Source organism: Roseateles sp. P5_E11, from assembly GCF_054049355.1.
Genome location: NZ_JBFUMO010000003.1, coordinates 1 through 48,496, shown reverse-complemented (window position 1 = coordinate 48,496; position 48,496 = coordinate 1). Strand labels below are relative to the sequence as shown.

Here is a 48,496-nt window from a genome sequence, read left to right as displayed (position 1 = left end):
ATCGCAAAGCGTTGCGCAGCGCTGCCGAAGTAATGGGCGAACTGCTGCTGGGCATAGGCCTGCACGGCGTCCAGATCGGCCAGCGGCAAGCCCGGCTCGGTGACCAGCTCGTGCAGGGCACGCGCGCTGACGACCACCTCCACGGCCGTGCCCGGCAGATCGCGGCACCAGGCCGCGAACTCGTCCCCGCCGGGCGTGACGAAGAGCCGCCGCGGCTTGGCCAGGCGTGCGGCGATTTGCCGGCGCAGGCGCTCACTCATCGAGGGTGACACGTTCCAGCTCCTCGAAAGTGGTGTCGCCGCGGCAGACCGCCGCCAGCGCCATCTCGCGCAGCGACTTCATGCCGCGGGCCTTGGCGGCCGCCTTGATCTCGGACATCGGCGCGCGCGCGGCAATCAGGTCGCGCAGGCCGTCGTCGAGCTTGAGCAACTCAGCCACCGCGCGCCGGCCTTTGTAGCCGGTGCCGCGGCAGTGGCCGCAGCCCTCGCCCTTCAGGAAGTTGCCGTTGATGACGCCATGTCTTGTCAGGGTCGCGGCATCGGGCGTGAACGGCCGGGCGCAATGCTTGCACGTCAGGCGAACGAGCCGCTGGGCCAGCACGGCGTTCAGCGCCGAGACCACGTTGTAGAGATCCAGCCCCATGTGCATGAAGCGGCCGATGACATCAAACGCGTTGTTCGCATGCACGGTACTGAACACCAGATGGCCCGTCAGCGCGGCCTGCACGGCGATCTGCGCCGTCTCGGCGTCACGGATCTCGCCGACCATGACGCGGTCGGGGTCGTGGCGCAGGATGGAGCGCAGGCCGCGCGAGAAGGTCAGGCCCTTCTTCTCGTTGACCGGGATCTGCACCACGCCGCTGAGCTGGTACTCGACCGGGTCTTCAATCGTGATGATCTTGTCGGCGCCGGTGTGGATCTCGGCCAGCGTCGCATACAGCGTCGTCGTCTTGCCGGAGCCGGTGGGGCCGGTCACCAGCAGCATGCCGTGGGGCTGGCGGGCCTGGTGGCGGATGGCGGCGCGCTCGTCGTCGCCAAAGCCCAGCGAATCGAGCGTCAGCGCGCCGGCGCGGGCGATGGCGGCGCGGTCCAGGATGCGGATGACGGCGTCCTCGCCGAACACGCTGGGCATGATGCTCAGGCGGAAGTCGATCTCGCGGCCCTGCACGCGCAATTTGAAGCGACCGTCCTGCGGCAGGCGGCGCTCGCCGATGTCGAGTTCGGCCATGACCTTGAGGCGCGACACCAGCTGCTCGGCCACCTGCGGGCTCTCGACCTGGCGCACCACGGCCATGACGCCATCAACACGGAAGCGGATCATCGCGCCGCGGGCCGTGCATTCGATGTGGATGTCCGACGCCGTGTCCTGCAGCGCGTCGTAGATGGTGGCGTTGAGCAGGCGCACGACGGGGCTGGCCTGCTCGCTCAGCGCCAGCGCCGACAGCTCCTCGGTGTGGTCTTCAATGGTGGTCAGCGCATCCTCGACGTCAGACAGYGCGCGGAAGTCGGCCTCGCCGGCGCCCAGGAAATGGGTCACCGCTTCGGTCGACGCACGCTGCCAACCCACCGGCGCATTCAGCCGCGACTCGACGCTCTGCAGCAGCATCGCGTCCTCATCGCGCTCGGCAAGCAGCACGCGCCTGTCGTCGGCGCCCACGGCCAGCACGGCACGCCAGCGCTGGGCCTGGGCTTGCGGCCACTGCTCGAAGTCCAGGTGCCAGGGGCCTTGCTCGGCCGGCAGCCAATCCGCCAGTGAAGTCGTCATTGGACCTGCTCCACCAGCTGGAAGATCGGCAAGTACATCAGCACGATGATCCCGCCGATCAGCACGCCCATGATCAGCATCAGCGCCGGGTTGACGAGGCGGGACAGCAGGTCGGTCAGCCGCGCTGCCTCTTCGTCGTGGAAGGCGGCGGCGCGCTCCAGCATGGCCGCCACCTCGCCGCTGCGCTCACCCACGCGCAGCATGCGTCGGGCCACCGGCGTGGCCAGGTCCTGCGAGTCAAAGGCGGCCGACAGCCGCTCGCCGCGCTCGATCTGCGCCGCTGCAGCCTGCACGGCAGCGCGCCAGGGTGCCGCGACCACGTCGACCACGATGCGCAGCGCCGCCAGCGCCGGCACGCCCGAGGCCAGCAGCATGGCCAGCGACCGATACAGCCGTGCCAGCGCCAGCACGCGCAGCCGCGGGCCCAGGCCGGGCAGCGTCCACAGCGCGGCCTGGGCGCGCTGGCGCACGATGGGCTGGCGCAGCAGCGTGAAGATCGCAAAGCCCACGGCTGCGATCCCGCCGATGACGAGGCCGGGATGCGCGCCGGCCGTCTGGCCGAACTCGATCAGCACACGCGAAGCCCACGGCAGGTCGGCGCTGGTCTGCTCCAGGATGCCGGCAAAGCGCGGCAGCACGTAGAGCAGCAGGAAAAGAATGACGAGGGAGCCGACACCGAGCAGCATCAGCGGATAGACCAGGGCCGCGACGAGGCGCGAGCGCAGCGCATCCACCCAGGCCAGGTAGCGTGCATGCTGGGCCAGCGCGGTCGACAGCTGGCCGGTCTTCTCGTTGGCCGCGACGATGGCGCAGATCAGCTCATCAAAGGCCTGCGGCTGCTGGCGCAGCGCGACCGACAGCGGCTGGCCCTGCTCGATCTGGGTGGTGACGGCGTCGAGCGCCGCGCGCACGCCGGGCTGGCCTTCCTTCTCGCGCAGCGTGCTCAGCGCTTCCAGCAGGGCGATGCCGGCGTCCAGCAGCACGGCCAGTTCCTGGCTGAAGAGCTGCAGGGGGAATTTGGCGTTACGGCGCCAAGGCTTCGCAACTTCGCTGGCGGCGGCCACCTCGCGCACCTCCAGCACATGCTGGGGCGATACGCCGAGCACAGCGGCCACGGCGGCGCGGTCGGGAGCCTCCACGCGCTCGGTGCTGACGGCACCGGCGCGCAGCACGCGGGTTTGGAATTGGGGCATCACCAGGACGTCAGATCGGCGTCCTCACCCTCGCCGCCGGGGCGGCCGTCCTTGCCGAAGCTCAGCAGGTCGTATTCGCCATGCTCGCCGGGGCTGCGGTATTGGTATTCGTTGCCCCAGGGGTCCTTGGGCACGGCCTTGGACAGGTAGGGGCCGGCCCACTTGGGCTCGTCGGCCGGCCGGGTGACCAGCACGGCCAGGCCCTGATCGGTGCTGGGGTAGCGGCCGACATCCAGGCGGTACTGGTCCAGCGATTTGGTCAGCGCGTCGATCTGGGCGCGGGTCGCCTTGACCTCGCTCTTGCCGATCTGGCCGAAGAACTTCGGGCCGACATAACCGGCCAGCAGGCCGATGATGACCATGACAACCAGCAGTTCAAGCAGGGTGAAGCCGCGCGGGCGGGCAGAAAAGGGGCGGGACATGGTCGGGCAGGGTACAGCGGGAGGGCGACTGTTCAACGGCGGGCGCCGCAGGGCAATCGGGATTTGACCGACCCGCATTCTCAGGGGCCGCTCACGAGGACTGGGCCAGCGTACAGGTATTGCCGGCGTTGTCCGTGCAGGGGCCTTGCCAGCGGATGCGTGTCGCCGCGGTCGGCGGCAGCGGTGCGCGGCCGTCCAGGGTCTGGCCCCGTACGCCGGTGAAGCTGGCCAGCGTCGTCCAGGTTGAGCCCTGCAGGTATTGCAGGCTGTAGCGACTGCCCGGCCGCAGGCTTCGTGTTTTGATCTGGTATTCGCCGGCGACGATGGCAAAACTGGGCGTATCGCGGAAGGGCTGGGCCAGCGGTTCGCCGACGAACAACCCCTGCCCCGGCCACTGCACCGCCTTCCAGTAGGCCTCGATGGCCGTTGCGCCGCGCCAGTACTGGTCGATGAGGACCGAGGCGCGCGAGAACTTCTGCTGCAGGTTGCAGGGCTCCTCCACCGTGCCGTAGCTGGCGGTTGCACCCGCGTCCAGCCAGGCCGTGATGGGCATCTGGCCGCCGCCCGAGGGCAGCACGCCGCCCGTTGAGGTCAGCGTGTCGGCCAGGGCACCGGCGCGGAATTGCAGCGACGACAGATTGGCGACGCTGCTCAACCCCGTCAGGTAGAACAGCATGCCGCTCTTGCTGGACAGCGCATTGGCGCTGGCCGGGCCGGCACTGTTGTCGACATAGTTCAGCGCCAGGGCGCCGCTCCAGGCCGCCGGCAGGCCGGCGAAATCGTTCCAGCGCGCGCTGCGGTCGTCGTCCGTCGTGCGCACCAGCCAGCCCTCGCCGGCTGGCCGGCTGCCATCGGCCGCAACGCCGCGGTTGATCAGCGCCTGGGCGGCCGCCAGCGTGCGTGCACCCAGCAGCATGGAGGGGCGCATCTGCAATTCGGCTTGCGGCCGGCGCGCCTCGCTGTCGTAGAGCGGCGAGGCGGCCGTGTTCGCGCAGGCCTCGGTCAATGGGCTGGGGTTGCAGTAGCGCGTGTCAAAACCGAAAGCCATCGCGCTGGTGATGCCCATGCTGCAGGCGCCAGTGACCCGGCTGGGGGCAGCCCAGGTCAGCAGCGTGGCCTGGATGCYGGCCGGCAATCTGGCATCGATGTCGGATTTCAACAACGCAAAGTCGGCCGCGGAAATCGCGTCCTGGGCTGTATTAACCCTTACGCGGATCAGATTCGCCGCCGGCACGCCACGCGCTGCCAGATAGGCGGCGCCGACGGCCTCGCTGAGGACATCACCCTCGGCCACGATGACGGCCAGGTCGGCGGGCGACAGGCCGTTGGCGGGCAGGGCCAGCGTCAAGGTCTGCCCCATGCCACCACCCCCGCCGCCGTCCCCTCCCGTGCCGCCGCCTCCGCCGCCGCAGGCACTCAGCAAGGTCATCAACAACGGCGGCAGCAAGCGGTTCAAAGAGCTCATGGGGGCCATTCTTGCAGCGCAGGTCGACCGTTAGTTGCGCACAATTTTGGTGCCTGCCCGCACCTTTCGCGGCCAGAGAACCCGGGCTTACCCCAGTGTCGTGCACCGTGGCGGGGCAATACATTTTCAGCACTCGACGCGGTTCCGGGCTCTGGTTCAGGACCGCCGGGCGGGTTGTGAGGAGACAAGACAAGCGCCAAGCGCACATGGTTGCTTCGTAACCCCGAAGACAATCCACCGGCCACCAAGGCACCCCTTGGTGGCCGTTTTCTTTGTGGGGCCGAAGGCTCCGGGGGGATGGCGATTGACCGGGCATCGAGCCCGGTCAGCATCGCCAGACGGGCCGGCTCGGGAGCGGCCCAGCGCTCGGCCCGATCAAGACACGACGGCCACGTTGCGCTCAGTGATAGAACCGAAGACATGCTGGAACTTCTGACCGTCGCCCTCGCCTCCCTGCTCGCAGGCTTCATTGACGCAGTAGCCGGCGGCGGCGGCCTGGTGCTGGTACCGGCGCTGTTCAGCACCTTCCCAAATGCTGCGCCAGCCACGCTGCTGGGCACGAACAAGGGCGCGTCCGTGTGGGGCACCGGCTGGGCGACGCTGCAATATGTGAAGCGGGTCGACCTGCCCTGGAAGCGCCTGATGCCGGCGGCGGTGCTTGCCGGCGTGGGCAGCTTCGCCGGCGCCTGGGTCCTGACCCTCGTCAGCGCCGACGGCCTGCGCAAGGCCTTGCCGCTGGTGCTGCTGGCGGTGCTGATCTACACCCTGGCCAAGAAGGACCTCGGCCGCGAGCACAAGCCGCGTTTTGCGGGCCGAGCCGAGGTGCTGGTGGCCGGCGGTATCGCGCTGGCCGTGGGCTTCTACGACGGTTTCTTCGGCCCCGGCACGGGCAGCTTCTTCGTCTTCCTGTTCGTGCGGCTGCTGGGTTACGACTTCCTGCACGCCTCGGCGACGGCCAAGCTGATGAACCTGCTGACGAATGCGTTCGCGATCGCCCTGTTCGTCAGCAAGGGCCACATCTGGTGGCAGGTCGCGGCGGTGATGGCGGTAACCAACGTGGCGGGCAGCCTGCTCGGCACCCGGCTGGCCCTGAAACATGGCGCCGGCTTCGTGCGCGGCGTCTTTGTCATCGTCGTCGGCGCTCTCATCCTCAAAACAGCCTGGGACGCCTTCTTCCGCTGATCTACCATCAAGCATTCCCTAGCGCCCTTATTCACCATGCCCGTCGATCCTCAACTGCGCAATCTGGACATCGAGATCCCGACCCAGCCCGAGGTCCTGGTCAAGCTCTCGCTGCTGATGGCAGCCGAGGACATCGACCTGCAGGCCATGTCCTCCCTGGTCGAGACCGACATGGCCCTGGCGGCCGCCGTCATGAAGGCGGTCAACTCCTCGCTGTACGGCCTGCGCGGCCGGGTGCAGACCGTGCACCAGGCGCTGACCTACCTGGGTATGCGCGAGGTCGCGGCCATCACCTTCGAGATGGGTCTGCGCGCCGCCTTCCCAGCCGCAGCCGAGCTGGAGCAAGTCTGGTCGCGCGCCTCGCAGCGTGGCCTTCTGATGGGCCGCATGGGCCAGATGCTGGGCGTCGACCCCTGGGCCGCCCACTCGGCCGGCCTGTTCGAGGAATGCGGCAAGGCGGTGCTCTATCGTCATGCGCCGACGCACTACCCGGCCATGCTGCGCGCCGCCCCCCGCGATGCCGAACTGGTGGAGCTGGAGAGGACGGCTTTTGGCGTCAGCCATGACGCACTGGGTGCGGCCCTTTGCGAGAGCTGGGGCCTGGCCCCGGCGGCTGTGGCCAGCGTGCGCTATCACGTCGAGATCCAGGCCTCGCTGACCATGCCGGAAAGCCTGGCCCGGCGCAGCGTCGCCGCCATCTCGACGGTCGCCTGGGCCCTGCTCGGCCATCCGGACCAGCTCGATGAGATTGCCAGTCAGATCGCACCCCAGGCGCAGCTGGACGAGACCCTCGTGTTGCGCGCGGCCCGCCGCGTCAACGAGCAACTGCTGGCTGCTCAAGAACACGGTCGCTGAAGCGTCCGGGCCGAGCGCCGGGCCGCTCCCAAGCCGGCCCGTTTGGCGATGTGCTTGCGGCTCGAAGCCGCAAGCATCGCCGTCCCCTCGGGGGCTGAGGCCGGACACATTACGCCCAGTGGGCGTGATGTGCCTGCCGAAGAGCTGCGGCACTGCCGCAGCGCGGTCTGCAAGACCGRCCAGGYTGGCGCGCGTTCAGCGCCGCCAGACTGGRCGAGGGGCCAGTGGTTTCAGGCCGCGAGGCTGAGCCGGTCTCGCCCGGCGTGCTTGGCGATATAGAGCGCCTCGTCAGCCGCCTGCAGCAGCGCTTGTGCGCTCAGATACGGATGGGCCGGGCTGGCCGCCGCCAGKCCGACGCTCAGCGTCAAACTGCCCTGGCCATCCGGCAGGCGCAGCGCCCGCAGTTCATCCCGCAATGACTCCAGCACGCCCTGGGCCTCGGCCATGCCGAAGCCGGGCAGCAGGGCGACGAACTCCTCGCCGCCCAGGCGGGCGACGACATCGGTGTCGCGCTTGAAGCGCTCGCTCAGCAGGCTCGCGACGCGCTGCAAGGCCGTATCGCCGACGGCCGTGCCATGGATGAGGTTGAACTGCTTGAACTGGTCCAGGTCCAGCACCGCCAGCGCCAACAGGCCTCGCAGCCGCTGGGCCCGCTTGAATTCACGGCGCAGGGCCTCGTCGAAGGCGCGTTGGTTGGCGATGCCGGTCAGCGCATCGATGCGTGCGAGGCTGGCGAGCTCGCGTTGGTTGGCCTCCAGGGCGCTGTGGGCCTCCTGCAGCAGATGACGCTGCTGGGCCAGCTCGCGCCGGAGCTCGCGGGCGGCCTGGTCCTGCTGCCACAGCGAGCCGCGGGCGCGCAGCATGGCGTGGCCGATACGGTCCAGCTCGGCGGCGAGGCCGGGCGTTGGCACAGCGGCTTCGGGCGTCAGCGGCACCGGGGCCGATTCCATGGCCTCGCAGCCGGCCGCCAACCGGCGCAACGGCCGCAGCAACAGGGCCTCGATGAGGATGAGCTGGGCGGCGCTGAGCAGCAGCACCAGCCAGGCCGTGCGGGCCAGCCCCTCGGCCGGAGACTCGTAACTCCCCAGGCTCCACTCGAAGACGGCGACGATGGCAGCGGTCAGCAGGGGCACCGCGAGCGTCAACCGCAGCCGCAGCGAACCCAGCCGGCGCGTGCTGACGTGGTTCAGGGGTTCGGCAAGGGAATCGGTGCTCATCGGTGAGGCGGACTGCGGAACAAATTGTCACGGCCGCAGCGCGCCCTGTGCAGGCTGTTGTCTCGGGGTTTGTCAGGGGTCGCGACGCCTCGAGAAACCCAGGTGGCTTCGCTCCCTCAGTAGGGCACCTGATCCGACGGGTACTTCCAGAAGTCCTTCAGCAGATAGTTCATCGGCAGGTTCAGCGCCTTGTTCTTGGGCGGAATCGGCTTCATGAACCAGCGCTCGTAGATGGCGTGCGCCTCATGGCTGGTGATGAGGCGCTTCATCTCGTCGTCAACGATGGCCTTGAGCTCCGGGTCGTTCTTGGGCAGCACGATGGCCAGGGGCTCGATGGTCAGGAACTTGCCGACGACGCTGAACTTGGCCGCATCGGGCCGCGCCGAGACGATGCCGTAGAGCAGCACGTCGTCCATGACGAAGCCATCCGCCTGGCCGGCGGCCAGCATCTCCATGGCCTTGGCGTGATCGGGGGCTTCGATGATGTTGATGTGCAGGGCGCGCTCGTTGTTGGCCTGGGTGATGGACTTCAGCGGCGTCGTGCCTTTGGTGGAGACCAGCGTCTTGCCGTCGAACTGGGCCAGCTCGGCAATGCCGCTGTCAGCCCTGACGAGGTAGCGCGCACCGGTGATGTAGTGCGGCACCGTGAAGGCGACCTTCTCGCGGCGCTCGGCGTTGTTGGTCGTCGAGCCGCATTCCATGTCGGCCTTGCCCTCGGCCACCATCTGGATGCGGTTGGCCGGCGTCACCAGCAGGAATTGCGGGTTCAGCGTGCTCATCTTCAGCTTCTTGCGCACGCCTTCGGCAAGCTTGAGGCAGAGATCCACCGCATAGCCGACCGGCCGGCCATCGGGCAGCAGGTAGCTGAAGGGCACGGACGACTCGCGATGCGCCAGCACGATGCGGCCGCTGGCCTGGATGCGCTCCAGCGCCGGGCCGGCTTCGGCCGTGGCAGCAGCGCCGAGGCCGGCGGCGAAGGCGAGGAGGAGCGGCGACAGGGTTTTCATGGCTGAGCCATTGTGATCCAGACCCTTGGAACCGACCCATGCGAAGTTGGTGTCGGTTGATGCTTGCGGCCCCCGGCCCAACAAGCCGCAGCGGCATCGTTCACGATGCAGCGGCAGTGGCGGCGCCAATATCCTCTGTCACCGTGCGGTTGCGCCCCGCCCGCTTCGCTTCGTAGAGCGCCCTGTCCGCCGCGGCCAGCAGGTCGGTGAAGCTCGTGGCGCTGGCCGGCAGCATGGCCAGGCCGACCGACAGCGTCGCGCTGACGGTGCCACCATCGGGCGTCACGAAAGGCGCCTCCTGCACCATCAGGCGGATGCGCTCCGCCACCTCGCAGGCACCCGTCAGGTCGGTGCGTGGCAGCAACACGATGAACTCCTCGCCGCCGTAGCGCGCCGCCAGATCGCCGGTGCGCAGCGAACGCAGGATCAGCCCGCCAACCTGGCGCAGCACCTCATCGCCGACCGGATGGCCGTGGCCGTCGTTGATGGCCTTGAAGTGGTCGATGTCCAGGAACAGGCAGGCCAGCGGGTATCGATGGCGCACGGCCTGGCTGAACTCGATGAGGCTGCGGTGGTCGAAGTAGCGGCGGTTGTGCACGCCGGTGAGGCCGTCCGTCATGCCGGCGCGGCGCAGGCGCTCGCGGTTGAGCATGCTCTCGATGGCTATTGCCGCGATGGCCGACAGGCGGTCGAGGAACTTGGTGCCCGAGGCGGCGTCGTAGCGTTCGGGGTCGCGCGAGCCCAGGTGCAGGCTGCCGATCAAGAGGCCCTGGCGGATCAGCGGCAGCAAGGCCGCGGAACGCACGCCGGCTTGCATGTCGAAGGCCTTGGCGAGCAGCGCCKCGTCCGGGCCCGGGCCGATGAGGCGGGCCGTGCGCGCGGCGCCGAACAGGTCCTTCAGCGGGCCATGGCTGTCCAGCAGTCGCGGCGCCTTGATCATGGGCAGGGCCGGCAGGGCGCGGCGCAGCTCTTCCTCGGGGTCCAGCAGCCAAAGCTCGGCGGCGTCCAGGCCGAAGTCGTCGCGGCAGTCGACCAGCAGCAGGTTGACCAACTCCTCCATCGAACTCACCGCGATGAGGCGGCGCTCCAGCGCGTCGAAGCGGTCCAGCTTGCGCTCATTGGCCTTGGCGGCGTCAAGCAGGGACTGCAGCTGGCGGCGCAGTTCCTGGACCTGGGCTTGGGGATTGGGCGGCGCGTTCATTCCGGCGCGATTGTGAGGGCCGCGCGTTCGAAGCTCCGCGGCTGGCCTGTAACGGGGTCCATGAATGCAATCGCCCGCGCCACCAGCTGCAGCGGCGCGTCAAAGCGCGGCGGGTTCTCGTGAGGCTGCAGCACGGGGTAGATGCGGTCGCCGACGAGCGGCAGACCCAGGGCATTCATCTGCACGCGCAACTGGTGACGCAGCCCCGTGTGGGGACGCAGCTCGTAACGCGCCAACCCATCGGGCAAGAGCTCGACGAGATCGATCCAGGTCTCGGCGTTGGGTTCGCCGTTGACGACCTGCATCTGCATGAAGTTGTCGCCCCCCGGCTCCTCCAGGCGGTGCCGCACCACGCGCGGCCAGGGGCCGGGGCCGAGCGGCGCAATGGCGTCGTAGACCTTGGCGACGGCACGCTCGCGGAACAGGCGGTGGTAGGCGTCGCGCTCGTCACGGCGGAGGTTGAAGACGACGAGGCCCGCCGTCTCGCGGTCCAGCCGGTGCACGGGGTTGAGGTCCGCCAGGCCGGTGGCGTGGCGCAGACGTGCCATCAGCGTCTGCCGAGCGTAGATGCCGCTGGGCGTCACCGGCAGGAAATGCGGCTTGTCGGCGACAAGGAGGTGCTCGTCCTGGAAGACGATGCGCTCCCCGGCCGGGATGTCGGGCTCGACGTCCAGGTGGCGCCAGTAGTAGACGCGCCGACCGCCACGGTAGGGCGAGTCGACGACCGCGTGGCCGGCGTCGTCCACCACGTCGCCGCGCGCGAGGCGTTCCGGCCAGTCGACCACGCGCGGCAGGCGCTCGGCGAGGAAGGCGGCCATGGAGCCCCAGGGCCCGGCGGGACAGAACACGGCACTTGCCGCGACGCCTTCGCGCAGCGGCAGGACCGGCTTGGGCGGTCTCGCCACGGCCTATTCGATGCGCGGCCCGCCGCGGGCGCGTTCGTCCATGTAGGCGTTCAGCCGCTTCATGTCCTGGGGCTCGGCACGGTTGCCGCGCCATTGACGCACCCAGGCCTCGCGGTTGGGCTCCCGGGCGAGCTTGCGCACCGCGGCGTCGATGGCCTCGATATGCCGCCTGCCCTGCGGCGTGCGGCTGCAGGAGACCGTGGCCAGCAACGTGCTCAGGCCCTCGGCCACCGGCAGCGCCACCAGGGCGCCGGGGTCGCCGACGCGGACCAGGTATTCCTTGACGACGCTGGGGTACTCCAGCGTGTAGTCCATGCGGCCGGCGCGCAGCATGTCCAGCAGTTGGGTGCTGAGCTGGGCGCCGACGGCCAGCCGTGGCACGACCTGGTGTGACAGCAGGCTGTCGATCTGCGCGCCGAAGGCGCGGTCCCGTGCCAGCAGCAGGCGCATGTCATGGCGCTTGAGCAGGTCGGCCAGCACGAGGCGGCCGTCCCCGGGCCGGGCCTGGGACAGCTCGGCCAGCCGCTGGCGCGGCACGATGACATGGATCTCGCGCGAGATCAGCGGCGGGTAGAGGTGCGAGAAATAGAGCCACTRCAGGCGCTCGGGCGTGCGCACATGCAGGGTCGAGCACAGGGTCTCGCCGCGGCGGCTCTCGGCCTCATAGCGGGCGGTGCTGGCCTCGACGAACTCATGCCGGAACTCGGGCATGCGCGCCAGCAGCACGCGCATGAAGCCGTCCACCTCGCCGTGGCCCAGCTCGGCCGCGCTGCGCGGCGGCTGGCCCTGCACGAAGCTGAAGTGCGGCGGCACGTCCTGCGCCACCCAGCGGATGGTGTCGGCGGGCGGCGCGGCTTGGGCGGCCGAAGCCACCAGGCATGCGGCCGCACACAGCTCACGCAACACTCAATCTCCCTCGACCCACTCCATGCGCGCCCCGAGTTCGCCGATGTGCTCGACGAAATTGGGGTGGGCGCGGCGGATCGGCGTCGCGTTCTTGATCACGCTCTTGCCGGGAATGCTGGCCGCCACCATCAGCAGCGCGATGGCGACGCGGATGATGTAGGGGCTCTCGACCTCGGCCGGGCTCAGCGGCTTGCCGCCGAAGGTGATCATGCGGTGCGGATCGCTCAGGAAGGCATGGGCGCCGAACTTGGCCAGCTCACTGGTCCAGCCCATGGCGCCGTCATAGACCTTGTTCCAGAACATCACGCTGCCTTCGGCCTTGACACCCAAGGCCACGAAGATGGGCAGCAGGTCCACCGGCACATAGGGCCAGGGCGCGGCTTCCACCTTCTGCAGGATGTTGCGCGTGAAGGGCTCCTTCACCTTCAGCGGCCCGTTCGTGACGCAGCGGCTCCAGCCGTCCTCGTGGACGATCTGCACGCCGAACTTGGCGAAGGTGCGGTCCAGCAGCGGGAACATCTCCGGCGCGCCGTTTTTGACCTGCACGTTGCCGCCGGTGATGGCGCCCAGGGCCAGGAAGGTGACGATCTCGTGGAAGTCTTCGGTGAAGGTGTAGTCGGCGCCGCCAAGCTCCTGCACGCCGGTGATCTTCAGCTTGGACGTGCCATGGCCCTCGATCTTTGCGCCCAGCAGCGACATGAAGTTGCAGAACTCCTGCACATGCGGCTCGCTGGCGGCGTTGGTCAGCGTGGAGACGCCGTCGGCCAGTGCCGCGCACAGCACGAAGTTCTCGGTCGTCGTGACGGAGGCGTAGTCGGTCCAGTGATGGTTGGCCGTCAGCGGGCGGTGCACGCGCAGCACCAGGCCGTCGGGCAGGCGCTGGACCTGGGCGCCGAAGCGCTCGAACACCTCGACGTGCGGATCGATCTCGCGTGCACCCAGCGTGCAGCCCTTGACGTCGTCCTCGATGCGGGCGGCGCCGAAGCGGGCCATCAGGCCCGGCACCAGCATGATGGAGGAGCGCATCTCCTCGGGCAGGCGGTCGGTGGCCGGGTCGAAATGCGTGTCGCGGTGGTGGACGTCGAGGATGCCGGTCTTGAAGTCCAGTTCGACCTGCGAGCCGAGCTTGCGGAAGACCTCGACGATCTTCTTGACGTCGGTGATCTCGGGCACACCGCGCAGGCGCACCGGCTGCCTGGTCAACAGCGTGGCGCAGAGGATGGGCAGTACGGCGTTTTTGTTCGCCGAGGGAATGATGCGGCCCGAGAGGGGCGTGCCGCCGTGGACGATCAGATGAGACATCGAATGAGGGGATTTCGGTGCGCGCAAGCGGCGCGCGGTGGCATTGTCGGCGTTTGCGGCGCGGCGCATCCGCCGCCGCCCGGAAGCTTTGTTCCGAACTGGGGGAATCAATCTTCCGCCGCGGGGTCCGGCCGCGGGTCTATCCAGCGGCGCCGGCGACGCCGCATCCAGCGGACAGCGTTGTTATGCTGGCGCGACCAGTCCGGGTCATTTCAGACCTCCGACGACAGGGAGGTGATCCGTGCGCCAGCCAACTGACGAGGACAAGCCTCGCCCCACCCGCCGCCGAGCCGGCGGCAGCGCCGTGCTGCTGGCGCTGCTGGCCGCCCCCGCAACGGCGCAGGACCTGAGCGATCTGTCGCTGGAGCAGCTGTCCAACATCGAAATCAGCTCGGTGTCGCGGCGTATCGAGAAGCTGGCGCAGGTGCCGGCTTCGCTGTACGTGATCAGCGCCGAGGCGATACGCCGCTCAGGCGCGCGCAGCCTGCCCGAGGCGCTGCTGCTGGCGCCCAACCTGCAGGTCGCGCGGCTCAACGCCAACCAGTACGCCATCAGCGCCCGGGGCTTCAACGACTCGGTGGGCAACAAGCTGCTGGTGCTGATCGACGGCCGCACGGTCTACGCGCCCTATTTCTCGGGTGTGCAATGGGACCAGCAGGACGTGCTGCTGGACGACGTCGCCCGCATCGAGGTCATCAGCGGCCCGGGCGGCAGCGTCTGGGGCACGAACGCGGTCAATGGGGTGATCAACATCATCCGCCGGCCGGCCGCGGACACGGGGCTGCTGCTGCGCGCCGACGCCGGCACCGACGAGCGCTCGGCCGCGCTGCGCCTCGGCGGCAAACTGCCGCTGCAAGGCGACTGGCGCGCCTACGCCAAGCTGCTGCAGCGCGATGCCACCGAGACCGAAGCCGGCGTGGCCGTGACGGACAAGTCGCGACGCTGGCAACTGGGCTGGCGCGCCGACTGGCTGAGCGGCGAGGACGGGCTGACCGTGCAGGGCGACGTCTACCGCGGCGATACGGCAGACCGCCTGAGTGGCACACGCAACCTCGGCGGCGTCAGCACGTCGGGGCAGAACCTGCTGGCGCGCTGGACTGGCCGGCTGGACGGCGGCTCGCGGCTGCGCCTGCAGGCCTACTACGACCATGTGCGGCGCGAGGACACGATCCTGTACAGCCCGCGCTTCACGGTGCTGGACCTGGAGGCGCAGCACAGCTTGGCCTGGGGCGCGCACCAGATCGACTGGGGCGGCGGCTGGCGGAGCTCGCGCGACCACATCGCGCCGGGGCTGGTGTTCGGCTTCGTGCCCGAAAGCGCGCGGCAGCAATGGCACAACCTGTTCGTGCAGGACGAGCTGACCCTGGCGGACGGCTGGCGGCTGACGGCGGGCACGAAGTTCGAGCACAACGACTACACCGGCTGGGAGACGCTGCCGTCGCTGCGCCTGGCCTGGTCGCCGTCGGCGCGCTGGCAGTGGTGGGCCTCGCTGTCGCGCGCGGTGCGCGCGCCGGCCCGGCTGGACCGCGACCTGCGCCTGCCGCCCAAGCCGCCCTTCATCATCGCGGGCGGGGCCGACTTCGTGTCGGAGGTCGCGCGCGTGGTCGAGCTGGGCCACCGCGGCCAGCCGAGCAGCACGCTGAGCTATGCGCTGACGCTGTACCAGCATGACTGGCAGAAGCTGCGCAGCGGCCAGCCGCCGCCCAACGCCGTGGTGCAGAACATGATCGCCGGCAACAGCTGGGGCCTGGAAGCCTGGGCGCACTGGCAGCCGCTGCCCTGGCTGCGCTGGAGTGCCGGCTTCAATGCCCTGCAACAAGATCTGGCCGTGCAGCCGGGCAGCCGCGACCCGGTGGGGCCGTCCGCGCTGGGCAACGACCCGCCGCGGCAATGGCAGCTGCGCGCCACGCTGCAGCCGGCGGATCGCCATGAGCTGGACGTGGCGCTGCGCCATGTCGCCGCGCTGCCGAAGCCGGCCGTGCCCGCCTACACGGTGCTGGACTTCAACTACGGCTGGCGCGCCACCCCCACGCTGGCGCTGACGCTGGGCGGCCGCAACCTGCTGCATGGCCGCCATGCCGAGGCCAATGCTGCGCCGGGCCGCAGCGTCTTCGGGCCCGAGGCCTACGCGCAACTGCGGTGGACCCCGTGACACCGGCGCGGCGCAGGCCGCTGCTGGCCTTCGCGCTGGGCTTGCTGACGGCCGGCATGAGCCATGCACAGACCGACGATGCCGGCGGCGAGGTGCGCATCAAGGCCGAGTTCCTCTACAAGTTCACGGCCTATGTGGATTGGCCCGACGGCGCGCTGGGTGCTATCGATGCGCCCTTTGTCATCGGCGTGCAGGGCTCGGAAGCCATGCTCGGCGAGCTGAGCCAGACCCTGCAGGGGCGCACGGTGCAGGCGCGGCCGGTGCAGGTGCGGCGCGTGCGCGCGGCCGATGCCGACCCGGCCGTGCACCTGCTATTCCTGGCTCAGGGCGAGACGGCCAGCGCACGGCGCGGGCTGCTGCTGGTCAGCGAGGGCGCTTCCGGCGAGGCCTCGCCGCGCGCCGGCGCCATTCAGTTTCTGGTCGTTGGCGGGCGCGTGCGTTTCGATGTGCTGCTTGACGGCGCGGAACGCGCTGGCCTTCGCATGAGCTCACGGTTGCTGTCCGTCGCTCACAAGGTGCATGCGGCGGCGCGCTGAAGCTGCGGACGTCAGTCCTCGGGATCCAGCCGCCGCGCCCGCGCCAGCCGCCAGGCGTCGGCCGGGTCGCTGAAGACTTGCTCGGCCGTCGTGCCCGTCTCGCGGCCGGCGGCATCGATGGCGATGCGCTTGTCGAAGACGTAGCACTCGCCCTGCCAATCGGCTGCGGCGTCGGGAAAGGCTTCGAGGAAGCCCAGGATGCCGCCGTCGAGCTGCGCGACCTTCAGGCCCTGGGCCTGCATCCACGCTGCTGTCTTCTCGCAGCGGATGCCACCGGTGCAGTACATCGCGACCGTCTTGCCCTGCCATTCGTCGCGGTGTGCCTCGACATAGGCCGGGAAGTCGCGGAAGTGGGCCACGCCGGGGTCGATGGCGCCGCGGAAGCGCCCCAGCTTGAACTCGAAGGCGTTGCGGTTGTCGAGGACGACGGTGTCGGGGTCGGCCAGCAGTTCGCGAAAGCGCTGTGGGCTGACATGGGTGCCGGTGTCCTCGCCGCTGACACCGGGAATGCCGAAGGCGACGATCTCGCGCTTGACGGAGACCTTGAGCAGACTGAAGGGCGAGCGCTCGCAGGCGTTGTGCTTGCAATGCAGGCCGGCGAAACCAGGCTGCTGCTGGAGCAGCGCTTCAAAAGCTGCCACCACCTCGGCCGGGCCAGCCACCGCGGCGCTCAGGCCTTCCCCGGCCACCAGGATGACGCCGCCCAGACCGGCGGCGGCCTCGCGCAGCCAGGCGGCGAAGGCGGTGGGGTCGGCGACCGGCGTGAAACGGTAGAAGGAGCTGTGGACCAGGGGCATCGGCGCGGATTGTCGCGCCCGGCTGCCGGGGCCTCAGCTGGAGGACAGCACGAAGACGTTGCCTTCGGAGTCCTTGAACTTGGCGAACGTCCCCCAGGGCTGGGCCGTCGGCGGCGCGACGAACTCGACGCCGCGCTGCTGCAGCTGCCGGCAGGTCGCCTCGACGTCGTCGCAGGCGATGGCGCCGTTGAAGAAGGTGCCGATGCGATCCTCGTGGCCTTCGGGCGTGAACAGCACGACGCGCGTGGCCGAGTGGCCGACGCGCAGCTCGATCCAGCGCTTGCCCGGGCCCATGGGCTGGTCGGTAGCAACGGCGAAGCCGAGCTGGTCGCGGTAGAAGGCCAGCGCGCGGGCCGGGTCGGCGACGGGAACGCCGATGAATTTGACGTGGGTGATCATGGTGGCGGCTCGAAGCTGTTGGACGTGGCGCCCATTCTGGAAGCGCCCGGGCGGATCGCGTCCGATGGCTGCTATAGCATTGATCGCTATGCACAAACCGATCGCCCACCAGATCGACGCCTATGTCGTCGACACGCTGATGGCCGACCTCTGCGGCCATGACCGGCGGCCCTCGGCCTTTCTCGTCTACCTCTGCCTGGCCTGCGAGGCCCAGCGACGCCGCGCGGAAGCCGTGCCGCTGAGCCTGCAGGAGATCGCCACGCGCACCGGCCTGGCCAAGTCGACCGTGCAGACCGCCATCCGCCACCTGAAGCGCCGCGGCCTGCTGGACGCCGATCAGGTCGCGACGACGGCGGCCCCGCTGCGCCGGGTCGTCATGCCGTGGCGCGACTCCTAGAATCCTCGACCGCAATTCGGCCCCTTCCCATGTCCGACCGCCTCAAAGTCCTGCCCCAATACCTGATGCCCAAGCAGGCGATGACACGCCTGGCCGGGCATTACGCGTCCAAGCCGCTGGGTGGCGTGACGACCTCGGTCATCCGCCGCTTTGTCGGGCGCTACGGCGTCAACATGGCCGAGGCGGCCGAGCCCGACATCACGGCCTACAAGACCTTCAACGACTTCTTCACCCGGGCGCTGAAACCCGGCGCGCGGCCGCTGGCCGATGCTCCGCTGATCTGCCCGGTGGACGGCTCGATCAGCCAGGTGGGCCGCATCCAGGGCGACCAGATCTTCCAGGCCAAGGGACAGGCCTTCACGACGACGGCCCTGGTCGGCGGCGACGCGCAGCTCGCGGCGCGGTTCAAGGACGGCCTGTTCGCCAACCTCTACCTCAGCCCCAAGGACTACCACCGCATCCACATGCCGGCCGCCGGGCGGCTGGTGCGCATGGTGCATGTGCCGGGCGAGCTGTTCTCGGTGAACCCGACGACGGCGCGCGGCGTGCCGGGGCTGTTTGCGCGCAATGAGCGCGTCGTCTGCGTGTTCGATGACGACACCTTGGGTCGCTGGGTGCTGGTGCTGGTCGGCGCCACCATCGTCGGCAGCATGGCCACGGTCTGGCATGGCGTCATCAACCGCGCCGGCCCGGTACGCGAGTGGGACTACACACCTGGACAAGCGACGCTGGCCCAGGGCGACGAGATGGGCCGTTTCCTGCTCGGCTCCACGGTCGTCATGCTGTTCGAGAAGAGCGGCCTGCAGTTCAACCCGGCGTGGCAACCGGGAGGCTCGGTCCGGATGGGTGAGCTGATGGCGAGCTGAGAAGCGCCGCAGCTGCAGCGGGCGCCAGGGGCTTGGCCAACAGCCAGCCCTGCAGATGTGTGCAGCCCAAGGCCTCGACCTCGGCGGCCTGCGCCTCGGTCTCGACGCCTTCCGCCACGATGGCCAGGCCCAGCGCCTGGGCCAGCACGCAGGCCGCGCGCACGACGGCGCCGGCGGACGGCTCGGGCAGTGGGTCGATCATGCTGCGATCAAGTTTGAGTGTGGTGATGGGCAGGCGGCGCAGCAGGGTCAGCGAGCTCTGACCGGTGCCGAAGTCGTCGAACGCCACGCCCACGCCGGCGTCGCGCAGCCGGGCAAGCTGGGGCAGCACACGGTCCATGTGCGTCATCGCGGCGGTCTCGGTGATCTCGACCTCGATCAGCGTCGGCGCCAAGCCATGCGCGCGCACCAGGTCCAGCACCCAATCGGCAAAGCCGGTGTCCTCGAACTGCAGCGGCGACACATTCACGGCCACCGGCATCACGGCCAGGCCCTGCTGCTGCCAGGCACGCAGTTGCTGGGCCGCCTGGCGCAGGATCAGCGCGCCGAGCGGCACGATCTGGCCTGTGCGCTCGGCGGCGGGAATGAAGTCCGCCGGGCTGACGCGGCCGCGCCCGGGGCGCTGCCAGCGCACCAGGGCCTCGAAGCCCGCCAGGCGGCGCGTGCCGGCCTCGAATTTCGGCTGGTAGTCGAGCTGGAACTCCTCGCGCTCGATGGCCGCGGCCAGGGCCTGTTCGATCTCCAGCAGGCCGCCCGCCGCTGCCGACATGCCGGGCCGAAAGGCAACGACGGCCGCGCCGGCCTGCTGCTTGGCCTGGTGCATGGCCACATCGGCCGCACGCAGCAGGGCCGCGCCGTCCCGGCCATGGGCGGGGAAAAGCGCGATGCCGACCGACAGGTGCACATACAGGGCCCGGTGGGCAACGGCAAAGGGCGCGTTCATCAGCGCCAGCAGGCGCTGGCCAACCAGCAGGGCGCCCGCGTCGTCGTCGACGCCGGGCTGCAGCAGCAGGAACTGGTCTTCGCCCAGTCGTGCCAGCAGGGCCTCGGGCGGCAGGGCCTCGCGCAGGCGTGTCGCGATGGCCTGCAGCAGCGCGTCGCCGGTCTCGTGGCCCAGGCTTTCGTTGACGAGCTGGAAGCGGTCCAGGTCCGCCGACAGCAGCGCGAATCCCGGGCTGCCGGGCACCGTCAGCTCGGCCAGGCGGGCCAGGGCGGCGTGGCGGTTGGGCAGGTCGGTCAGCTCGTCATGCAGGGCCTGGCGGCGCAGCGCCTCGATGGCGCGCTGGCGCGCGGTGTCGTCCAGCATCAGCACCAGCAGGGCCGGCCCACCCTCCCATTCGATATAGCTGGAGCTGCCACGCAGATAGACGGCCTGGCCATCGCTGCGGTAGCGCTCGCCCTCCCAGGCGATCTGGCCGCTGCGCTCCTGCAGCAGGCGTTGGTAGCGGGCGCGCGCGGCCTCGATGTCGGAAGTGGYGATCAGCGGGCCGATGGGGCCGATGTCCTCCACGCGGTCGAAACCGAACATGGCCAGCGCCGCCGGGTTGGCATAGACGGCCCGCGCCTCGCGCACGACAAGCAGACCCTGCATGGACTGCTCGTAGAGCTGGCGCAGCTGCGAATTGACTCGCTGCGTCTCGTGATGGGCGCGGCGCACCGACAGCAGGATCAGCGCCATGGCCAGCACGGCCTGCACATAGGTACCGAGGATGTGGGTGATGGGAGAGCGGGCCAACGGGTCCAGCAGCGGGCCGCTGAGGTGCACCAGGCCGGAGGCCGCAAAGCAGCCGGCGACGAAGCGCTCGCCGGTCGCCCCATCCCGCCACAGCCAGGCGGTGGCCAGCCAGGCGCCGGCGGTCAGGATCAGGGCAGCGGCAACGACGGCATGGCGCTGCTGCACCAGCGCCAGCGCCAGGATGAAGCCGAGCAGGGACGCGAACAGCGGCGCGTTGCGCCGCCAGCGCCAGAGCCGGCCGCGGTAGCGCGCCGCGCCAGCCAGTTGCAGAGCCAGCGAGGCGATGACGGCCGCCGTCGCCACGGTGGCCTGGAGCTTGTAGTGCACGGACTCCGGGTCCGGCGGCACGAGGGCGATGCCCAGCGTGAGGCCCACGGCGAGCAGGACATGGCTCCAGCCCCAGTCGCTGATGTGGGGATGACCGGGCTCCAGCCGCGCCAGCACCAGCAGCGCCACGCCAAGCAGGGCGATCAAGCTGGTGCTGATCAGCAGGGATCCCGTCATCGGCCCATCCTAGCCAGGATGGGCCGCGCCACGTGACATCAGTCACGCGCCGAGTCGTTAGAACTCAGGACGGATGTCACGCGCGGCCAGCGCCCAGCGGTCACCAGGTGAAGGTCACGACGCCGCTGGCCGGCAGCTCGTAGCTGAAGCGCCGGCCCGGCGCCTGCACCGTGAAGCGGCGGGGCGCGCCGGCGGAGTTGCTGACGATCAGCGCCGTGCTGCCATCCGGGTTCGTGAACGCGACGTGGTCCAGGCCCGTCTTCTTGCCCTCGCCGCCTTCCGAGTCGATGCGCCGTGCGCCCTGCTGCACGAAACGGCTGGCGTGGCCGAAGGCGTAGTACTCGATGTTGCGCGTGACCTTGCCGGTCTTGGGGTCGATGGTGACGACGCCACGGCAGTCCTTGCAACCGCCCAGGTGCGGGCCGTATTGCGGGTCCAGCGCCAGGTTCCACATCAGCACGCCACGAGCGCCGTGGCGGGTGCTGCCGATGATGAGGTTGCGCGTGATCCAGGGCAGTGTCTCGGCCCACTGCGGCTTCCATTCGCCGCCGGAACACTCGGTGAACCAGACGTCCAGCTCGGGGAAATGCTGGGCCACCTGGGACTGCGCCGCCACGTCGCCCGCGTAGCAATGCCAGGCCACGCCGGAAACGTATTTGCGCGCCGTCGCATCGGACAGCATGGACAGCGGGCTCCACGGCTCGTCCCAGTTGTGATCCCACTCCAGGATCTGCGTCTTCAGGCCTTGGGCTTTGAGCAACGGGCCGAGGTGCTGGCCGACGACGGTCGCGCGCGTGGCCGGCGTCATGCGCATGCCGGGGTAGTCGGGCGGCTCGAAGTGCGGCTCGTTCTGCAGCGTCAGCGCAAAGATGGGCACGCCCTCGGCGCGCATGCTCTCGACGTAGCGCACCATGTAGCGGGCAAAGGCGCCGTAGAACTCGGGCTTGAGCTGCCCCTGCACGAGGCTGTCGGTCGTCTTCATCCAGCCCGGCGCGCTCCATGGCGAGGCCATGACCTGCAGTTTGGGGTTGAGCGCCAGGGCCAGCTTGACGACGGGGATGACGTCGGCGCGTTCGGTGTTGAGAGAGAAGTTTTTCAGCTCGGGGTCGGTCTGGCCCGGCGGCATGTCGTCGAGGCTGTAGTGGCGGCGCGAGAAGTCCGATGCGCCGATCGTGAGCCGAGTCAACTCGAAGCCCAGGCCGTTGTCTTCCCGAGTGAACAGCTCGCGCATCAGCGCGTCGCGCTGGGGCTCGCTCATGCCGTGGCGGATCAGCCAGGCCGAGCCCTCGGTGATGGCCGCTCCGAAGCCGGCGATGCGCTGGTGCTGGCGCTTCGGGTCGATGCGGATCACGGCATCGGCCTTGTTGGCGGACTTGCTCACTTCGCTTGGCGCCAGCAATTGCTGCTGGTCGGCGGTCGTCAGAAAAGCCCGCACAGTTTCAGCGTTAGCGACGCTGGCGAGCGCGGCTGTCAGGGCGAGCAGAAGGATCTTCATGGCGGTTTCAGCTCAGGCGTTGTTCACTGGCGGCGTCGAAGACGCTGAGCGCCGACTCGTCGATGTCGAAGGCCAGCTCGTCGCCGGCCAAGATGCGGCGGCCGTCGTGCACCAGGACCGAGAAGCCCTGCTCGCCCAGCTTCATCCAGACGACCTGGTGGTTGCCCATGGGCTCGACCAGCTGCACCGTCGCGCGCCAGCGGCCATCCGACTGCAGGCGCACGTGTTCCGGCCGCACGCCAAGGACGAGGCCCTGGCCCGCCTTGACGCGGCCCTCGGCCAGCTGCAGAGGCAGCGCGCCTTCAAGCGAGCGGCCGTCGGCACCGACCCGGGCCGGCACCATGTTGATGGCGGGCGAACCGAGGAAGCCCGCGACAAAGAGATTGGCCGGGCGCTCGTAGACCTCGCTGGGCGTACCGATCTGCTGGATGACGCCGCTCTTCATGACGACGATGCGCGAGGCCAGCGTCATGGCCTCGACCTGGTCGTGGGTCACGTAGATCATCGTGTTGCCCAGCGTCTGGTGCAGCAGCTTCAATTCGCGGCGCAGCTCGGCGCGCAGCTTGGCGTCGAGGTTGGACAGCGGCTCGTCGAACAGGAAGACGCCGGCCTCGCGCACCAGCGCCCGGCCGATGGCGACGCGCTGGCGCTGGCCGCCGGACAGCTGAGCCGGCTTGCGGCTAAGAAGCGGCGTCAGCTGCAGCATGTCGGCCGCGCGCTTCACGCGGCGCTCGATCTCGGCCTTGGGGATACCGGCCACGCGCGGGCCGAAGGACATGTTGCGCTCCACCGTCATCGTCGGGTACAGCGCATAGCTCTGGAAGACCATGCCGATGCCGCGCTCGGAGGGCTCGGCATYGGTCATGTCCTGGCCGCCGATGTGGATGCTGCCTGCGCTCACGTCGATGAGGCCGGCGATGCTGTGCAGCAGCGTCGACTTGCCGCAGCCCGAAGGGCCGAGCAGCACGAGGAATTCGCCCTCGACGACCTGGAGGTCCAGGTTCTTGATGACCTCGTTGTGGCCGAACTTGATGCTCAGACCTTGGATGTTCACGCCACTCATTTGACTGCGCCCGCTGCAATGCCGCGCACGAACCAGCGGCCGGAAATCAGATAGACCAACAGGGGCACGGCGGACGTCAGGATCGTCGCGGCCATGTTGAGGTTGTAGAGACGCTCACCCGTCGTCGTGTTGATGACGTTGTTGAGCTGCACCGTCATCGGCTGGTTCTCGCGGCCAGCGAAGGTCAGGCCCAGGATGTAGTCATTCCACACGCCGGTGATCTGCATGATGGCCGCGACGATCAGCATCGGCGTGGACATCGGCAGCACCAGCTGCGCGAAGATGCGCCAGAAGCCGCCGCCATCCACGCGCGCCGCCTTGAACAGCTCGGTCGGCAGGCTGGCGTAGTAGTTGCGGAACAGCAGCGTCATGATGGGCATGGCGAACACCAGGTGCACGGCGACGATGCCGGGCAGGCTGCTGTAGATGCCGATGGCCGCTTCCAGCTTGACGAGCGGATAGATCATCACCTGGATGGGGATGAAGGCGCCCATCATCAGCACGCCGAACAGCCACTGGCCGCCCTTGGGCTTCCACCAGGAGAGCGCATAGCCGTTGATGGCACCCAGCAGGATGGGCAGGATGACCGACGGCACCGTGATGGCCACCGAGCTCCAGAAGCCGCCGCGAATGCCTTCGCAGCTGACGCCCGTGCAGGCTTCGCTCCAGGCGGCACGCCAGGCGCCCAGCGAGGGCGCCGACGGCAGCGCGAAGATCTGGCCGAGGCGGATCTCCTCCATGCTTTTGAACGAGGTCGTCAGCATCACGTACAGCGGCAGCAGGAAGAAGGCCGCGGCGAAGAGCAGGAAGGCGTAGACGCCGATGCGGGCCCAATGCTTGGTGCGCTTCATGCGTGGCCTCCCTTCGCGGCCTGGCGGCTGCGGGCATAGGCGAGCGGCGCGACCAAGGCGAGGACCGTGAGCAGCAACACCACAGCACCCGCCGAAGCCAGCGCGAGGTTGGCGCGACCAAAGAGATGGTCCATGATGAACTTGGCCGGCACGTCACTGGCCGTGCCGGGGCCTCCCTGGGTCATGGCGACGACGGTGTCGAAGACCTTGACGACGCCCGTGGCCAGCAGCGTGAAGACGGTCGCCAGCGTCGGGCCCATCATGGGCAACACGACGGACAGATACACGCGCCAGGTCGGAATGCCGTCCAGCCGCGCCGCCTTCCAGATCTCCTCGTCGATGCCGCGCAGGCCGGCCAGCATCAGCGCCATCACCAGCCCCGCACCCTGCCAGGTGCCGGCAATGACGACGGTGTAGATGACCATGTCCTGGTCAACGATCCAGTCGAAGCTGAAATCCTTCCAGCCCATCTGCTGCATCGCGTTCTGCAGGCCGCTGTCGGGGTTGAGCACCCATTGCCAGACCAGGCCGGTCGCGACGAAGGACATCGCATACGGGTACAGGAAGGCGGTGCGCAGCACGCCCTCGCCGCGCACCTTCTGGTCGATGAAGACGGCCAGCAGAAAGCCCAGCAGCATGGCCGCGACGATGTAGAGCACACCGTAGACGGCGAGGTTGTGGATGGCGAGCTGCCAGCGATCGTTGTCGAGCAGGCGTTCGAACTGCTGCAGGCCGACGAAGTCGTCCTTGGGGAAGGTGCGCGAGCTGGACACGGAGGTGCGCAGCGTCCACAGCACCGTGCCGACATAGCCGACGAGAACGATGACGGCCAGGGGCAGCAGCGCGCCCCAGGCCGCGAGGGAACGGCGTTTCATCGTCAGGACTTCAGCGCGTTGACGATGTCCTTCTGGACCTTCTCGACCGGAATGTTGCGGTTCCAGTAGCTCGTCAGCACGTCCTGCAGGGCGCCGTTCTGGTCGGGCGTGATGTAGATCTCGCCGTTGCCGAGCTGGCGCGACTTGTCCTTCATCGCGGCCACGCCCATCTGGGCGCACATGTCCATCTGGCTGACGTCGACGTCGGTGCGGATGGGGATGGAGCCCTTCTTCATGCTGAAGGCGACTTGCGTGGCGGGCTGGGTGATGACGCTGGCCAGCAGCTGCTGGGCCTTGACCTGGTCGGGCTTGTCGGTCTTGGGGAAGACCATCACGTCGCCCTGGATGATGTAGGGCGCCTTGGGGCCGAAGCCCGGGGCGCAGCCGTAGTCCTTGCCGGCCTCCTGCTTGGCCTGGGCGAACTCGCCCTTGGCCCAGTCGCCCATGATCTGCACGCCGCCGCGGCCGCTGATGAGCATGGCGGTGGCGTCGTTCCAGTTGCGGCCGGGCGAGCCCTTGTCGGTGTAGCCCTGCAGCTTCTTGTAGGCCAGCAGCACCTTCTTGAAGTCCTCGCCCAGGATGGCCTTGGGGTCGCGGTCGCGGAAGATCTTGAGATACAGGTCGCGGCCGCCGTAGTGGGCCAGCACGGCCGTGAAGACGATGCCGTCCTGCCAGGGCTGGCCGCCATGGGCCAGCGGCACAAGGCCGGCGGCCTTGAGCTTGTCCAGCGCCCCAAACAGCTCATCGAAGTTCTTGGGCTCTTCCGCGATGCCGGCCTTCTTGAAGGCGGCCTTGGAGAACCAGAACCAGGTCATGTTGTGGATGTTGACCGGCGCGGCGTAGTAGTGGCCGTTGACGCGGATGGCGCTCAGCACGGTCTCGGGCAGGAACTTGTCCCAGCCGTCGCGCTGGGCCACCGCGTCGACGTTGTTCAGCAGGCCCTGGTCGACGATGTCGCGGAACTGCTGGGTGGTGTTGAACTGGGCGGCCGTGGGCGGGTTGCCGCCGGCGATGCGGTTGATGGCGACCGAGCGAGCCTGCTCGCCCAGGGCGACAGCCGTGTCGACCCAGATGCCGCCCTGGGCCTTGTAGGCCTCGGCCAGGGTCTTGGCGGCGGCGGACTCGCCCCCCGAGGTCCACCAGTGGATGACTTCGGCCTTGAGGGGTTCGGCGGCGTTGGAAGCGGTTGCAACGAGCAGCGCAACAGCGGCCAGGGCATGGCGGGGGAACTTCATCTTGTCTCCGGATCTTGTGGGGCAGCGTGCGCAGTTTGCCCTGGCGCGGCTGAACGCGCCTGAGGGAGGACCCTGTAATATTTCATTTAGAAACCGCCTGTACCCTTTAAATAAAGGGCGCCACGCCGTTAATTATTCGTTCAGGAACTGGCCGTACCAGAGGCCGCTGTCCTTCAGGGTCCGTCTCTGGGTGGTGTAGTCCACATAGGCGATGCCGAAGCGGCGCAGATAGCCCTCGGCCCATTCGAAGTTGTCCAGCAGGCTCCAGGCGAAGTAGCCCTTGACCGGCACGCCGGCGTCCAGCGCCTGCTTGACCGCACTCAGATGGCGCTGCAGATAGGACAGGCGTTCGGCATCGTGCACATGGCCGTCGGGCGTCAGCACATCTTCGAAAGTGGACCCGTTCTCGGTCAGCTGGATGACGGCCGGGTTGTAGTCGCGCTGGATGCGGGTCAACAGGTCGACCAGGCCTTGCGGCGACACCTCCCAGCCGAAGCCGGTGCGTTCGACGCCCTCGCGCTCGACAAGGCTGGCGCGCATCGGGCCACCTTGCGCGTCGTCCTTCACCATCTCGGGGAAGTAGTAGTTCACGCCCAGGAAATCGGTCGCGGTCGCAACCGTGTCGAGGTCGCCGGCCTCCACCTTGGGCGCGGCATTTCCGGATGACGCGAGCAGCGCCAGCGTGTCTTCGGGATAGCCGCGGCCGAACAGCGGGTCGAGGAACCAGCGGTTGCGCAGGCCGTCGTGGCGCTTCAGCGCGGCGAGGTCAGCGGCGCTGTCGGAAGCGGCAGTGATGGGATGCAGGCTTAGCGTGATGCCGACCTGGGCGCCGGCCGAGTTCTTGCGGATCAGCGGGATGGCCTGGCCATGCGACAGCAGCACGTGGTGGCAGGCTTGCATCGCATCGGCCAGGCTCTTGCCGCCGGGCGCATGCACGCCCTCCCAGTAGCCCATCATGCAGGAGCACCAGGGTTCGTTGTGCGTGATCCAGTGCTTGACACGGTCGCCCAGGCGGCGCGTGACGATGTCGGTGTATTCGAGGAAGGCGCCGACCGTGTCGCGCGAGAGCCAGCCGCCTTGCTCCTGCAGCGGCTGCGGCAGGTCCCAGTGGTAGAGCGTGGCCCAGGGGTCCAGGCCGCGCTCCAGCATGCCGTCCACCAGCCGGTCGTAGAAGGCCAGGCCCGCTTCGTTCACGGCGCCCCGCCCTGCAGTTCCGTTTGGAAGAATGCGCGGCCAGGCGATGGAGAAGCGGTAGGCGTTGACGCCCAGAGCCTTCGCCATGTCCAGGTCCTGCGGGAACAGGTGGTAATGGTCGCAGGCCACCAGCGCGTTGGAGCCGTCGCGGATGCGGCCGGGCTCGCTGCAGAAGCGGTCCCAGATGGACTCGCCCTTGCCGTCCTCGCGGCCGGCGCCCTCGATCTGGAAGGATGAGGTGGACACGCCCCAACGGAAGTCGGCGGGGAAGTCTTGGCGTTTCGGGGCGGTGTTGGAGCTCATGCTTCGAATGGGAGGCGCCGGCAGCGCGGCCGGCGCGGGTTCAGGGAACTGGGAAATCGATCAGAACTTGTACGTGCCGCCGATCAGGAACTGGCGGCCATAGGACGTGTATCGCTCAGGCAAGGTAGCGTTGGGATCGACGGAACCGGTGGAGACACCGACGCGGGTGCGATAGGGCTCGTCACGCAGATTGTTGACCTGCAGCGTCAGCGACAGACCCTTGAAGAGGCCCGATTCGAACGCGTAACCGATCTGCGCGTCGATGATGGTTTCACTGGAGATCATGCTCGGCACGTTCTCGCCAAAGGTGCCGCGCACCGTCGTCACGAAGGGCGAGCGATGGCGGCTGCCGATGCGCGCCGAGATACCGTCGCGTTCGTAATAGACGGTGAAGTTGGTCGCCTTGCCCGACAGACCATCCAAAGGTTTGCTGACGTCATTGCCCTCGTGYAGCGAGCTGCGCGTGTCCGAGTAGCTCAGGCTCACGCCGATGCCGTCCAGCGCCGAGCTGATCAGGCCGCCGTCCAGCGAACCACTCAGCTCGGTGCCGGCGATCATCCCGCCGCCGCCGTTGGACTGGGTAGTCAACGTGCCGATGTTGCTGTAAGGCGTGAAGGCCGTCGGGTTGGGAAAGCCGGTGAAGTCGAAGTCGATGGACTGCGAGTAGACGAAGTTCTTGATGTTCTTGTGGAAGACCGCGGCCGCCACATAGCTGCGCTTGCTGAAGTAGTGCTCCACGGACAGGTCCACCGCGTCGGCGCGCCAGGGCTCCAGCTTGGGGTTGCCGCCATTGGCCGACCACAGATGCGGCTCGGTCGTGCTGACGTTGATGCCAGCGAAGCCGGCGCGCATGTCCTCCATGTTCGGCCGCGCCAGCACCTTGGCCAGACCGAAGCGCACGATGGTGTTGGCAGTCACGTCGGCGGCGATGTTGAGGCTGGGCAGCGTGTCGGTGTAGCTGGTGCCGCCGGTGGCAGGTTCGGTCGCGTTGGTCTTGCCGTTCCAGAACAGGCCGTCGCTCCACTGCTTGGCATGCACGACGCGCAGGCCAAAGCTGCCGTGGATGGGCACGCCCCAGTCGAACTCGAAGCCGAGCTTGGCGTGGGCGGCCGTGACCTTCTCGTGCACCTGCCAGATGCGGCCCGGCGCCTGGTCGGCCGAGGTGGGCACCACGTCGTACAAGCTCAGAGCGCTCGGCAGGTCGAAATTGACCATGCGGATATTGCTGCCGGCAAAGCCCAGGTCTGTCGGCGAGCGCAGCAGCGCGGACGGAATCAGCATCGGCGCGCGGCCGTTCTTGAGGTTGTAGTTCACCTCGGTGCGGTTCATGTCCTTGTCGCGCTCGGAGTAGTCCAGCCCACCCTCGATGTTGCTGAGCCAGCTGTCGAAGTTGCGGCCCGCCGTCAGCTTGAGCGCCTTGATCTGGTCGCGCACCTTGGGGAACTGGCTGCGGCCGTCGCGGCCCCAGTTGGCGGGGTCGGTCAGGTAGACGCTCTTGCCGTCGCCGAAGTCGAAGGTCGGCGCGAAGGTGGAGCGACCGTCGCCGGTGACGATGTTGGCCTGCCCCAGGCTGACACGGCTCAGCGAGCCCGCCTGCACTTCCGCGTTCTGCTCGTCGCGCTTGGCCTTGGACCAGCTCAGGTCTCCCACCAGCTTCCAGTCAGCCAGCTTCAGCTCGTTGTTCCAGCCGATGGCGCGGATGTCGTCCTGGCGCTTGTTGAAGGTCGTCAACGCCACCGGCGTGGTGTTGTTGACGATGCCGCTGGTGACGATCTTGTCGCCGTTGACCACCGTCGTCTGCGCATTGCTCCAGGTCGCACCCGACCAGGTCGACATGTCGGACATCACCGTGCGGCGCGCCTCGGTCTGGTCGAACTTGGAGTAGTAGAGGTCCAGCGTGCTGTGGAAATCGGCATTGGGCTTGTACTCGAGCACGCCCATCAGGCCGTCACGCTTCTGGCGCGACGAGGCGGCACCCAGCTCGAAGCCCTGCAGCGCGACGGCGTCCGTGGGCACGCCGGGCAGTGGTGCGCCCCAGTTGTTGGTGTTGGCCCACCACCAGCTCTTGTAGTGCTTTTCCTGGTTGGGCGAGTCCAGATGCGCAAAGCCGACGGCCGCGCCCCAGGTGCGGTCGGCCGACTGCGTCACATACGAGGCGCTCAGGCGGTTGCCGTTGCCCGAGATCTCGGGGTTCAGCGAGCCATTGGAATTGCGCTCCATGCGCGCACCGACGACGCCGCGCGAGGTCGCGAAGTCCAGCGGGCGCAGCGTCTTCATGTTGACTGTGCCCGACAGGCCTTGCGCCGACAGGCTGGCGTCCGGCGTCTTGTAGACGGTGGCGGCGTTGATCAGCTCCGACGGGAACTGGTCGTACTCCACCGAGCGGTTGTCGCCCGTGGAGACGATCTCGCGGCCGTTCAGCAGCGTCACGCCATAGCGCGGCGCCATGCCGCGGATGCTGATGACGGACGAGCGCCCGGCCACGCGCTGAGCCGTCAGGCCGGGCAGGCGCGAGATCGCGTCGGCGATGGACACGTCGGGCAGCTTGCCAATGTCCTCGGCCGAGACGGATTCGACGATGGCATCGGCGTTGCGCTTGGTGCTGATCGAGGATTCCAGGCTGGCGCGAAAGCCGGTGACCGTCACGGTGTCGAGCTTCTGCTCGCCCGCCGGCGCGGTCTGGGCCAGTGCCAGCGCCGATGCGCCCAGCAGGCCGACGCAGACGGCAATGGGCGTGAGGCGATTGCGCCGCTGGGGCGAAGTTGGGGCGATGGTGCGCACTGCCGCACGCTGAGCTTGCTTGAGCATTTCTTTCGTCTCCTGGTTCGTCTTGTTCGCTGCTCGGCCGGCTTTTTGGGTGGCGATGCCTCCGCGCTCCTTGGCGGTGTCGGCATCAAAATTGGAACCGGTTCCAAACACGGCGCAAATCTAATGCGCCACAGTCGGGGCTGTCAATCTCGCCGGCCCGGGGGTTGACGTTTTTTTGCTTCACCCACTACCGTCGCGCTCCCAACGGACACTCCACGATGACTCGCTCAACCGCACTTCTCGCTGCCCTGCTTGCCCTGGCGACCATGGCCGGCGCGGCCGAAACCGATGCCGTCGTGCAGGCCTGGCCGGCCCGCAAGCCCGTGCGGGATGCGGCACTCGAGGCCAAGGTCGAGGCCGCGCTGAAGAACTTGACCCTGCGCCAGAAGATCGGCCAGATGACCCAGCCCGAGATCCGCGCGATCACGCCGGAGCAGGTGCGCGAGTACGCCATCGGCACCATCCTGAACGGCGGTGGGGGCTGGCCGGGCCAGGACCGCGCGGCCACGCCGGCGCAGTGGCGCGAGCTGTCCGAAAAGTTCCAGGCCGCGGCCCTGCAGGCCACGCCGGGCATCCCGCTGATCTGGGGCACCGACGCCGTGCACGGCCACAACAATGTGCGCGGCGCGACGCTCTTCCCACACAACATCGCGCTCGGCGCGACGCGTGACGCCGACCTGGTGCGCGACATCGGCCGCGCCACGGCGCGCGCCATCCGCGCCTCGGGCCTGCACTGGGCCTTCGCGCCTACGCTGGCTGTCGTGCAGGACGTGCGCTGGGGCCGCACCTACGAGAGCTTCGGCGTCGATCCGGCCCTGGTGAAGCGCCTCGGCCAGGCCTCGGTGGAAGGCTTGCAGGACGGCATGAAGGAGGGCCGCGGCGTGCTGGYGACTGCCAAGCACTACCTCGGCGATGGCGGCACGCGCCGCGGCATCGACCAGGGCGTGACGCAGGCTTCGCCGGCCGATCTCGCCAATGTGCACGGCGCGGGCTACCTGGGTGCGCTGGACGCCGGCGTGCTGACCGTCATGACCTCCTTCAGCAGCTGGACCGACAGCGCTGGCTACGTCGAGCACGGCAAGATGCATGGCAACGCCGTGCTGATGACCGGCGTGCTGAAAGACCGCCTGGCCTTCGACGGCCTCATCGTCAGCGACTGGGACGGCGTCGGCCAGGTGCCCGGCTGCACGCCCGAGGACTGCCCTGCCGCCATCAACGCCGGCATCGACGTCGTCATGGTGCCCTTCCACTGGAAGGCCTTCTTCGACAACACCCTGCGGGCTGCCGAGCAGGGCAGGATCCCGATGGCCCGCATCGACGACGCAGTGCGCCGCATCCTGCGCGTGAAGTTCAGCATCGGCATGCAGCCGGCCGTGCCCGCCACGGTCGAGGCGATGCAGGCGCCCGAGCTGGCGCGCCGCGCGGTGCGCGAGTCGCTGGTGCTGCTGAAGAACAAGCCCGGCCTGCTGCCGCTCAAGGGCACGGCCCGCGTGCTCGTTGTCGGTACCGCGGCCGACAGTCTGGCCCACCAGAGCGGCGGCTGGAGCGTGACCTGGCAGGGCCGCGACACGAGCAATGTCGACTATCCGCAAGGCACGTCGCTGCTGGCGGCATTGCGGCAGCGCCTGGGTGCCGCGCAGGTCACCTTCGACGCTGACGGCAGCAAGAGCGATCCGAAGAACTTCGATGCCGTCGTCGCCGTGCTCGCCGAGACGCCCTATGCCGAGGGCGAGGGCGATGTGCGTATCACCGAAAACCTGCGCTTCAGCCGTCGCCATCCCAAGGACGCGGAAGTGCTGCAGCGGGTCGCCGGCCGCGGCAAACCCGTCGTCACGCTGCTGTACTTGGGCCGGCCGCTCTATGTGAATGACCTGGCCAACAAGAGCGATGCCTTCATTGCCGCGTGGCAGCCCGGCACCGAGGGCGCCGGCTTGGTCGACGTGCTGGTGGAACCGACCGCCGGCAAGGCCTGGCCGGGCTTCACCGGCCGCCTGTCCTTCCCCTGGCCGGCAGGCCCCTGCCAATTCAGCAGCCACGAAGCCAGGTCCTGGTGGCCGGTCGGGGGCGGCCTGAGTGGCAAGGAAACCCAGGCAAATACCAAGCCCCTGCCCGAGCCGGCAGACCCCGCCCCGATCTGCCCCCTGTGATTCAATCCGCCCCAACAAAAGCAGAGGGCGAATGGCAACGATCAAGGACGTAGCGCGGCTGGCCGGTGTGGGCGTGGGCACCGCCTCTCGCGTCATTAGCGGAAACGGTTCCGTCGCGCCAGCCACGGCTGAGCGCGTGCGCAAGGTCATTGCCCAGCTGAAGTTCCGGCCCTCGCACACCGCGCGTTCGCTGGGCGCTGGCACGTCCAAGCTGATCGGCGTCTACATCCCCTTCCTGCGCGGCACCTACTACACGCCCATCCTGCGCGCCATCGACCTGGTGTTGCGCGCGCAAGGACTGCACATGGTGGTGGCCTTCGGCGAGGGCATCGAGGACGAACRCGTCGAGACCAACGACGGCATGCGCTTTTTGCTGGACCGCGACTGCGACGGCCTCATCGTGCTGTCCAACGCGCTGCAGGACGAGGACCTCAAGGCCCTGGGCCCGGCGGCGCGCCAGGTCGTCGTGCTGAACCGCCATTTCGACCGCATCAAGGACCAATGCTTCACGGCCGACCACGTGCAGGGCGGCGTGCAGGCGGCGCGCGCCCTGCTGCAGCACAAGCACAAGGACATCGCCGTCGTCTCGGGCCCGACCACCTCGCCTGACAACGTGGCGCGCCTGAATGGCTTCATGGGCGAGCTGGCGCTGCGCGGGCTGGACACGTCCAAGATCCTGACCGTGCCCGGCGACTTTTCCAATCAGGCCGGCTGGGATGCGGCAGAGGTGCTGCTCAAGCAAAAGCGCCTGCCCTCTGCCGCGTTCTGCGCCAATGATGAGATGGCCATCGGCCTGCTGGCGCATTTCCAGGAACGCGGCGTGTCGGTGCCACACGAGGTTTCGGTGCTGGGCTATGACGACTCTCCCAGCGCCGAATTCGCGGCGCCGCGCCTCACATCGGTGCACATCCCGAGCCACGAGGTCACGCTGGCCGGCCTGCACTGGCTGCTGAACCGCTGCTACGGGCAGCAGCTGCCCATCTCGCGGCAGTTCGACATCACCGTCACCTGGCGCGCCTCCGTAGCAGCACCCCCTTCGCGCAAACGAAGCTGAGGCCACAATCCGGTTTGGTTACTTTTCACCAAACCCATGCCTCAACGCGTCCTGACCGGCATCACCACCACCGGCACCCTGCATCTCGGCAATTACGTCGGCGCCATCCGCCCGGCGATCGAAGCCAGCCGCGCGCCCGGCGTGGAGAGCTTCTTCTTCATGGCCGACTTCCACGCGCTGATCAAGTGCGACGAGCCGGACCGCCTGGCCCATTCCAGCCGCGCCATCGCCGCGACCTGGCTGGCTGCCGGCCTGGACGCCGAACGCGTCACCTTCTACCGCCAGAGCGATGTGCCCGAGATCCCCGAGCTCACCTGGCTGCTGACCTGCGTGACGGCCAAGGGCCAGATGAACCGGGCCCATGCCTACAAGGCTGCCGTGGACGCGGCCGTGGCTGCCGGCGAGGAGCCGGATGCCAACGTCAGCATGGGCCTGTTCAGCTACCCGGTGCTGATGGCGGCCGACATCCTGATRTTCAACGCGCACAAAGTGCCTGTGGGCAAGGACCAGGTCCAGCACATCGAGATGGCGCGCGACGTGGCCCAGCGCTTCAATCACCTGTTTGGCCGGGGCAAGGAGCTGTTCACTGCCCCAGAGGCCGTGACTGATGCCGAGATGGAGCTGCTGCCGGGGCTGGACGGCCGCAAGATGAGCAAGAGCTATGACAACGTCATCCCTCTCTTCGAAGGCGGCAGCGCGGCGCTGAAGGAGGCCGTTGCGCGCATCGTCACCGATTCCAAGCTGCCCGGCGAGCCCAAGGACCCGCAGGGCCAGGCCCTGGTCACCATCTACGACGCTTTCGCGACCACCGAGCAGCGCGCCGCCTTCCGCGCGGCCCTGCGCGGCGGCCTGGGCTGGGGCGAGGCCAAGCAGCAGCTCGTGAACCTGATCGAAGGCCAGATCGGCCCGATGCGCGAGCGCTATGCCCACCTGATGGCCCACCCCGAGCAGCTCGAAGCCACGCTGCAGGCCGGCGCCGCCAAGGCCCGCGCCATCGCGGTTCCCTTCCTGAAGCAATTGCGCGAGGCCTGCGGCCTGCGGCCCTACACGTCCACCGCTACGACAGCCGCTACCAAGACAGAGAAGGCCGCACTGCCGGTCTTCAAGCAATACCGCGAGGCGGACGGCAAGTTCTACTTCAAGCTGCTGTCGGCGGGTGGCGAGCTGCTGCTGCAGAGCAGTGGCTTCGAACAGGGCCGCGATGCCGGCCAATGGGTCGCCCGGCTGAAGCGCGAAGGTCTTGTGGCCGATGCGCCGGTGCAGCGCGAAGCCAGCGACGCCGCCATCACGGCCGCCCTCGCCGCCTTCCAGGAAGACTGACGTGGCCGACATCACCGAACTGCTGATCGGCACTTCGCGTGGTGACGCGGCGTCCCTGCAGCAGCTCTACGCCCTGCTCTACCCCGAGATCAAGCGCGTCGCCCGCATCCGCCTGGCGCAGAGCGGCCCGAGCGGCAGGTCGGCCGGCCTGAACACCACCGCCCTGGTGCACGAGGGCTTTCTGCGCATGGCCGACCAGCAGGGCCTGCAGGGCGAGACGCGCGGCCAGTTCTTCGCCTACGTCGGCCGGGTGCTGCGCTCCGTCGTCATCGACCACCTGCGCACCGAAGGCCGCGACAAGCGCGGCGGCGACGCCGTCATGGTCACGCTGTCCGCGGCCGACGACGTGGCCGCCGTGCAGAGCACGGCCGTCGACATGCTGGGCCTGGACCAGGCCCTGGAGCGCATGAAGGCCCTGGACAACGGTCTGTACGAGCTGATCGAGATGGTGGGCTTCGCCGGTCTGTCCATCGCCGAGGTGGCGGCGGTGCGGGGCCTGTCCACGCGCAGCATCAACCGCGAATTGCTGAAGGCGCGCGCCCTGCTGCAGGAGCTGCTCGGCGACCCGCCCAACTCCGTCTACTGATGAACTCGGGCTTGCAGTCCTCGGACTGGCAGCAGCTGTCGGCGCTGTTCGACGAGCTCGCCGAGCTGCCCGCCGCGACACGGGCCGAGCGCCTGGCTGCGTTGCAGCCGCCCGAACTGGCCGCGCGGCTGTCGCGCATGCTGGCGTCCCTGCCCGAGGACGAAGACACGGACGCCACCGTCCTCGTCGACATGCCGGGCTACAACACCCGCCTGGTCGCCGCGCTGAGCGAGCCGACGCTCTCCACCACCACACCTGCCCGCCCCGGCGACCGCCTGGGCTCCTGGTGCCTGGCCGAACCCCTCGGCGAGGGCGGCATGGGCCAGGTCTGGCGGGCCGAGCGGGCCGATGGCCTCTACCAGGGCGAGGCCGCCATCAAGCTGCTGCRCGGCGACCGCGCCGGCCCTGGCCTGACTGCTCGTTTCGCCCGCGAGCGCGCCCTGCTCGGCCGGCTGACCCACCCAGGCATCGCCCGCATGCTGGACGCCGGCGAGCAGGACGGCCGCGCCTACCTCGTGCTGGAGTACGTGGTGGGCCGCACGCTGTCCGAGCACGTGCGCGCACACAACCTTGGCCTGGTGGCGCGCGTGAAGCTGCTGCTGGAGGTGGCGCGCGCCGTCGAACATGCCCATGCCCAGCTCATCTTGCACCGCGACCTCAAGCCCGGCAACGTCATGGTGGACGAGCAGGGCAATGCCAAGCTGCTGGACTTCGGCATCGCCGGCCTGCTCGACGACTCCGGCCGTCAGTCCGACCATCAGCTGACGCAGATCACCGGCCGGCGCCTGACGCCGGCCTACGCGGCGCCCGAGCAGATCACCGGCGAGGCCGTGGGCGTGGCCAGCGACATCTATTCGCTGGGCGTGATGCTCTACGAACTGGCCAGCGGCGACCTGCCTTTCGGCAAGCGCGGCCTGGGCCGCACGGCTCTGGAGCATGCCGTGCTGCACGGCCAGGCCCAGCGCATCACCCGTTCCACGCGCACGACCGGCTCGGCCGACAGCGCCGGCGATGAGGCCGGCCCCGGCCGCCCCCTCGATGCGGACCGGGCGGCGGGCGACCTGGAGGCCGTCGCCGCCAAGGCGTTGCGCAAGAACCCGGCCGAACGCTATACCAGCGTCGGCAACTTCATCGACGACCTCGAGCACTGGCTGGCCCAGCGCCCGGTCAGCGTGCGTGCCGAGGACTGGCAGCATCGCGTGCGCCTCTGGCTGCACCGCAATGCCGCGCTGGCGGTCGGCGCCACGCTGGTGTTCGCGGCCCTCAGCCTGGGCCTGGCCGTCAGCCTCTGGCAGCGGCACGAGGCCCAGGCCGCAGCGCGCGAGTCCGAGCAGGTCACGGGTTATCTGGCGGAGCTGCTCGGCGCGGCCAGCCCCGATCAGAACGGCGGCCGCCAGCCCACCGTGGTGGAACTGCTGGACCGCAAGCGCCAGGAGCTGGCCACGCGCTTCAACGACCAGCCCGAGGTCAAGGACCGTGTCTTCGACACGCTGGTCAAGACCTATTTCGCGCTGCAGCGCTTCGACGTCGCGGCGCCGTTGGCTGAAGCGCGCCTGGCCCACGCCCGCCAGGCCTTCGGTGAAAACGACCCACGCACCGAAGACGCCGCCGTCTCTCTGGCCGGCCTGCACACCGCCGTCGCCGGCGGCCAGCCCGTCATCGACCTGCTGGAGCCCCTGCTGCCCCGCTGGGACAGCCGCTACGGGCCGCTGAGCGAGAAATCCCACAGCCTGCGCCTGCACCTGCTGACGGCCTACGGTCGCCTGGGCCGCTTCGCCGATGCCGAGCGCGAACTGGCGCTGGCCAAGCGCTCCAACGACGCGATCTATGCCAAGAACCCCTTCGAGCATGCGCGCTTCGCGACCTACGAGAACGTGCTCTATGTCTACGAGGGCCGGCKGCGCGAGGCCGAGCGCTCGCTGGAGGCAGCCAGGCCGTTCTGGAACCCGCAGGAGGCCGAGCGCATCCGCCCGGCCCTGGTGCTGGAGCGCAACCTGGCCTTCGTGCGCTGGCGGATGGCGCGCGAGAGCGCGGCCGACGCCACGGCGCGCAGCGATGATTTGATCCGCCGCTGGGACGCCATCGCGCGCCCCGGCAACCACGCCAGCACGCTGATGCGCCAGTTGCTGGCCGTCTACCTGCAGCAACTCGGCGAGTTCGGCGCGGCCCTGGCCCAGCTGGAGAAGGCCCAGGCCGAGACCGAGGCCGCCGGCGCCGACGACGCAGTGACCGGCCTGCTGCGCCGCACCCAGTTGCTGGAGGCCCGCGTGCTGGCCGCCGGCCGCGCCGACGCGGCCAGCCTGCGCGCCGCCGCCCAGGCCCTCGCCGGGCTGGATGCCGCGCCGCTGATCGGTGACGTGCGCCGCGCCGATGGCCTGCTGACGCTCTCGCGCATTGCCATCGCGCCCGGCGCCGGCGAGGCTGGCCAAGCGCTGGCGCGCGATGTCGAGCACCGCCTGAACACGCTGCGTCCGCTGCTCGCCGAGTCCCGCAACCTGGCCAGCCGCATTGATCTCTTCAAGAGCCGCCTGGCCGGCACGCCGGCGGCCTCGCTGGCGGGCACGCGCATCCGCGTGGCCTACTTCGACGGCCTGCCCGAACCCCAGGGCCTGCCCGAGTGGGCTGCCCGCCTGCAGCTGGCCTGCGCGCTGCGCGCGGCCGGCGAGCCCTGGCAGGAAACGCTGACGCGCGCCGAAGCCTCACGCCCGACCAATCTCGCCGAGCTGACGCCTGCGCCGCATCCGCTGACCGAGGTGGCCGCACAACTCGCGGCAGGCACGGCAGCCGCCGATTGCGACTGGCGTTTCTAGAGCCATGCCTCTAGGCACTGTGGGTAGCGCGTCACGCCGCAGGGTGTTTACCCGGGGGAAGGGCCGCTTTGCAGGCGGTTAACTTTGCGGCTCCCGAAAAGAATCCCCCCGAGGAGACACGCCCATGGCCACCATCGCCGCCGACCAGCTCGCCCTGCAACGCCTGTATCACTGGGAGCGCACCGCCGRCAGCACCGTCACGCTGACACAACCCATGGGCGGGCCTGAGGTCAAGGACTTCACCTGGGCCCAGGTCAGCGACCAGGTGCGCCGCATGGCCGCTTTCCTCAAGGCCAAGGGCGCCGCCGAGGGCTGGCCAGCCGACGCCAAGGTGGCGATGCTGTCCAAGAACTGCGCCTGGTGGCTGATGACCGACCTCGCCATCTGGATGGCCGGTTATGTCTCCGTGCCGCTGTACCCGACGCTGGCGGCCGACACCATCACGCAGATCCTCACGCACAGCGAGGCGCGCTTCATCTTCATCGGCAAGCTCGACGGCTGGGAAGGCATGAAGCCGGGCGTGCTGCCGAGCCTGCCCGGCGCCAGCTACGCGCTGTCGCCCGACGACGTGAAGAAGAACTATGAGGGCTGGGACGCCATCTGCGCCCGCACCGAGCCGCTCAAGGGTGAAGTCACGCGCGGCGCCGACGAGCTCTGCACCTTGATCTACACCTCGGGCACGACGGGCAACCCCAAGGGCGTCATGCACAACTTCGGCGCCTTCGCCTGGGCCATCGCCGAAGGCCTGGCGCGCTTCCCGATGAGCGGCCAGGACCGCATGATGTCCTACCTGCCGCTGGCCCACGTGGCCGAGCGCGTGCTCGTCGAGCACAGCTGGCTGAAGGTCGGGCTCAAGGTGTTCTTCGCCGAATCGCTGGACACCTTCACCGCCGACCTGCAGCGCGCGCGGCCCACCATCTTCTTMAGCGTGCCGCGCCTTTGGGTCAAGTTCCAGCAGGGCGTGCAGGCCAAGATGCCACCGCAGAAGATGAACAAGCTGCTGCGCCTGCCCATCATCGGCGGCCTGGTGCGCAAGAAGGTCCTCAAGGCGCTGGGCCTGGACCAGTGCCGCATCGCCGTCGGCGGTGCCGCGCCCATGCCGGTGGCGCTGCTGGAGTGGTATGGCATGCTGGGCCTGCACATCAACGAGGGCTACGGCATGACCGAGAACCTGGCGCTGTCGCACATGACGATGCCGGGCAAGAACCAGCGCGGCACGGTCGGCCCGGCCTATGGCGGCGTGCAGACCCGCATCGATCCCGCCAATGGCGAGCTGCAGATGCGCAGCCCGGCGCTGATGATGGGCTACTTCAAGGAGCCGGGCCTGACCGCCGACGCGCTGACCGCCGATGGCTGGCTGCACACCGGCGACAAGGTGACCCAGGACGGCGACGGCTGCGTGCGCATCACCGGCCGCGTGAAGGACCTGTTCAAGACCAGCAAGGGCAAGTACGTCGCCCCGGCGCCCATCGAGGACAGGCTGGGCATGAACCCCAACATCGAGGCCTGCTGCGTCGCGGGGGCCAACATGGGCCAGCCGCTGGGCATCGCCATGCTGTCACCGCAGGGCCTGCAACGCGCCAGCTCCGAGGCCGAACGCACGGCGCTGATGGCCGAGCTGAGCAAGCACCTGGACGACGTCAACGCCCGTCTGGACCCGCACGAACAGCTCGACACCCTGGTGCTGATCAAGACGCCCTGGACGGTGGACAACGGCTTCATCACGCCGACCTTCAAGGTCAAGCGCAACCGCATCGAGGAGGCCTATGCGGGCAAGTTCGATGCGTGGGTGGGCAAGCGCGCCAAGGTGTCGTTCGGGGACTGAGCGCGCAGGCCCGCCGCTGAGGCAGCTGGCCTGCGCGAGTGCCGCGCCTCAATCCGGCAACGAGAATGCGTACAGCTTGCTGTTCGGCGTGCCGAAGCCGAAGTTGCTGTAGCCCGAGCCCCAGTAGAGCGTGCCGTCGGCGATGGCCGCGCCCGACAGGCAGGAGCCGCCGCTCGGATAGCTCCACAGGATGGCGCCGTTCGCGCCGTTCATCGCGTACATGCGGCCGCTGGCATCCAGCGAGCAAGCGTAGACAACGCCATTGGCCGTCGTCACCGGGCCCGAGGGGCCGCCGCCGATACCGCCCGGCGGCAGCGGGTCGAGCGTCTGCCATAGCGTCGCACCGGTGGCCGCGTCGAGGCCGAACCAGGCGCCTCGCGTCGTCGGCGCGCTGGCGCCTGTCGGCATCCACGGCACCCCGTTGCTGTTGGCGTTGGCCGTGTAGATGCGCGTGCCGTCCGTCGCCGAACCCCACTGCAGGCCGCCCGCCGTGCCCCCTGGGCCGGCCTGGGTGACCCAGGCCACGGCGCCGGTGTCCGGGTTCAGCGCCCAGTACTGGCCGCTCTTCTGCCCGAGGCCCAGCAGCTCCACCGGCTTGCCTTTGCCGGCCTTGGACTTGAACAGCGCCGGCGCCTGGCCAAAGTCGTAGTCCGGGCCTGCCGGCGACGGGCAGTTGTCGCCGTCGCCGAAGAAGGGGATGCAATCCACCGTCCAGGCGTCATAGGGGATGGCACGGGTCGCCCAGCGCACGGCCCCCGTCTTCATGTCGAGGGCGAGGACGCTGTCGAAATAATCGTTCGCCGGCAGGCAGGCGGCCTTGGCCACCGGATCGGCACCTGCGGCCGACACGCAGGCCAGCACGGGCGGCGGCACCGAGTAGTTGTTGCCGGTGGCGATGTAGACCGCGCCGCGCGAGGTATCGACGGCAGGCGAGCTGCCCCAGACGGCGTTGCCGGTGTAGCCGGCCGGCGCGAGCGTCGTCCGCCAGCGGATGGCGCCGGTTTTCAGGTCCAGGGCCAGCATGCTGCCGCGGAAGGACAGCTGGTAGCCCGGCACGAAGGCGGCAAGGGCCTCCTCCTGCGACGCGACGCCGACGAAGACCCGGTCGCCATGGATGGTGGCCGACTGCGTGATGATGGCCGCGAAATGCGGATCGGCCTGGGTGCTCCAGGCCAGCGCCCCGGTGTCCTTGTCGAAGGCCAACACCCGGCCACCAGGGCCGCCGCCCGCCAGGATGGAACCCTGGGTGCCGATGACCACCTTGCCGCCGCCCAGAGCCGGCGTGGCGCGGGCCTTGTCGCGGGGAATGCCCGTTACCGAAGGCAGGTAGACGGCCCAACGCACGCTGCCATTGCTGCGGTTGACCGCATAGAGATAGCCGGCCCAGTCGGGCACATAGACCGTGTCGCCATCCACGGCCGGCGTGGCCGAAACGTCGCCCGCCGTGGTCAACGCCCATTTGACGGCCAGTTGATTGACATTGCCAACGCCCAGCTTGTGCTCGGACGGTTGGCTGCGTGTGTTCTCGCGGTCGCCCCCCGCACTGCTCCATTCACTGCCCTGCGCCGCTGCTGCCACCAGCGGCAGGGCCAGCGCCACTGCCGCAAGGAGGGTGCGCGTCGGCGCGGTCGGCTCTCGAAAACAGGTCGTCTTCTTCATGGAAGTTCTCCGTTCCTTGTTGGCGATGCCCGATGAACGGGCCGTGGAACGGGTGGGCATCGCGCAACCCGCCACAGCAGACGCTTGGCGCCACGCGGCGACAAGGCGAAAGGGCATCAGAGGACGCTGCAGCGGGGCAGGCATCGGGGCATACCCGTCGCCGTCCTCTGGGTTGAGGACGATCGCTAGCTGCGCCAGTAATCGGCCCGCCCGTAATGCGCGCGCAGATGCTCCACCCACAGCCTTGTCCTCAGCGGCAGATGGCGTGACTGCGGGAACACGGCGTAGATGCCGTTGGGCGGCGCCGCAAAGGTGTCCAGCACGCTGACGAGGCGCCCTGCCGCGAGGTCGGCCTCGACCTCCCAGGTGCTGCGCCAGGCCAGGCCCATGCCGTCCACGCACCAGTCGTGCAACACCTGGCCATCGCTGCAATCGAGCCGGCCAACCGGCCGTAGGTGCTGAACGGCGCCGTCGATCTGGAAGGCCCAGCCGCGCACCTGGCTGGCCTCAGAGCTCAACGTCAGGCAGGCATGGCGGCCGAGTTCATCGGGGTGCTTCGGCGTGCCGGCGCGCTTCAGATAGCCGGGGGCGGCCACACACAGCCGCCGGTTGTCGGCCAGCCGCGTGCTGACCAGGCTGGAGTCCGGCAGGTCACCCACACGTACGGCACAGTCGAAGCCCTCGTGGACGATGTCGATGACGCGGTCGCTGAGGTTGAGCGACAGGCTGAGGTCGCCATGCTCGGCGAGAAAGCCCGGCACCAGCGGCGCAACATGCCTGCGGCCGAAACCGGCAGGCGCCGTCACGCGCAGATGGCCACTGGCCTTGAGGCCGCCGGCACTGACGGCAGCTTCCGCATCGGCCAGCGAGGCGATCAGGCGCTGGCAGTCCTCCAGGAAGGCCTGGCCCTCGGACGTCAGCGTCAGCCGCCGCGTCGTACGCAGCATCAGCTTGACGCCCAGGCGCGCCTCCAGCGCGTCCAGCCGCCGGCCCATGACGGCAGGCGCGACGCCCTCGGCCTGGGCCGCCGCCGTCAAGCTGCCCTTGCCCACGACAAGGACGAAGGACTCCATCTGCTTGAGCTTGTCCATGCCCCGGATTGTGCTGGGCGACAGACGCAAAGACAGGGGTTTCATGAAGGATCTTTGCGTTTTTGTCACAGATGAATGGCGTGCTCCGCAGCGAATCCCGACACGCGACGCAGCTAGATTGGCGACATTCGTTGTTGCCTTCTCGCAGGAGTCCCGCCATGCCTCGCACCACCCTCCACCGCCTGCAGGTCGATGCCGACCTGGCCCGCTTCATCGACACCGAGGTGCTGCCCGGCACCGGCGTTTCGGCTGACGCCTTCTGGGCCGGCTTCAGCCGGATCGCCCATGAGCTGGCGCCGATGAACCGCGCGCTGCTGGCCGAGCGCGACCGCCTGCAGGCCGAGCTGGATGCCTGGCACGAGGCCCATCCCGGCCCCATCACCGACATGCCGGCCTACCGCGGCTTCCTGCAGCGCATCGGCTACCTCGTCGAGCCGCCCGCCCAGGTGCAGGCGACCACCGCCAACGTCGATGCCGAGCTGGCCCTGCAAGCCGGCCCCCAGCTCGTCGTGCCCATCCTGAACGCCCGCTATGCGCTGAACGCGGCCAACGCGCGCTGGGGCTCGCTGTACGACGCGCTCTACGGCACCGACGCCATCTCCGAGGCCGACGGGGCCACGCGCGACGGTGGCTACAACCCGGTGCGCGGCGCCAGGGTCATTGCCTTCGCCCGCCAGGTGCTGGACCAGGCCGCACCGTTGGCCGAAGGCTCGCACAGCCAGGCGGTGGCCTACCGCATCGAGGGCGACCAGCTCTCCGTCACGCTGGCCTCGGGCGACGTGACCGGCCTGGCCAACGCGGCCACCTTCGCCGGCTACCAGGGCGCCCCTGATGCGCCCAGCAGCGTGCTGCTGGTGCACCATGGCCTGCACCTGGACGTGCGCGTCGATCGCAGCACGCCCATCGGCAAGACCGACCCGGCCGGCATCGCCGACGTGGTGCTGGAGTCCGCGCTGTCCACCATCCTCGACCTGGAGGACTCGGTCGCCGCCGTCGACGCCGAGGACAAGCTGCTGGCCTATCGCAACTGGCTGGGCATCCAGCTGGGCACGCTGACCGAGGAAGTGGCCAAGGGCGGCAAGAGCTTCACGCGCCGCCTGAACGCCGACCGCGTCTACACGGCGCCCGGTGGCGGCACGCTGACGCTGCATGGCCGCTCCCTGATGTTCGTGCGCAATGTCGGCCACCTGATGACCAACCCGGCCATCCTGCTGGGAGGTGACCAAGAGGGCAACGAGATCCCCGAGGGCATCATGGACGCTGTCGTCACGACGACCATCGCGATGCACGATCTGCGCCGCCGCGGCAACAGCCGCACGGGCAGCGTCTACATCGTCAAGCCCAAGATGCACGGCCCGGCCGAGGTGGCCTTCGCCGCCGAGCTGTTCAGCCGCGTCGAGCAGCTGCTCGGCCTGCCCGACAGCACGGTCAAGCTGGGCATCATGGACGAGGAGCGCCGCACCTCCGTCAACCTGAAGGCCTGCATCGCCGCCGCAGCCAGCCGCGTCGCCTTCATCAACACCGGCTTCCTGGACCGCACCGGCGACGAGATGCACACCGCCATGCGCGCCGGCCCGATGCTGCGCAAGGGCGACATGAAGACGTCCAGCTGGATCCAGGCCTATGAACGCAGCAATGTGTTGACCGGCCTGGCCTGCGGCCTGCGCGGCCGCGCCCAGATCGGCAAGGGCATGTGGGCCATGCCCGATCTGATGGCCGCCATGCTGGAGCAGAAGGTCGGCCACCCCAAGGCTGGCGCCAACACCGCCTGGGTGCCGTCCCCCACCGCCGCGACGCTGCATGCGCTGCACTACCACCAGGTCAGCGTTAGCGCCGTGCAGCAGGAGCTGGAAAAGGTCGACTTGGCCGCCGAACGCGAGGGCATCCTGAACGCGCTGCTGACCATCCCCGTCGCCGCCAAGGCCGACTGGACGCCCGAGCAGCGACAGCAGGAGCTGGACAACAACGTGCAGGGCATCCTCGGCTATGTGGTGCGCTGGGTCGACCAGGGCGTGGGCTGCTCCAAGGTGCCCGACATCAACGGCATCGGCCTGATGGAAGACCGCGCGACGCTGCGCATCTCCAGCCAGCACATCGCCAACTGGCTGCGCCATGGCGTCGTGTCGGCCGAACAGGTGCGCGAGACCTTCGCCCGCATGGCCAAGGTGGTGGACGGCCAGAACGCCGGCGACCCGGCCTACCGGCCTCTGGCCGCCAACTCGCAGGGCGCGGCCATGCAGGCGGCGCAGGATCTGGTCTTCAAGGGCGAGGCCCAGCCCAGCGGCTACACCGAGCCGCTGCTGCATGCCTGGCGCTTGAAGGTGAAGGGGCAATCGGCTTGATCAGCAGGTCTGGCCTACTTCGCGCAGCAGCGCTGTAACTAGACGTTTCCTGATCGGCGGCGGGTTCGATGGGTAGCGGCTTCGTCGCGCCAGCGCGGTCTGCTTGGCGCCTTGATGCCGCTAAACAAGTGAAATGTGGCGATCAAGCCAGAACCCCTGTTTCGTTATGACAGCGAACAGGTTCGGCATGAAAGCCCCCCGCGGGTGGGCGGCCCGGCACTTCCTCCGATGTTGCTTTGCCGCAAAACCTATCGGACGACATCCTGCCCAGCGTCTCATCTTTGCAACATTTCCCGTCTGCAAGCCAACGGCAATCTAGGGGTTACCGGGCAAAACGAGCCGAAAGCGTCACTGCGGGACGGTGCCACCCGCTCAATTGGTAGGAACCCCCAAGGGTCACCAGCAAACTTTCCTCACACTTCTAGGCGTTCTCCCCGGCACTACGGCCGGGCTGTGGACTGTTGCTTCGTGGCCCACCAGGCCGGCAAGCTGTCTTTATCGTCAGGAGTTTCATCGATGTTCAAACGTCACGCCGTCAGCGTCGCAGCGCTGGCTTGTCTTGCCGCTGCCCTTCAGCCGGCCCTCGCGCAGCAACAACTGGAACGGGTCGAAGTCACCGGTTCGAGCATCAAGCGCATTGCAGCCGAGGGCTCGTTGCCCGTGCAGGTCATCAGCTCGGAGCAGATCAAGGTCAGCGGCGCCACCAACGTGGCAGAGCTGCTGCAACGCATACCCGCGATGCAGGGCTTCCAGATCGCCGACATCGCTATCGGCACCAACTCCGGTGGCACCGCCTTCGCGTCACTGCACGACATTGGGCAGGCTTACACGCTGGTGCTGCTCAACGGTCGGCGCCTCGCCCCCACGGGTGACGGTGGCCGTGTCAACCTGAACTCGATTCCCATGAGCGCGATCGAGCGCATCGAAGTGCTGACCGACGGCGCTTCCGCCCTCTACGGCTCCGACGCCATTGCCGGCGTCGTGAACTTCGTCCTCAAGCGCAACAAGCAGGGCGGTGAAGTCACGGTCGGCTACTCGAACCCGCTGGAAGGCGGAGGCAAATCGGCGAATGTCTCTATCACCTACGGCTTCGGCGACATCGAGCGCGACCGCTTCAACATCGTGGCCACTTACCGCCGCGACGATCAGAAGAAGCTGAAGTCGGGCGATCGCGATTTCGCCAAGACGGCCTACCTGCCCGTCTCCTTTGGCGGCAATAGCTACGTCTACGACCGAACCAGCACGTCTGCCGACCCGGCCAATGCGCAGGTGACGTTCAAGAAGATCGGCGCCGACACTGCGACGCTCGGCGCTTACTCGTTCAACCCCTACCTTATGGAAAAGGGGAAGTGCGCGCCGAACAACTTCTACAGCCTGGCCAACACCATTCCGGCAGGCGGCACGGCCAAGGTTGGCACGGCGCAATGCGCGTTCGACTTCGTCTCCACGATCGACATCTATCCCGAGTACAAGCGGGATTCGGCTTTCGTCACGGGTCAGCTCAAGCTCAGCGACAACGTCAAGCTGTTCTCTGACATCGCTTACACCCGCTACGACCTGATCGCCCGCATCGCGCCGAACCCGGTGCCCATTGCGATCCCGGTTGGATCCGCGCTGTACAACAAGTACGTCTCGCCGTATCTGACGGCCGCTCAGCAGGCCCGTGTCAACACCGTCACGGCGGGCTTCCGCGCGACGGACTTCGGAACCCGTGATTCGCAGACCTTTACCGATTCCAAGCACGTCGTCGTCGGCGCCGAAGCCGACATCGGCAGCTGGAACGTCAACGGCGCGCTGACCTGGTCGCAAAACGCGTTGGAYGAGCATTACATCGGCGGCTATTTCAAGACCACCGAGTTCACCAACATCGTCAACACGCTGGCGATCGACCCCTTCGTGCCATCGGGCAACCAGAGCGCGGCGGCCCAGAAGCTGATCAGCGACTCCATCTACCACGGCAGCATCCGCACGGCCTCCACGACGCTCAAGGGCGGCGACGTGCGCGCCTCCGGCGAAATCTTCAACCTGCCAGCCGGGGCGGTGAACCTGGGTGTCGGGGCGGATGTCCGCAACTACCACTACAAGCAGACCCCGTCCGCTGATGCGGTCAACGGCGTCATCTACAACTTCGGCGCCAATCCGCAATACGACCTGGAGCGCGACAACCTCGGCGTGTTTGCTGAATTGCAGATCCCGGTCGTGAAGGGCCTCGAGGTCAATGCCTCGCTGCGCTACGACAGCATCAGCAAGATCAAGGACGCGATCAACAAGCGCGACTTCGGCAAGACGGAAAAGGCATCGACCTACAAGCTGTCGGGCAAGTACCAGGTCTCCAGCCAGCTGATGTTCCGCGGCTCCTACGGCACGGGCTTCAAGGCCCCGGATATGCTGGACATCGCCCAGCCGCTGGTCTCCAACGGCGTGACCGCCTCCAGCTACGACTGCCCCTTCCCTGGCGACGGCAGCGGCTCGCCGCCCTGCAAGCCCGGCAAGGCCCAGTACACGCAGCTGAGCGGCGGCAACGAGAACCTGAAGGCCGAGAGGTCCAAGCAGGCCACCATCGGCATGCGCATCGAGCCGACCTCGAACTTCAGCGCGGCTTTCGACTACTGGCAGGTGAAGCTGCGCGATGCAGTCAGCGGCGTGTCGGCCAACCAAGCTTTCGGCGATCCGCAGAAGTATCAAAGCCTGTTCACGACTTACAAGCAACCGGCTGAAACATCGAACTACTACGCCTTCATGGCCCTGTCGACCAACATCGGCCAAGCCATCACCAAGGGTATCGACTGGGAGCTCGAAGGTCGTGTGGACATTCCGTCGGTCGGTCGACTCACAACTTCGCTGGCTGGCACGTACATGATCGAGTCCTCGTATACCCGCGCGGGCACGAGCAACGACTTCACGGACAGCATGGGCCACTACGGCGAAAACGCTGCCGTCACCTTCCGCAACATCTTCAGCACGCAGTTCAAGCTCCAGACAGGTCCGGTAACCAATTCGCTGCTGTTCAAGTACCGCAGCAAGTACCTCGAC

The 48,496-nt window shown here is 68.5% G+C and carries 37 protein-coding genes; 14 read left to right on the top strand and 23 right to left on the bottom strand.

The window, feature by feature from the left end; all coding sequences use genetic code 11:
• From ACXJKR_RS00655 to ACXJKR_RS00635, 5 genes are all read right to left on the bottom strand, one after another.
• The coding region (locus tag ACXJKR_RS00655) for a hypothetical protein (protein ID WP_457319886.1) at positions 1-260 on the bottom strand (260 nt) is incomplete at its 3' end.
• Complete coding sequence (locus ACXJKR_RS00650; RefSeq protein WP_056200563.1) at positions 253-1,764, bottom strand: GspE/PulE family protein; 1,512 nt, start codon at positions 1,762-1,764, stop codon at positions 253-255. The genes ACXJKR_RS00650 and ACXJKR_RS00655, both read right to left, overlap by 8 nt.
• Positions 1,761-2,957 (bottom strand): type II secretion system F family protein, encoded by a 1,197-nt coding sequence (locus ACXJKR_RS00645; protein ID WP_457319884.1) that lies wholly within the window; start codon positions 2,955-2,957, stop codon positions 1,761-1,763. The genes ACXJKR_RS00650 and ACXJKR_RS00645 overlap by 4 nt, the downstream gene beginning before the upstream one ends.
• Positions 2,957-3,379 carry a type II secretion system major pseudopilin GspG gene (gspG, locus tag ACXJKR_RS00640; RefSeq protein WP_457319882.1) on the bottom strand — a complete coding sequence of 141 codons (423 nt, stop codon included), beginning with the start codon at positions 3,377-3,379 and terminating at the stop codon, positions 2,957-2,959. Before gspG ends, ACXJKR_RS00645 begins: the two co-directional genes overlap by 1 nt.
• A gap of 91 nt (positions 3,380-3,470) precedes the next feature.
• Complete coding sequence (locus tag ACXJKR_RS00635) at positions 3,471-4,844, bottom strand: TIGR03790 family protein (protein WP_457319880.1); 1,374 nt, start codon at positions 4,842-4,844, stop codon at positions 3,471-3,473.
• Between the two features lie 423 nt (positions 4,845-5,267).
• Here ACXJKR_RS00635 and ACXJKR_RS00630 point away from each other — a divergent pair, with 423 nt between their 5' ends.
• A complete protein-coding gene (locus ACXJKR_RS00630) occupies positions 5,268-6,026 on the top strand; it encodes a sulfite exporter TauE/SafE family protein (RefSeq protein ID WP_457319888.1) in 759 nt (252 codons plus the stop codon).
• A 36-nt stretch (positions 6,027-6,062) separates the two neighbouring features.
• Positions 6,063-6,881: an HDOD domain-containing protein gene (locus ACXJKR_RS00625; RefSeq protein WP_056200578.1), complete on the top strand. Its 819-nt coding sequence runs from the start codon at positions 6,063-6,065 to the stop codon at positions 6,879-6,881.
• A gap of 230 nt (positions 6,882-7,111) precedes the next feature.
• Here the strand turns inward: ACXJKR_RS00625 and ACXJKR_RS00620 are convergent, their stop codons facing one another.
• The 6 genes from ACXJKR_RS00620 to ACXJKR_RS00595 all read right to left on the bottom strand — a co-directional run bounded on the left by ACXJKR_RS00620 (position 7,112) and on the right by ACXJKR_RS00595 (position 13,419).
• A complete protein-coding gene (locus tag ACXJKR_RS00620) occupies positions 7,112-8,098 on the bottom strand; it encodes a GGDEF domain-containing protein (RefSeq protein WP_457319878.1) in 987 nt (328 codons plus the stop codon).
• A 116-nt stretch (positions 8,099-8,214) separates the two neighbouring features.
• Positions 8,215-9,105: an amino acid ABC transporter substrate-binding protein gene (locus tag ACXJKR_RS00615; protein ID WP_457319877.1), complete on the bottom strand. Its 891-nt coding sequence runs from the start codon at positions 9,103-9,105 to the stop codon at positions 8,215-8,217.
• Positions 9,106-9,205: 100 nt separating this feature from the next.
• Entirely contained in the window at positions 9,206-10,306 is a 1,101-nt protein-coding gene (locus tag ACXJKR_RS00610; RefSeq protein WP_457319875.1) for a DUF484 family protein, read from the bottom strand.
• Complete coding sequence (locus ACXJKR_RS00605) at positions 10,303-11,211, bottom strand: pseudouridine synthase (protein ID WP_457319873.1); 909 nt, start codon at positions 11,209-11,211, stop codon at positions 10,303-10,305. Before ACXJKR_RS00605 ends, ACXJKR_RS00610 begins: the two co-directional genes overlap by 4 nt.
• Before the next feature lie 3 nt (positions 11,212-11,214).
• Positions 11,215-12,114, bottom strand: coding sequence for a TIGR02285 family protein (locus tag ACXJKR_RS00600; protein WP_457319871.1), 900 nt, complete (start codon positions 12,112-12,114; stop codon positions 11,215-11,217).
• A 3-nt stretch (positions 12,115-12,117) separates the two neighbouring features.
• Entirely contained in the window at positions 12,118-13,419 is a 1,302-nt protein-coding gene (locus ACXJKR_RS00595) for a UDP-N-acetylglucosamine 1-carboxyvinyltransferase (protein WP_457319870.1), read from the bottom strand.
• A 241-nt stretch (positions 13,420-13,660) separates the two neighbouring features.
• Between ACXJKR_RS00595 and ACXJKR_RS00590 the strand changes: the two genes are divergently transcribed.
• Entirely contained in the window at positions 13,661-15,571 is a 1,911-nt protein-coding gene (locus ACXJKR_RS00590) for a TonB-dependent receptor plug domain-containing protein (protein ID WP_457319868.1), read from the top strand.
• Positions 15,559-16,107, top strand: a complete 549-nt coding sequence (locus tag ACXJKR_RS00585; RefSeq protein ID WP_056200601.1) for a YfiR family protein — start codon at positions 15,559-15,561, stop codon at positions 16,105-16,107. Before ACXJKR_RS00590 ends, ACXJKR_RS00585 begins: the two co-directional genes overlap by 13 nt.
• 11 nt (positions 16,108-16,118) lie before the next feature.
• On the opposite strand, the gene trhO is transcribed toward ACXJKR_RS00585, so the two are convergent.
• Positions 16,119-16,904, bottom strand: a complete 786-nt coding sequence (gene trhO / locus ACXJKR_RS00580; RefSeq protein WP_457319866.1) for an oxygen-dependent tRNA uridine(34) hydroxylase TrhO — start codon at positions 16,902-16,904, stop codon at positions 16,119-16,121.
• 33 nt (positions 16,905-16,937) lie between these two features.
• A complete protein-coding gene (locus ACXJKR_RS00575; protein WP_457319865.1) occupies positions 16,938-17,303 on the bottom strand; it encodes a VOC family protein in 366 nt (121 codons plus the stop codon).
• 88 nt (positions 17,304-17,391) lie between these two features.
• Here ACXJKR_RS00575 and ACXJKR_RS00570 point away from each other — a divergent pair, with 88 nt between their 5' ends.
• Positions 17,392-17,700, top strand: coding sequence for a helix-turn-helix domain-containing protein (locus ACXJKR_RS00570; protein ID WP_056200609.1), 309 nt, complete (start codon positions 17,392-17,394; stop codon positions 17,698-17,700).
• A 29-nt stretch (positions 17,701-17,729) separates the two neighbouring features.
• Entirely contained in the window at positions 17,730-18,566 is an 837-nt protein-coding gene (asd, locus tag ACXJKR_RS00565; protein ID WP_457319863.1) for an archaetidylserine decarboxylase, read from the top strand.
• On the opposite strand, the gene ACXJKR_RS00560 is transcribed toward asd, so the two are convergent.
• The 8 genes from ACXJKR_RS00560 to ACXJKR_RS00525 all read right to left on the bottom strand — a co-directional run bounded on the left by ACXJKR_RS00560 (position 18,508) and on the right by ACXJKR_RS00525 (position 30,629).
• Positions 18,508-20,805, bottom strand: a complete 2,298-nt coding sequence (locus ACXJKR_RS00560; RefSeq protein WP_457319861.1) for a putative bifunctional diguanylate cyclase/phosphodiesterase — start codon at positions 20,803-20,805, stop codon at positions 18,508-18,510. The genes asd and ACXJKR_RS00560 overlap by 59 nt on opposite strands.
• Before the next feature lie 100 nt (positions 20,806-20,905).
• Complete coding sequence (locus ACXJKR_RS00555; protein WP_457319859.1) at positions 20,906-22,300, bottom strand: glycoside hydrolase family 30 protein; 1,395 nt, start codon at positions 22,298-22,300, stop codon at positions 20,906-20,908.
• A gap of 7 nt (positions 22,301-22,307) precedes the next feature.
• Entirely contained in the window at positions 22,308-23,363 is a 1,056-nt protein-coding gene (locus ACXJKR_RS00550) for an ABC transporter ATP-binding protein (RefSeq protein ID WP_457319857.1), read from the bottom strand.
• Positions 23,360-24,214 (bottom strand): carbohydrate ABC transporter permease, encoded by an 855-nt coding sequence (locus tag ACXJKR_RS00545; RefSeq protein ID WP_457319855.1) that lies wholly within the window; start codon positions 24,212-24,214, stop codon positions 23,360-23,362. Before ACXJKR_RS00545 ends, ACXJKR_RS00550 begins: the two co-directional genes overlap by 4 nt.
• Positions 24,211-25,089: a carbohydrate ABC transporter permease gene (locus ACXJKR_RS00540; protein WP_457319854.1), complete on the bottom strand. Its 879-nt coding sequence runs from the start codon at positions 25,087-25,089 to the stop codon at positions 24,211-24,213. Before ACXJKR_RS00540 ends, ACXJKR_RS00545 begins: the two co-directional genes overlap by 4 nt.
• Positions 25,090-25,091: 2 nt before the next feature.
• Entirely contained in the window at positions 25,092-26,324 is a 1,233-nt protein-coding gene (locus ACXJKR_RS00535; protein WP_056200626.1) for an ABC transporter substrate-binding protein, read from the bottom strand.
• Between the two features lie 132 nt (positions 26,325-26,456).
• The gene (locus ACXJKR_RS00530) at positions 26,457-27,821 is read right to left on the bottom strand and encodes a GH1 family beta-glucosidase (protein WP_457319852.1); all 1,365 of its coding nucleotides are present in this window, start codon (positions 27,819-27,821) and stop codon (positions 26,457-26,459) included.
• Positions 27,822-27,881: 60 nt separating this feature from the next.
• Positions 27,882-30,629 (bottom strand): TonB-dependent receptor, encoded by a 2,748-nt coding sequence (locus tag ACXJKR_RS00525; protein WP_457319850.1) that lies wholly within the window; start codon positions 30,627-30,629, stop codon positions 27,882-27,884.
• A gap of 218 nt (positions 30,630-30,847) precedes the next feature.
• Between ACXJKR_RS00525 and ACXJKR_RS00520 the strand changes: the two genes are divergently transcribed.
• The 6 genes from ACXJKR_RS00520 (at position 30,848) to ACXJKR_RS00495 (ending at position 40,371) form a co-directional block, all read left to right on the top strand.
• Positions 30,848-32,776, top strand: a complete 1,929-nt coding sequence (locus ACXJKR_RS00520) for a glycoside hydrolase family 3 protein (RefSeq protein WP_457319848.1) — start codon at positions 30,848-30,850, stop codon at positions 32,774-32,776.
• A 31-nt stretch (positions 32,777-32,807) separates the two neighbouring features.
• Positions 32,808-33,830: a LacI family DNA-binding transcriptional regulator gene (locus ACXJKR_RS00515; RefSeq protein ID WP_457319846.1), complete on the top strand. Its 1,023-nt coding sequence runs from the start codon at positions 32,808-32,810 to the stop codon at positions 33,828-33,830.
• Positions 33,831-33,866: 36 nt separating this feature from the next.
• The gene (locus ACXJKR_RS00510; RefSeq protein ID WP_457319844.1) at positions 33,867-35,150 is read left to right on the top strand and encodes a tryptophan--tRNA ligase; all 1,284 of its coding nucleotides are present in this window, start codon (positions 33,867-33,869) and stop codon (positions 35,148-35,150) included.
• 1 nt (position 35,151) lies between these two features.
• On the top strand, positions 35,152-35,736 hold the full coding sequence (locus tag ACXJKR_RS00505) for an ECF-type sigma factor (protein ID WP_056200637.1): 585 nt from the start codon (positions 35,152-35,154) through the stop codon (positions 35,734-35,736).
• Positions 35,736-38,546 carry a serine/threonine-protein kinase gene (locus tag ACXJKR_RS00500; RefSeq protein WP_457319842.1) on the top strand — a complete coding sequence of 937 codons (2,811 nt, stop codon included), beginning with the start codon at positions 35,736-35,738 and terminating at the stop codon, positions 38,544-38,546. Before ACXJKR_RS00505 ends, ACXJKR_RS00500 begins: the two co-directional genes overlap by 1 nt.
• A gap of 124 nt (positions 38,547-38,670) precedes the next feature.
• The gene (locus ACXJKR_RS00495; RefSeq protein WP_457319840.1) at positions 38,671-40,371 is read left to right on the top strand and encodes an AMP-binding protein; all 1,701 of its coding nucleotides are present in this window, start codon (positions 38,671-38,673) and stop codon (positions 40,369-40,371) included.
• A gap of 48 nt (positions 40,372-40,419) precedes the next feature.
• On the opposite strand, the gene ACXJKR_RS00490 is transcribed toward ACXJKR_RS00495, so the two are convergent.
• The gene (locus ACXJKR_RS00490; RefSeq protein WP_457319838.1) at positions 40,420-42,030 is read right to left on the bottom strand and encodes an outer membrane protein assembly factor BamB family protein; all 1,611 of its coding nucleotides are present in this window, start codon (positions 42,028-42,030) and stop codon (positions 40,420-40,422) included.
• A gap of 185 nt (positions 42,031-42,215) precedes the next feature.
• On the bottom strand, positions 42,216-43,121 hold the full coding sequence (locus ACXJKR_RS00485; RefSeq protein WP_457319836.1) for a LysR family transcriptional regulator: 906 nt from the start codon (positions 43,119-43,121) through the stop codon (positions 42,216-42,218).
• Between the two features lie 158 nt (positions 43,122-43,279).
• On the opposite strand from ACXJKR_RS00485, the gene ACXJKR_RS00480 reads away from it, so the two are divergent.
• Entirely contained in the window at positions 43,280-45,463 is a 2,184-nt protein-coding gene (locus ACXJKR_RS00480) for a malate synthase G (protein WP_457319835.1), read from the top strand.
• Between the two features lie 516 nt (positions 45,464-45,979).
• Positions 45,980-48,496, top strand: a 2,517-nt coding sequence (locus ACXJKR_RS00475) for a TonB-dependent receptor plug domain-containing protein (RefSeq protein ID WP_457319833.1), incomplete at its 3' end; no start/stop codon positions are given.

Excerpts from the sequence above, each read along its gene's own strand:
- ACXJKR_RS00645 (WP_457319884.1), bottom strand. The coding sequence starts at position 2,957 with ATGCCCCAATTCCAAACCCGCGTGCTGCGCGCCGGTGCCGTCAGCACC.
- gspG (WP_457319882.1), bottom strand. The coding sequence starts at position 3,379 with ATGTCCCGCCCCTTTTCTGCCCGCCCGCGCGGCTTCACCCTGCTTGAA.
- ACXJKR_RS00625 (WP_056200578.1), top strand. The coding sequence starts at position 6,063 with ATGCCCGTCGATCCTCAACTGCGCAATCTGGACATCGAGATCCCGACC.
- ACXJKR_RS00615 (WP_457319877.1), bottom strand. The coding sequence starts at position 9,105 with ATGAAAACCCTGTCGCCGCTCCTCCTCGCCTTCGCCGCCGGCCTCGGC.
- ACXJKR_RS00595 (WP_457319870.1), bottom strand. The coding sequence starts at position 13,419 with ATGTCTCATCTGATCGTCCACGGCGGCACGCCCCTCTCGGGCCGCATC.
- trhO (WP_457319866.1), bottom strand. The coding sequence starts at position 16,904 with ATGCCCCTGGTCCACAGCTCCTTCTACCGTTTCACGCCGGTCGCCGAC.
- ACXJKR_RS00575 (WP_457319865.1), bottom strand. The coding sequence starts at position 17,303 with ATGATCACCCACGTCAAATTCATCGGCGTTCCCGTCGCCGACCCGGCC.
- ACXJKR_RS00570 (WP_056200609.1), top strand. The coding sequence starts at position 17,392 with ATGCACAAACCGATCGCCCACCAGATCGACGCCTATGTCGTCGACACG.
- asd (WP_457319863.1), top strand. The coding sequence starts at position 17,730 with ATGTCCGACCGCCTCAAAGTCCTGCCCCAATACCTGATGCCCAAGCAG.
- ACXJKR_RS00555 (WP_457319859.1), bottom strand. The coding sequence starts at position 22,300 with ATGAAGATCCTTCTGCTCGCCCTGACAGCCGCGCTCGCCAGCGTCGCT.
- ACXJKR_RS00545 (WP_457319855.1), bottom strand. The coding sequence starts at position 24,214 with ATGAAGCGCACCAAGCATTGGGCCCGCATCGGCGTCTACGCCTTCCTG.
- ACXJKR_RS00540 (WP_457319854.1), bottom strand. The coding sequence starts at position 25,089 with ATGAAACGCCGTTCCCTCGCGGCCTGGGGCGCGCTGCTGCCCCTGGCC.
- ACXJKR_RS00535 (WP_056200626.1), bottom strand. The coding sequence starts at position 26,324 with ATGAAGTTCCCCCGCCATGCCCTGGCCGCTGTTGCGCTGCTCGTTGCA.
- ACXJKR_RS00530 (WP_457319852.1), bottom strand. The coding sequence starts at position 27,821 with ATGAGCTCCAACACCGCCCCGAAACGCCAAGACTTCCCCGCCGACTTC.
- ACXJKR_RS00490 (WP_457319838.1), bottom strand. The coding sequence starts at position 42,030 with ATGAAGAAGACGACCTGTTTTCGAGAGCCGACCGCGCCGACGCGCACC.
- ACXJKR_RS00485 (WP_457319836.1), bottom strand. The coding sequence starts at position 43,121 with ATGGACAAGCTCAAGCAGATGGAGTCCTTCGTCCTTGTCGTGGGCAAG.
- ACXJKR_RS00480 (WP_457319835.1), top strand. The coding sequence starts at position 43,280 with ATGCCTCGCACCACCCTCCACCGCCTGCAGGTCGATGCCGACCTGGCC.